This is a genomic window from Pseudomonas sp. 102515 (genome assembly GCF_031085165.1).
Taxonomy (GTDB): domain Bacteria; phylum Pseudomonadota; class Gammaproteobacteria; order Pseudomonadales; family Pseudomonadaceae; genus Chryseomonas.
On record NZ_JAVHTY010000005.1, the window covers coordinates 113,167 to 169,102 of the forward strand.

At 66.0% G+C, this 55,936-nt stretch carries 52 protein-coding genes and 1 pseudogene (2 of these 53 running past the window's edge); 24 read left to right on the top strand and 29 right to left on the bottom strand.

The annotated features are described in order from the left end of the window. Positions 1 to 402: the 3' portion of an IclR family transcriptional regulator gene (locus RCF34_RS19125; protein WP_308709598.1), read on the top strand. The gene continues 372 nt to the left of window position 1, outside the view; 402 of the gene's 774 nt are visible here — the last part of the coding sequence; its start codon lies beyond the left edge, outside the window; its stop codon occupies positions 400 to 402. Continuing rightward, on the top strand, positions 399 to 1,607 hold the full coding sequence (locus tag RCF34_RS19130; RefSeq protein ID WP_308709599.1) for an amino acid deaminase: 1,209 nt from the start codon (positions 399 to 401) through the stop codon (positions 1,605 to 1,607). Before RCF34_RS19125 ends, RCF34_RS19130 begins: the two co-directional genes overlap by 4 nt. A gap of 4 nt (positions 1,608 to 1,611) precedes the next feature. On the opposite strand, the gene RCF34_RS19135 is transcribed toward RCF34_RS19130, so the two are convergent. From RCF34_RS19135 to RCF34_RS19145, 3 genes are all read right to left on the bottom strand, one after another. Beyond that, entirely contained in the window at positions 1,612 to 2,040 is a 429-nt protein-coding gene (locus RCF34_RS19135; protein WP_308709600.1) for a pyridoxamine 5'-phosphate oxidase family protein, read from the bottom strand. A gap of 113 nt (positions 2,041 to 2,153) precedes the next feature. Beyond that, on the bottom strand, positions 2,154 to 3,092 hold the full coding sequence (locus RCF34_RS19140; RefSeq protein ID WP_308709601.1) for an AraC family transcriptional regulator: 939 nt from the start codon (positions 3,090 to 3,092) through the stop codon (positions 2,154 to 2,156). A gap of 12 nt (positions 3,093 to 3,104) precedes the next feature. Further along, positions 3,105 to 3,935, bottom strand: coding sequence for an oxidoreductase (locus RCF34_RS19145; RefSeq protein ID WP_308709602.1), 831 nt, complete (start codon positions 3,933 to 3,935; stop codon positions 3,105 to 3,107). 447 nt (positions 3,936 to 4,382) lie between these two features. Here RCF34_RS19145 and RCF34_RS19150 point away from each other — a divergent pair, with 447 nt between their 5' ends. After that, positions 4,383 to 5,123, top strand: coding sequence for an NPP1 family protein (locus tag RCF34_RS19150; protein ID WP_308709603.1), 741 nt, complete (start codon positions 4,383 to 4,385; stop codon positions 5,121 to 5,123). A 34-nt stretch (positions 5,124 to 5,157) separates the two neighbouring features. On the opposite strand, the gene hrpB is transcribed toward RCF34_RS19150, so the two are convergent. Further along, a complete protein-coding gene (hrpB, locus tag RCF34_RS19155) occupies positions 5,158 to 7,662 on the bottom strand; it encodes an ATP-dependent helicase HrpB (protein WP_308709604.1) in 2,505 nt (834 codons plus the stop codon). Between the two features lie 102 nt (positions 7,663 to 7,764). Here hrpB and RCF34_RS19160 point away from each other — a divergent pair, with 102 nt between their 5' ends. The 5 genes from RCF34_RS19160 to RCF34_RS19180 all read left to right on the top strand — a co-directional run bounded on the left by RCF34_RS19160 (position 7,765) and on the right by RCF34_RS19180 (position 11,826). Continuing rightward, positions 7,765 to 8,190 carry a hypothetical protein gene (locus RCF34_RS19160; protein ID WP_027598502.1) on the top strand — a complete coding sequence of 142 codons (426 nt, stop codon included), beginning with the start codon at positions 7,765 to 7,767 and terminating at the stop codon, positions 8,188 to 8,190. Continuing rightward, entirely contained in the window at positions 8,190 to 9,104 is a 915-nt protein-coding gene (locus RCF34_RS19165; protein ID WP_308709605.1) for a cation diffusion facilitator family transporter, read from the top strand. Before RCF34_RS19160 ends, RCF34_RS19165 begins: the two co-directional genes overlap by 1 nt. A gap of 81 nt (positions 9,105 to 9,185) precedes the next feature. Next, a complete protein-coding gene (locus RCF34_RS19170; protein WP_308709606.1) occupies positions 9,186 to 10,715 on the top strand; it encodes an FAD-dependent oxidoreductase in 1,530 nt (509 codons plus the stop codon). A 9-nt stretch (positions 10,716 to 10,724) separates the two neighbouring features. Next, positions 10,725 to 11,195, top strand: a complete 471-nt coding sequence (locus tag RCF34_RS19175) for a metallophosphoesterase family protein (protein WP_308709607.1) — start codon at positions 10,725 to 10,727, stop codon at positions 11,193 to 11,195. A gap of 10 nt (positions 11,196 to 11,205) precedes the next feature. Further along, positions 11,206 to 11,826, top strand: coding sequence for a flavin reductase family protein (locus tag RCF34_RS19180; protein ID WP_308709608.1), 621 nt, complete (start codon positions 11,206 to 11,208; stop codon positions 11,824 to 11,826). A 58-nt stretch (positions 11,827 to 11,884) separates the two neighbouring features. Here the strand turns inward: RCF34_RS19180 and RCF34_RS19185 are convergent, their stop codons facing one another. The 7 genes from RCF34_RS19185 to RCF34_RS19215 all read right to left on the bottom strand — a co-directional run bounded on the left by RCF34_RS19185 (position 11,885) and on the right by RCF34_RS19215 (position 18,295). Next, positions 11,885 to 12,823 (bottom strand): glutathione S-transferase family protein, encoded by a 939-nt coding sequence (locus tag RCF34_RS19185; protein ID WP_308709609.1) that lies wholly within the window; start codon positions 12,821 to 12,823, stop codon positions 11,885 to 11,887. Further along, positions 12,811 to 13,131 (bottom strand): GIY-YIG nuclease family protein, encoded by a 321-nt coding sequence (locus tag RCF34_RS19190; RefSeq protein ID WP_308709610.1) that lies wholly within the window; start codon positions 13,129 to 13,131, stop codon positions 12,811 to 12,813. Before RCF34_RS19190 ends, RCF34_RS19185 begins: the two co-directional genes overlap by 13 nt. 2 nt (positions 13,132 to 13,133) lie before the next feature. After that, positions 13,134 to 13,826, bottom strand: coding sequence for a phosphatidylcholine synthase (pcsA, locus tag RCF34_RS19195; RefSeq protein ID WP_308709836.1), 693 nt, complete (start codon positions 13,824 to 13,826; stop codon positions 13,134 to 13,136). Between the two features lie 264 nt (positions 13,827 to 14,090). Continuing rightward, on the bottom strand, positions 14,091 to 14,858 hold the full coding sequence (locus tag RCF34_RS19200) for an amino acid ABC transporter ATP-binding protein (protein WP_308709611.1): 768 nt from the start codon (positions 14,856 to 14,858) through the stop codon (positions 14,091 to 14,093). Between the two features lie 10 nt (positions 14,859 to 14,868). Then, positions 14,869 to 15,969 (bottom strand): amino acid ABC transporter permease, encoded by a 1,101-nt coding sequence (locus RCF34_RS19205; RefSeq protein WP_308709612.1) that lies wholly within the window; start codon positions 15,967 to 15,969, stop codon positions 14,869 to 14,871. Between the two features lie 9 nt (positions 15,970 to 15,978). After that, positions 15,979 to 17,166, bottom strand: coding sequence for an amino acid ABC transporter permease (locus RCF34_RS19210; protein ID WP_308709613.1), 1,188 nt, complete (start codon positions 17,164 to 17,166; stop codon positions 15,979 to 15,981). Between the two features lie 100 nt (positions 17,167 to 17,266). After that, positions 17,267 to 18,295, bottom strand: coding sequence for an amino acid ABC transporter substrate-binding protein (locus tag RCF34_RS19215; RefSeq protein WP_039976150.1), 1,029 nt, complete (start codon positions 18,293 to 18,295; stop codon positions 17,267 to 17,269). A 365-nt stretch (positions 18,296 to 18,660) separates the two neighbouring features. On the opposite strand from RCF34_RS19215, the gene RCF34_RS19220 reads away from it, so the two are divergent. The 3 genes from RCF34_RS19220 to rhlB all read left to right on the top strand — a co-directional run bounded on the left by RCF34_RS19220 (position 18,661) and on the right by rhlB (position 22,073). Next, positions 18,661 to 19,323, top strand: coding sequence for an alpha/beta fold hydrolase (locus tag RCF34_RS19220; protein WP_308709614.1), 663 nt, complete (start codon positions 18,661 to 18,663; stop codon positions 19,321 to 19,323). Between the two features lie 198 nt (positions 19,324 to 19,521). After that, the gene (locus RCF34_RS19225; RefSeq protein WP_308709615.1) at positions 19,522 to 20,472 is read left to right on the top strand and encodes a GGDEF domain-containing protein; all 951 of its coding nucleotides are present in this window, start codon (positions 19,522 to 19,524) and stop codon (positions 20,470 to 20,472) included. A gap of 95 nt (positions 20,473 to 20,567) precedes the next feature. Continuing rightward, positions 20,568 to 22,073 carry an ATP-dependent RNA helicase RhlB gene (gene rhlB, locus RCF34_RS19230; RefSeq protein WP_308709616.1) on the top strand — a complete coding sequence of 502 codons (1,506 nt, stop codon included), beginning with the start codon at positions 20,568 to 20,570 and terminating at the stop codon, positions 22,071 to 22,073. Between the two features lie 141 nt (positions 22,074 to 22,214). Here rhlB and moaE read toward each other — a convergent pair whose 3' ends face one another. The 4 genes from moaE to RCF34_RS19250 form a co-directional block, all read right to left on the bottom strand. Then, positions 22,215 to 22,670 (bottom strand): molybdopterin synthase catalytic subunit MoaE, encoded by a 456-nt coding sequence (gene moaE, locus RCF34_RS19235; RefSeq protein WP_308709617.1) that lies wholly within the window; start codon positions 22,668 to 22,670, stop codon positions 22,215 to 22,217. 2 nt (positions 22,671 to 22,672) lie between these two features. Then, positions 22,673 to 22,924, bottom strand: a complete 252-nt coding sequence (locus RCF34_RS19240) for a MoaD/ThiS family protein (RefSeq protein WP_308709618.1) — start codon at positions 22,922 to 22,924, stop codon at positions 22,673 to 22,675. Further along, positions 22,921 to 23,400 carry a cyclic pyranopterin monophosphate synthase MoaC gene (moaC, locus tag RCF34_RS19245; RefSeq protein ID WP_308709619.1) on the bottom strand — a complete coding sequence of 160 codons (480 nt, stop codon included), beginning with the start codon at positions 23,398 to 23,400 and terminating at the stop codon, positions 22,921 to 22,923. The genes RCF34_RS19240 and moaC overlap by 4 nt, the downstream gene beginning before the upstream one ends. Before the next feature lie 86 nt (positions 23,401 to 23,486). Continuing rightward, the gene (locus RCF34_RS19250; RefSeq protein WP_308709620.1) at positions 23,487 to 24,878 is read right to left on the bottom strand and encodes a PhoH family protein; all 1,392 of its coding nucleotides are present in this window, start codon (positions 24,876 to 24,878) and stop codon (positions 23,487 to 23,489) included. 353 nt (positions 24,879 to 25,231) lie between these two features. On the opposite strand from RCF34_RS19250, the gene yaaA reads away from it, so the two are divergent. The 6 genes from yaaA to RCF34_RS19280 all read left to right on the top strand — a co-directional run bounded on the left by yaaA (position 25,232) and on the right by RCF34_RS19280 (position 32,097). After that, positions 25,232 to 26,011, top strand: a complete 780-nt coding sequence (gene yaaA, locus RCF34_RS19255) for a peroxide stress protein YaaA (protein WP_308709621.1) — start codon at positions 25,232 to 25,234, stop codon at positions 26,009 to 26,011. A 397-nt stretch (positions 26,012 to 26,408) separates the two neighbouring features. Next, positions 26,409 to 27,869 carry a mannose-1-phosphate guanylyltransferase/mannose-6-phosphate isomerase gene (locus tag RCF34_RS19260; RefSeq protein WP_308709622.1) on the top strand — a complete coding sequence of 487 codons (1,461 nt, stop codon included), beginning with the start codon at positions 26,409 to 26,411 and terminating at the stop codon, positions 27,867 to 27,869. A 117-nt stretch (positions 27,870 to 27,986) separates the two neighbouring features. Continuing rightward, on the top strand, positions 27,987 to 28,850 hold the full coding sequence (locus RCF34_RS19265; RefSeq protein WP_308709623.1) for a TIGR01459 family HAD-type hydrolase: 864 nt from the start codon (positions 27,987 to 27,989) through the stop codon (positions 28,848 to 28,850). A gap of 25 nt (positions 28,851 to 28,875) precedes the next feature. After that, complete coding sequence (locus RCF34_RS19270; protein WP_308709624.1) at positions 28,876 to 29,850, top strand: D-glycerate dehydrogenase; 975 nt, start codon at positions 28,876 to 28,878, stop codon at positions 29,848 to 29,850. A gap of 229 nt (positions 29,851 to 30,079) precedes the next feature. Next, positions 30,080 to 31,600: a fumarate hydratase gene (locus RCF34_RS19275; RefSeq protein WP_308709625.1), complete on the top strand. Its 1,521-nt coding sequence runs from the start codon at positions 30,080 to 30,082 to the stop codon at positions 31,598 to 31,600. Positions 31,601 to 31,728: 128 nt separating this feature from the next. After that, complete coding sequence (locus tag RCF34_RS19280) at positions 31,729 to 32,097, top strand: antibiotic biosynthesis monooxygenase (RefSeq protein ID WP_308709626.1); 369 nt, start codon at positions 31,729 to 31,731, stop codon at positions 32,095 to 32,097. Here the strand turns inward: RCF34_RS19280 and RCF34_RS19285 are convergent. From RCF34_RS19285 to RCF34_RS19300, 4 genes and pseudogenes are all read right to left on the bottom strand, one after another. Further along, entirely contained in the window at positions 32,072 to 33,376 is a 1,305-nt protein-coding gene (locus tag RCF34_RS19285) for an acyltransferase (RefSeq protein WP_308709627.1), read from the bottom strand. The genes RCF34_RS19280 and RCF34_RS19285 overlap by 26 nt on opposite strands. Before the next feature lie 94 nt (positions 33,377 to 33,470). Continuing rightward, positions 33,471 to 34,625, bottom strand: a complete 1,155-nt coding sequence (locus RCF34_RS19290) for a phosphatidylserine/phosphatidylglycerophosphate/cardiolipin synthase family protein (RefSeq protein WP_308709628.1) — start codon at positions 34,623 to 34,625, stop codon at positions 33,471 to 33,473. A gap of 185 nt (positions 34,626 to 34,810) precedes the next feature. After that, a complete protein-coding gene (locus RCF34_RS19295; RefSeq protein ID WP_308709629.1) occupies positions 34,811 to 36,949 on the bottom strand; it encodes an EAL domain-containing protein in 2,139 nt (712 codons plus the stop codon). Positions 36,950 to 37,199: 250 nt separating this feature from the next. Next, positions 37,200 to 37,918, bottom strand: a pseudogene (locus RCF34_RS19300) (OmpA family protein). 195 nt (positions 37,919 to 38,113) lie between these two features. On the opposite strand from RCF34_RS19300, the gene RCF34_RS19305 reads away from it, so the two are divergent. The 3 genes from RCF34_RS19305 to RCF34_RS19315 are packed head-to-tail and all read left to right on the top strand — an operon-like array spanning position 38,114 to position 40,649. Continuing rightward, positions 38,114 to 38,404: a metalloregulator ArsR/SmtB family transcription factor gene (locus RCF34_RS19305; protein WP_308709630.1), complete on the top strand. Its 291-nt coding sequence runs from the start codon at positions 38,114 to 38,116 to the stop codon at positions 38,402 to 38,404. Between the two features lie 16 nt (positions 38,405 to 38,420). Continuing rightward, the gene (locus RCF34_RS19310; RefSeq protein WP_308709631.1) at positions 38,421 to 39,584 is read left to right on the top strand and encodes an MFS transporter; all 1,164 of its coding nucleotides are present in this window, start codon (positions 38,421 to 38,423) and stop codon (positions 39,582 to 39,584) included. 15 nt (positions 39,585 to 39,599) lie between these two features. Further along, positions 39,600 to 40,649, top strand: coding sequence for an alkene reductase (locus RCF34_RS19315; protein WP_308709632.1), 1,050 nt, complete (start codon positions 39,600 to 39,602; stop codon positions 40,647 to 40,649). Between the two features lie 72 nt (positions 40,650 to 40,721). Here RCF34_RS19315 and RCF34_RS19320 read toward each other — a convergent pair whose 3' ends face one another. The 4 genes from RCF34_RS19320 to secA all read right to left on the bottom strand — a co-directional run bounded on the left by RCF34_RS19320 (position 40,722) and on the right by secA (position 46,533). Beyond that, positions 40,722 to 41,669: a Nudix family hydrolase gene (locus tag RCF34_RS19320; RefSeq protein WP_308709633.1), complete on the bottom strand. Its 948-nt coding sequence runs from the start codon at positions 41,667 to 41,669 to the stop codon at positions 40,722 to 40,724. Beyond that, complete coding sequence (locus tag RCF34_RS19325) at positions 41,666 to 42,304, bottom strand: glutathione S-transferase family protein (RefSeq protein ID WP_308709634.1); 639 nt, start codon at positions 42,302 to 42,304, stop codon at positions 41,666 to 41,668. Before RCF34_RS19325 ends, RCF34_RS19320 begins: the two co-directional genes overlap by 4 nt. Before the next feature lie 82 nt (positions 42,305 to 42,386). After that, a complete protein-coding gene (gene argJ / locus RCF34_RS19330; RefSeq protein ID WP_308709635.1) occupies positions 42,387 to 43,604 on the bottom strand; it encodes a bifunctional glutamate N-acetyltransferase/amino-acid acetyltransferase ArgJ in 1,218 nt (405 codons plus the stop codon). A gap of 187 nt (positions 43,605 to 43,791) precedes the next feature. Then, complete coding sequence (gene secA / locus RCF34_RS19335; protein ID WP_308709636.1) at positions 43,792 to 46,533, bottom strand: preprotein translocase subunit SecA; 2,742 nt, start codon at positions 46,531 to 46,533, stop codon at positions 43,792 to 43,794. A gap of 233 nt (positions 46,534 to 46,766) precedes the next feature. Between secA and RCF34_RS19340 the strand changes: the two genes are divergently transcribed. Next, positions 46,767 to 47,225: a DciA family protein gene (locus RCF34_RS19340; RefSeq protein WP_308709637.1), complete on the top strand. Its 459-nt coding sequence runs from the start codon at positions 46,767 to 46,769 to the stop codon at positions 47,223 to 47,225. Between the two features lie 3 nt (positions 47,226 to 47,228). Here RCF34_RS19340 and yjiA read toward each other — a convergent pair whose 3' ends face one another. The 3 genes from yjiA to RCF34_RS19355 all read right to left on the bottom strand — a co-directional run bounded on the left by yjiA (position 47,229) and on the right by RCF34_RS19355 (position 50,742). Continuing rightward, a complete protein-coding gene (gene yjiA / locus RCF34_RS19345; protein WP_308709638.1) occupies positions 47,229 to 48,221 on the bottom strand; it encodes a GTPase in 993 nt (330 codons plus the stop codon). A gap of 247 nt (positions 48,222 to 48,468) precedes the next feature. After that, on the bottom strand, positions 48,469 to 48,672 hold the full coding sequence (locus RCF34_RS19350; RefSeq protein WP_007162682.1) for a YbdD/YjiX family protein: 204 nt from the start codon (positions 48,670 to 48,672) through the stop codon (positions 48,469 to 48,471). Between the two features lie 12 nt (positions 48,673 to 48,684). Beyond that, positions 48,685 to 50,742 carry a carbon starvation CstA family protein gene (locus RCF34_RS19355; RefSeq protein WP_308709639.1) on the bottom strand — a complete coding sequence of 686 codons (2,058 nt, stop codon included), beginning with the start codon at positions 50,740 to 50,742 and terminating at the stop codon, positions 48,685 to 48,687. Between the two features lie 165 nt (positions 50,743 to 50,907). On the opposite strand from RCF34_RS19355, the gene RCF34_RS19360 reads away from it, so the two are divergent. The 3 genes from RCF34_RS19360 (at position 50,908) to RCF34_RS19370 (ending at position 53,427) form a co-directional block, all read left to right on the top strand. Then, the gene (locus RCF34_RS19360) at positions 50,908 to 52,281 is read left to right on the top strand and encodes a cache domain-containing protein (RefSeq protein ID WP_308709640.1); all 1,374 of its coding nucleotides are present in this window, start codon (positions 50,908 to 50,910) and stop codon (positions 52,279 to 52,281) included. After that, positions 52,278 to 52,916, top strand: a complete 639-nt coding sequence (locus RCF34_RS19365; protein WP_308709641.1) for a response regulator transcription factor — start codon at positions 52,278 to 52,280, stop codon at positions 52,914 to 52,916. The genes RCF34_RS19360 and RCF34_RS19365 overlap by 4 nt, the downstream gene beginning before the upstream one ends. A 145-nt stretch (positions 52,917 to 53,061) precedes the next feature. Next, positions 53,062 to 53,427, top strand: coding sequence for a PilZ domain-containing protein (locus tag RCF34_RS19370; RefSeq protein ID WP_308709642.1), 366 nt, complete (start codon positions 53,062 to 53,064; stop codon positions 53,425 to 53,427). 146 nt (positions 53,428 to 53,573) lie between these two features. Here RCF34_RS19370 and RCF34_RS19375 read toward each other — a convergent pair whose 3' ends face one another. The 3 genes from RCF34_RS19375 to RCF34_RS19385 form a co-directional block, all read right to left on the bottom strand. Next, a complete protein-coding gene (locus RCF34_RS19375) occupies positions 53,574 to 54,284 on the bottom strand; it encodes a copper resistance protein B (protein ID WP_308709643.1) in 711 nt (236 codons plus the stop codon). An 86-nt stretch (positions 54,285 to 54,370) separates the two neighbouring features. Further along, a complete protein-coding gene (gene radA, locus RCF34_RS19380; RefSeq protein WP_017639095.1) occupies positions 54,371 to 55,732 on the bottom strand; it encodes a DNA repair protein RadA in 1,362 nt (453 codons plus the stop codon). Between the two features lie 117 nt (positions 55,733 to 55,849). Then, positions 55,850 to 55,936: the end of a hypothetical protein gene (locus tag RCF34_RS19385; protein WP_308709644.1), read on the bottom strand. It continues 183 nt past the right edge of the window; the window shows 87 of its 270 coding nt (coding positions 184-270); its start codon lies off the right edge, out of view; the stop codon is at positions 55,850 to 55,852.

Sequence of the window (55,936 nt, forward strand, 5' to 3'; positions counted from 1 at the left end):
CGCGCCTTTCGCATCTCCTCCAACGTCGGCGAGGACGCCCCCATTCCCTGGACCGCTTCCGGGCGGCTGCTGCTCGGCCATCTGAGCGATGCCGAGATCCTCGCCCTGATCGATCCGGACGACTTCATCCTGCCCGACGGCAGCCGCCTGGACCCGGCGACCTTCATCGCCGAGATCCGCAGCGCCTGCGCCGCCGGCTTCTTTTCCTTCGACAGCATCGCCGACACCTACACCCACTGCTTCGCCGCCCCGGTGCAGGACGCCAGCGGCCTGAGCATCGCCACCCTGTGCATCGTGGCACCCCGCGCCGACGCCCAGGCCCATCATGCCGAGTACCGCCAGGTGCTGGTCGACAGCGCCCGCCGCCTGTCCCAGCGCCTGGGCGGCCAGGAGAATCCATGACCCCCTTCATCGCCCCCGAGAAAGGCGCCGCCACGCCTGGCGCCAGCCTGCTCAGCGACATCGCCCTGCCCGCCCTGGTCATCCACCAGGACGCACTCGACCACAACATCGCCTGGATGCAGGCCTTCGCAAGCGACCGCGGCGCCGAACTGGCGCCCCACGGCAAGACCAGCATGGCCCCGGCGCTGTTCCAGCGACAGCTAGCCGCGGGTGCCTGGGGCATGACCCTGGCCACCGCGGTCCAGACCCGCGCCGCCCAGGCCCACGGCGTGCGCCGGGTACTGATGGCCAATCAGCTGGTGGGCGCGCCGAACATGGCGCTGATCGCCGAGCTGCTCACCGCCGATCCGGACTTCGACTTCCATTGCCTGGTGGATCATCCCGCCCAGGTCACCGCCCTGGGTGCCTTCTTCGGCGCACGCGGCCTGGCGCTGCAGGTGATGATCGAATACGGCGTGCCCGGCGGTCGTTGCGGTTGCCGCAGCGAAGCCGAGGTGCGTGAGCTGGCGCGGGCCATCGCCGGGCAACCGGCGCTGCGCCTGACCGGCATCGAAGGCTACGAGGGGGTCATCCACGGCGCCGAGGCGGCCACCGACATCCGCGCCTTCGCCGATTCCCTGGTACGCCTGGCCGAAGAATTGCGCGGCCAGGGCGCCTTCGCCCTCGACCGGCCCATCGTCACCGCCTCGGGTTCGGCCTGGTACGACCTGATCGCCGCCGCCTTCGACCAGCTGGAAGTACGCGAGCGCTTTCTCGCCGTCATGCGCCCCGGCAGCTATGTGGTCCATGACCACGGGATCTATCGTGACGCCCAGTGCGGGGTGCTAGCCCGCACTGGGCTGAACGCGGGCCTGCAACCGGCGCTTGAGGTCTGGGCTCATGTGCAGTCCATGCCCGAACCCGGTTTCGCGATCCTGGCCCTGGGCAAGCGGGACATCGCCCACGATGCCGGCCTGCCGCTGCCGCTGCGCCGGTACCGGCCCGGCCAGGCCGCTACCGAAGCCATGGACGTCAGCGGCTGTACGGTCACGGCCATCATGGACCAGCACGCCTTCATGGTCGTCGCCCCGGGGACCGCGTTGGCCATCGGCGACGTCATCGCCCTGGGCACCTCCCACCCCTGCCTGACCTTCGACAAGTGGCGCCAGGGCTGCATCGTCGACGAAGGGCTGCAGGTCGTGGAGACCTTCGCGACCTGCTTCTAGGGCGTTAGGGTCGCAGCTCGCCCTCTTCCTCGCCGTCCCAGTAACGGATGCGCTCGGCATGCACCTTGATGAGGATCATGCCGGGCGTGTCGGTGCCCTGGGGAAACCAGCGATCCAGACTCTTGGACCAGTGCGCCTCGAATTGCGCCTTGTCGCGGATCAGCTCGGCGTGTCCTTCGATGCCGATGAAGATGCCGGGCTTGCCCAGCAGACTCTTGCCCTCGCTGAAGCTCAGCCCCACCGCCGGATCCTGCTCGATGTCACGGATCTTGGCCGAGTCCTCGTAGGCATAGAACCAGGAGTCCCCGTCGTATTCGACGTCGCCGTTGTTGCTCATCGGCCGGCTGGTCAAGCGCCCGGTGCCGGTGGTCAGCATGCAGAAATCCAGATCGCGCATCGCTTTGGAAAGGTCGTGCAGGGTCTTGTCGGCCATGGGGGTCGCTCCGGTTGGGCGGGCAGGCAGTGCCCGTCTGCATTCAGACCGGACGCGGCGGTCGCTTGGTTCCAGCGCAGCGGCGTCCACTTGGCTTTTCGGACGGACTGCTCTCAATGGGAAGAGACGTAGACTGCCGAAGCGGGCAGCGCCGGCAAGGCATAGGTGGCCTTCATCCAGTCGATCTCCGCCAGCGGTGTCCGGCCGAACAGCCGCTTGAATTCGCGACTGAACTGGGAGGCGCTCTCGTAGCCTACCGCAAAGGCCGCGTTCGCCGCCGGGACGGCGTCGTGCAGCATCAACAGCCGCGCCTGGTGCAGACGGGTCGACTTCAGATACTGCATGGGCGTGGTACCCGTGACCTCGCGGAAGTGGCGATGGAAGCTGGGCTGACTCATGCGCGCTTCCTGCGCCAGCGCGGCGACGTCGAGCCGCTCGGCATAGCGGGCATGCAGGGTGCGCAACGACCGGGCGATACGGCCGAAGCGACCCTGGCGATCCAGGGCCGCGCGCAGTGATCCACCCTGGGCGCCCGTGAGGATCCGATAGTAGAGTTCGCGCAGCAGCGCCGGTCCCAGCAGCCGGGCGTCCGTCGGCACGCTCAAGACCTCCAGCAAGCGCAGCGTCGAGACGCGCAGCGGCTCATCGATCGGCGAGGCATAGAGCCCACGGGGCGACTCCCGCGCCGGCCCCAGTTCGCTATCGAGCTGCAGGACCAGGTCCCCGAGCAGCCGAAAATCCAGCCGCAGATAGATGGCCAGCAGCGGTGCCTCCGGACTGGCATCGGTCTCCATGGTGAAGGGCATGGGCACGGAGACCACCAGGTAGTGCTGGGCATCGTAACGATAGACGCGGTCACCGAAGTAACCGCGCTTGCCACCCTGGCAGACGATGACGACCCCGGGATCGTAGAGCACGGGTACGCCGGTCAGCGGGCGATCCGAACGTAGGAAGCGTACATCCTCCAGGGCGCTGAGGTTGTAGCCCTCCTGGGGCGCCAGCTTGCCCAGCAGCGCCACCAGACACCTGGCAAGGGGATCGCTCGGGTTCATGGGGCCTCCGCTTCAGCCGTCGGTGGAAAGGGTCAGGGCTTCCCAGCGGTCGATTTCCCGGCTGGCCGTGGCCAGGCGTTCGCGTACCAGGTGCAAGGCATCGCTCCCCAGCAGCAACTGCGCTGGCGGCGCCGGCAAGGCGATGAGCTGCAGCAGGGCCTGGGCCGCCTTGCGCGGATCACCCAGCTGCTTGCCGCTCTTGGCCTCCCGCGCCGCACGGATCGGCGTGAACTGCTCATCGTAGTCGGCGATGCCGCGCGCGCTGCGACGCATCGAGCGACCCGCCCAGTCGGTGCGAAAGGAGCCGGGCGCCACGGCGGTGACCCAGACGCCGAACGGTGCCAACTCCTGGCCCAGGGCCGCCGAGATACCTTCGAGGGCGAACTTGCTGCCGCAATAGTAGGAGATACCCGGCAGGGTGATGGTGCCACCCATCGAGGTGATGTTGATGATATGACCGCGGCGCTGCTCGCGGAAGGACGGCAGGAAGGCCTTGGTCACGGCGACCGCCGCGAAGACATTGACCTCGAACTGCTGGCGCAGCTCTTCCAGCGGCGATTCTTCGAGGATGCCCTCATGGCCGTAGCCGGCGTTGTTGACCAGGACATCCACCGGACCGTGGGCTGCCTGAGCCTCGGCCACCACCGTCGCCAAGCGATCATGGTCCGTGACATCCAGCAGAACGCCATGAGCCCTGTCCGACAAGGCCGCGAAGGCCTGAAGATCGGCTTCCCGGCGCACCGTGCCGATGACGTGGTGGCCGGCCGCGAGGGCTTCCCGCGCCAGGGCATTGCCCAGGCCGCTGCTCACGCCGGTGATGAAAAGGGTCTTGCGCTCGTTCATGGTCCACTCCCATCGTTGGAAGCGGCCATGCTAGCGCCGGTGCCTGCCGCCCCAACTGCCGGATCGTCTAGGTGTCTTGCCTAAAACGCTCAGTCTCGACGCCTTGGGTTGAAGGTCCAGTGGCCTGGCCCTGGCGATCAGGATCGCTCGGCCTGCTGGGCGCGAAGCAAGAGACTCGGAGGGCCTGGTCCTACAGGGGCAGGGACTAGCCAAAGTTGCGATGACCTGCGCTGATCCAGATCGGTTACCCACCGATCGCCTCACACAAGCGCCCCCTCCTTGCGCCGCCCTGCCATTCAAGTGTCATCGCAGTTAAATGAAACCAACAAGCGCGCTATGGAAAATCGTGACGGACCAAGTTCGACTTGGCTGCCGATACACCCACTTTCGACAAACACCACGCCTTCTGATGAACGCCAGCCCCATTACCTAGTGGAGAGATTCTTCATGAGCAGTAAGGTCTCGCTATTGATGGTATCCACGACGCTCTGCCTGACGACACCTGCTTTTGCCGCCGTGCTCAACCACGACCAGGTACAACAGATCCGCGCCGACGCCACCGCCGTCGAATACTATTATCAGCCGATGATTGCCGATGGCCCGGACTCCTGCAACAACTATCCGGCCGTGGATTCCGCGGGCAACGTCAGTGGCGGCCTGCATCCTTCGGGCGCCCCGGATGGTCATTGCCGCGGCACCAATGGCCAGGTCTATTCGCGCATGGCCGAATATTTCAAACATTGCGCGATCATGTATTCCTGGTATTTCCCCAAGGATCAGCCGCCGAACTATCTGGGCGCTGCCGGCGGTCATCGCCATGACTGGGAAGATATCGTCGTCTGGACCAATGAGTGCAAAGTCGGCTCTCCCATATTGAAGATAGACTATTCCACTCATGGCAAATACCAGGTGAACTTCAATCCGCCGGTCTGGCGAGGCCGCAGCGGTTATCTTGCCCAGGGCGTACATCCCAAGGTCACCTATCATGCGACCTACAAGGGCTTCGCCGACCACTCCCCCGCTGCCACCAACGACATGGGGCGCAGCCAGCCGCTGATCAGCTGGAGCCGAATGCCGGTACCCGCCAGGAACACCCTGAACAGCTACGACTTCGGCGCGGCGAATGTGCCCTTCAAGGATGGCGGCGCCTTCTGGTCCAATCTGCGCAAAGCCTGGGAGAGCGACTAGCCCACGGCCAGGGCGCTGCTGGTGATACGCGCCCTCACTGACCCCGCGGCTTGGCTCGCGCCGTGGGTTCGGCGATCAAGGGATCGTCCGGCCAGTAATGCTTGGGATAGCGGCCCTTGAGATCCTTCTTCACCTCGCCATAGGTATTGGCCCAGAAGCTGGCCAGGTCCTGGGTGACCTGCACCGGTCGCCGCGCGGGCGAGAGCAGGTGCAGCTTGACCGCCAGCCGTCCACCGGCGAGGCGCGGGGTGTCGGCCAGGCCGAACAGTTCCTGCAGTCGTACCGCCAGCACCGGCGGCTGCTCGCTGTAATCCAGCCGGATGCTGGAGCCGGAGGGCACCGCCAGACTGCGCGGCGCCAGCTCGTCCAGCTGTCGCGGCAACGGCCAGGGCAGCAGGCCCTGCAGCATGGCGGCCAGGTCCAGCGTGGCAAAGTGGGCCAGACGGGTGACGCGCCCCAGATAGGGCAGCAGCCAGTCTTCCAGGCTGGCCAACAGGGCGGCGTCGCTCACATCCGGCCAGTCGCTCGTCGCCTTCCGCTGCAGATCCAGCTGGCGCAACAGGTCTACCCGCGCCTGCCACTGGCGCAATTCCGGCGTCCAGGGCAGCAACTCCAGGCCCTTGCGCCGCACCAGCCCGAGCAGCGCCCGGCTGCGAGCGGCGGCGTCCAGATCCTTCAGGGGTTCACGACTCAGCACCAGTTGGCCGACCCGCCGCTGGCGCTCGGCGCGCAAGACGCCTTCGCGCTCGTCCCAGTCCAATTCATCGTGGCTCACGACCTGTTCGGCCAGCGGCCCCTCGAACAGCGCCGGATCCAGTTCGGCGGCGAGGTAGATGCGCTCTTCGCGCTGCCCCTGGCGACTGCCCAGGTCGGCCACCACCAGCCAGGGCGATTTCATCAGCCCATCCGGCTCGCCAAAGCTGGCGGCCCGGCCATTGGCCAGGCGATAGTCCTGGCCACCCGCCTTGCGCTGCTGGGCGATGCGATCCGGATAGGCGCAGGCCAGCAGGGCACCGGTCCAGCGCGGCTGTTCGGGATCGGCCACCGGCCGCTCGGCCTTGCCACGCAGCAGGCCACGGTACTGGCGGACCAGCTGGCGAATACGCGCCACCCCGCCCCGTGGACCGCGCCCCTCACCGGCCAGGAGCAGCAGGCGGGTATGCAGATCGGCGCCCTGCCCCGGGGTCAGGTCGCGTTCGCCCAACAGCGCGGCGATCTCGCAGGCACGCTCGGCCAGGCCCCAGGCCTGGCCTCGTAACAGCAGGTGGGCCAGCCGCGGATGGGCCGGCAGGCCGCTCATGGCCTGGCCATGGGGGGTCAGCCCGCCCTGTTCGTCCAGGGCGCCCAGTCGCACCAGCAGGTCGCGCGCCTGCGCCAGGGCGGCGGCGGGCGGAGGATCGAGCCAGGCCAGCTCCTCGGCGTCCATGCCCCAGCGCGCCAGTTGCAGGGCCAGGCTGGCCAGATCGGCCTGGAGGATCTCGGCGCTGTCGTAGGCCGGCAATTGCTGATGCAGCTCTTCCGACCAGAGTCGATAGCAGACACCCGGTTCCAGGCGGCCGGCGCGGCCTTGGCGCTGGGTCGCCGAGGCACGGGAGATGCGGCGGGTGGTCAGGCGGGTCATGCCGCTGCCGGGATCGAAGGCCGGCACGCGCGCCAGGCCCGCGTCCACCACCACCCGCACCCCTTCGATGGTCAGACTGGTCTCGGCGATATTGGTGGCCAGCACCACCTTGCGCGTACCCGCCGGCGTCGGCTCGATGGCCGCGCGCTGGGCGGCCAGCTCCAGCTCGCCGTGCAGCGGACAGAGCAGTACCCCCGCGGGCAGGTGCTCCGCCAGACGCTCGGCGGTGCGGCGGATCTCCGCCTGGCCGGGCAGAAAGACCAGCAGGCTGCCGGTTTCCTCGTCCAGTGCCTGCAACACCGTGGCGGCCACCCGCGCCTCCAGGCGTTCGTCCTGGCCGAGCGGTCGGCTCCAGCGGGTCGTCACCGGAAACATCCGCCCCTCGCTGCGCACCACCGGGGCCCCGCCCAGCAAGGCAGCGAGGCGTTCGCCTTCCAGGGTGGCCGACATCACCAGCAGCTTGAGCGGGGTGTCGCGCAGCAGTTCGCGGCCGCTCAGGGTCAGCGCCAGGGCCAGGTCGGCGTCCAGGCTACGCTCGTGGAATTCGTCGAAGATCACCAAGCCGACACCCTCCAGCGCCGGATCGTCCTGCAGCCGTCGGGTGAGGATACCCTCGGTGACCACCTCGATACGGGTGCGCGGGCCCACCCGGCTTTCCAGGCGGATGCGATAGCCCACCGTCTCGCCAACGTCCTCGCCCAGCTCCGCGGCCAGTCGCTCGGCGGCGGCGCGCGCCGCCAGCCGACGCGGCTCCAGCAGCAGGATGCGCTGGCCAGCCAGCCAGGGCGCGGGCAACAGCGCCAGGGGCACGCGGGTGGTCTTGCCGGCCCCCGGCGGCGCTTCCAGCACGCAGTCATCGCGGTGGGCGAGGGCCTGGCGCAGCTTGGGCAGGACAACATCGATGGGCAAGGGCGTCATTGGGCAAGGCCGGTGGTCTCAACGGGGCGGGCAGTATAAAGCGTCTCGCCCGTCGTCATTTCGGCCGCTATAGTGGCGGCCTCATCCAACCGGAGGTTGTCTATGTCGATGCGTACCCGCGCGGTGTGTGGCGTCCTCGCCGCCGCCCTGTTCACCCAGCTGACCGCCTGCGGCTCGCTGTTCTATCCCGAGCGCCGCGGCCAGATCACCGGCAGTGGCCGGATCGATCCGGGCATCGTCGCCCTCGATGCCATCGGCCTGCTGTTCTACATCATTCCCGGCCTGATCGCCTTTGGCGTGGACTTCGCCACCGGCGCCATCTACCTGCCCGACAACAAGCGCGCCGAGGTCGATCCGGGCGAGCTGAACAAGGCGGTCAATCCGGATGGCAGCGTCGATCGCGCGCGCCTCAAGGCCATCATCCAGCAGGCCACCGGCCACAGTCTGCCGCTGGACGATCCGCGCCTGTTGCAGCGCAGCGGCAGCAACGAGCAGCTCGCCAGCCTGGGGCTCGCCCCGCGCGCTTGATGAGCGACCCGCACGGCACCGAGCGGCTCCTGCGTCGCGCCACCGCCGCCTCGGTGGCGGTGGCGACGACGCTGATCCTGGCCAAGGCCGTGGCCTGGTGGTTCAGCGGCTCGGTCAGCCTGCTCGCCGGCCTGACCGATTCGCTGCTCGACGGCCTGGCCTCGGTGTTCAACCTGCTGGCGGTGCACTATGCCCTCAAGCCGGCGGACGACGACCACCGCTATGGCCATGGCAAGGCCGAGTCCCTGGCCGGCATCGCCCAGGCGGTCTTCATCGGCGTCAGTGCCGTACTCATCGCCTGGCAGGCGATCGGACGCCTGCAGCAACCCGAGCCCCTGGGCGCCCATGCCCTGGGTATCGCCGTCACCCTGTTTTCCCTGGTCCTGACCGCCGTGCTGGTGGCCTACCAGCAGCACGTCATCCGCCTCACCGACTCCACGGTGGTTCGCGCCGACGCCCTGCACTATCGCTCCGATCTGCTGCTCAATGTCGGCATCCTGATCGCCCTGGCGCTGACCGGCTTCGGCTGGTACTGGCTGGATCCGCTGTTCGGTCTGGCCATCGCCCTCTACATCCTCTGGAGCGCCTACGGCATCGCCCGCGACTCCTTTGGCGTACTGATGGATCAGGAACTGCCCGCCGACATCAGCGAGCACATGTTGCAGCTGGCCTGCCAGGTGCCGGGCGTGGAAGGTGCCCATGACCTGCGCACCCGCCTCTCCGGCAATCACTGGTTCGTGCAGTTGCACCTGGAGCTGCCAGGCGAGATGAGCCTGTCCCGCGCCCATGTGCTGTGCGACGAGGTGGAGGCCGCCATCCGCGCCGAATATCCCCAGGCCGAGGTACTGGTCCACGCCGATCCGCTGGACGCACCCGACGTTCCGCATCGACATCCGCTGCCGCCCGCCACCTGAGCGGAACCCGGCGCCGCTGCGCTCTCTCGAATCTGCTGAGCCTGATTCGAGAGAGCGCCCCAGACGGCGCCGGAGTCCACCATGAAAGCCATGCATCCGGTCGCGCGCCTCGCCGACCTGCGTGAAGACCGTGGCACCGCGGTCAAGATCGAAGACACCGAAATCCTGTTGCTGCGCGTCGGCGACGAGGCCCGCGCCTATCAGGCCAAATGCCCCCACGCCGGCGCGCCGCTGGCCGACGGCGCGGTCTGCCGGGGTCGCCTGGTCTGTCCCTGGCACAAGGCGAGCTTTGCCATCGACGATGGTAGCCTTTGCGAACCGCCGGCGCTGGATGCCCTGCAGCGCTATCCGGTGGAGGTGCGCGATGGCGAGGTGCTGGTCGGCGGTGAACCCCTGCCGGCGCAAGCGGCCGAAACCCGGCCCGACGATCACCTGTTCGTCATCGTCGGTGCCGGCGCCGCGGGTCCCGCTGCGGCCGCCGCGCTGCGCGAATTCGGCTTTGGCGGACGCCTGCTGCTGATCGGCCGCGAACCGGGCGAGCCCTATGACCGGACGGCCTTGTCCAAATTCGTCCTCCAGGGCGACAAGGCCCCCGATGAAACCCCACCGCTGCGCGAGGCCGACTTCTTCCGCCAGCAGCGCATCGAACGCCTGCACGCCGAGGTGAGGCATCTGGATCCCCATACCCGCCAGCTGGAACTCGCCAACGGCCAGACCCTGACCTACGACGGCTGTGTGCTCGCCACCGGTGGCGAACCCAAGCCCCTTGACGTTCCCGGCGCCGAGCTCGGGGGCATCCACCTGCTGCGGACCCGCGCCGACGCGGCCGCCATCCTGGCCGACCTGCCCACCGAGGGGCGCGCGGTGATCGTCGGTGCCAGCTTCATCGGCCTGGAAGCCGCGTCCGCCTTGCGCAAGCAGGGCCTGGCGGTGGACGTGGTCTCCCCCGCCTCGCTGCCCTTCGTCAAGCAGATGGGCGAGACCCTGGGCCAGCATTTCAAGACCCTGCACGAGGCCAATGGCGTGACCTTCCACGCCCCCAGCGAGGTAGTGGGCTTCGTCGGCGACGATCACGTCCGCCAGGTCAGCCTCAAGGACGGCAGCCAACTGCCCGCCGACCTGGTACTGGTGGGTACCGGCATCACCCCGGCCACCGCTTTCCTCACCCACCTGCCCCTGGCCGATGACGGCAGCGTCCCGGTGGATGCCCAGCTGCAGGCCGGCGAGGGTCTCTACGCCGTCGGCGATCTGGCCACCTTTCCCTTTGCCGGTCAGCCGACCCGCATCGAACACTGGCGCCTGGCCCAGCAACACGGCCGCCTGGCGGCGCGCAACCTGCTCGGCCACGCCGAGCGCTACGCGGACGTGCCCTTCTTCTGGACCCTGCATCACGGCAAGCGTTACGAATACCTCGGCCATCCCCGCCAGTGGGACGACATGCACCTCGACGGCAGCCTCGGCGACCAGACCTTCGTCGCCCTGCTGCTGGCCGAGGACTTGGTGGTCGGCGTAGTGGCTTGCCAGCGAGAACGTGCCACCGCCATCCTGGCCCAGCGCCTGCGCCAGCCGCTGGGACGAGTCGAGGCCCTGGACATCGTCCAGGCCAACTGAGGAGCTGCCATGGCCAATCCCTATCGCGTCGGCCTGATCGCCGATACCCATGGCCTGCTCCGGCCCCAGGCGCTGGAAGCCCTGGCCGGCAGCGATTTCATCCTGCACGCCGGTGACATCGGCAAGCCCGAAATCCTCGACGCCCTGCGCGAGATAGCGCCGCTGGCGGTGGTCCGGGGCAACAACGACGACCTGCCCTGGGCCGACGACATCCCGGAGCGCGTCACCCTGACCCTGGCCGACGTCGACATCCATATGCTGCACATCCTGCCCGAGCTGGACCTGGCGGCCGCCGGTGCCAAGGTGCGGGTGGTGGTCAGCGGCCACTCGCACAAGCCGCTGATCGAAGAGCGTGCTGGCGTACTCTACATAAACCCCGGCAGCGCTGGCCCACGGCGCTTCCGACTGCCGATCAGCGTCGGCCGCCTGACCCTGGACGCCGGCCAGATCCAGGCCGAGATCCTGGAACTCACCCCATGAAGGAATCCCGATGAGCATCGATTACCACTCCTACGAACCCCGTCAGGGCCACGGCCTGCCCCATGACCCCTTCAACGCCATCATCGCGCCCCGTCCCATCGGCTGGATCTCCTCCCACAGCGAAACCGGCGTCCTCAACCTGGCGCCCTACAGCTTCTTCAATGCCTTCAACTACAAGCCCCCGCTGATCGGTTTTTCCAGCCAGGGCTACAAGGACAGCGTGGCCAATATCGAGCGCACCGGCGAGTTCGTCTGGAATCTGGCCACCCGGGAACTGGCCGAGGAGATGAACGCCAGCAGCGCCATGGTCGGGCCCGAGGTGGACGAATTCGCCCTGGCTGGCCTCGAACCCGCGCCCTCCAGTGTCGTCAAGGTGCCGCGTGTCGCTCGGGCCCAAGTGGCCTTCGAGTGCAAGCTGAGCCAGATCGTCCGCCTCAAGACCGCCGCCGGGGATGAACTGGATCAATGGCTGGTGCTGGGCGAGGTGGTAGCCGCCCATATCGACAAGCGCCTGCTCAAGGACGGCATCTACCAGACCGCAGCCGCTCGCCCCATCGTGCGCGGCGGTGGCCCGGCCGACTATTTCGAGATCACCGAGGCCGCGCTGTTCCGCATGCGTCGCCCCGACTGACCGGCTGGCCTTGGAATGCAAAACGGCGCCCCAGGGCGCCGTTTGCTTGCCAGGCTTCCTAGCCCGCCGCGCTGACGCGGAAATTCAGCCGCGGGAAATGCACCTGGATAGCCCCCAGTTGCTCGTCGTGTCGACGGATCACCAGGGCTTCGCTATCGGCATGCACCAGTTCACCCGCCACCGGATCCACCCCATAGTCGGTCGCCGCCACGCTCACCCGGTCGCCCCAGGCGAAGCCTTCCACGGCAATGGCCTGGTCGCGCGGCAAGGCCAGCGGCTCCGCGATCCTGGCGATCTCCAGCGCCTCGGCGGCGCCGAGTTCCTCATGGGTACCATGACCGAACCCCAGCACCCGGGCGAACCAGGCGGCGATCTCGGGACGCTCGTCGATCAGGGGCGCCAGTTGCGGCGTGCTCTTGAGAAACCAGAAGTTGTGCGCCAGGGCGATGTCGGCCACCGAGGGCGCGTCGAAGAGGAATTCGCCGGCGCTACGCTTGAGCTGGGTCTCCAGCCGGGTCAGCAGGGTCGGCAGCTGTTGCCGGGCCTGCTCGGGCGTCAAACGGCTCAGGCTGCCACCACTGAACAGCGCCTTGCGATCAGCCATGAAGGCCTGGGCCTGCTCCGGCGGCAGACTGGCCAGGCGCGGCCCCATGATCTCCGGCTGGAACATCAGCGCCACCGCATGCTGGAACAATACCGAATCCGCCCAGCCGGCAAAGGCGGCCACGACCGCTTCCTGACCTTCCGGAAACAGCGCCGGCACTGCCTTTTCCGCCTCCAGGCGGCGGGCGATCAGCGCCGTGTCGCAATAGACATCGGCCCCTACCTGCAGCACCGGGGTCTTGCGATAGCCGCCGGTGAGCGCCACCAGCTCGGGCTTGGGCAGCATCCGCGGAATGATCACCGAACGCCAGGCCAGGCCCTTGAAGCCCAGCAGCAGGCGCGCCTTCTCGGCGAAGGGTGATTGCCAGTAGTGATGCAGAATCAGCTCGGACATGACAGCTCTCCTGAAGGGGCCGCGGACGCCAGGCCGGATCGGGCCAGCACCAGGGCTTCCTTGGCTTTTTTGGGCAGCTTCTTGATCTGGATTTCGCGGCGCAGCGCGGCCGACTTGTCGCCGCAGGCTTCCACATAGACCAGCGCCTGGGCCGGGCTGGAAGCGAAGAAGCGGGCGCCACGGCCACTGCGGTGCTGGGCGAAACGGCGCTCCGGATCATCGCTGATGCCGCAATAGAGCGCCTGATTCTCGGCGCGCACCAGGTAGACATACCAGGTGCGCGTGGGTGGCGGGGGGCCGTCGCTCACCGTCAGGCGAGCCACTCCCGGGCGGTACGCCAGACGCACACGCCGACGAAATAGATGCCGCTGGCGAACCAGAGGACCATCAGCCACAGCGGCTTGTCGGGATGCACGAACACCATCATGGCGCTGCTGAGCAGCCAGATGGAAGTCACGGCGATATTCAAGGCCATCAGCTGGCGCACGCGGAAGGGATGCAGGAACTTGACCCGGGTCAGGGTCAGGGCGGCCAGCACCAGCACCACCGCCATGCTGAACCAGGGCGCCAGGTCCAGTACATAGAAATACAGCGCCACCACGTTCCAGGCCGCCGGAAAGCCGACGAAATAGTTGTCGGCGCTCTTCATGTTCACATTGCAGAAACAGAACAGCGACGACAATAGGATTATGCCCACCGCCACCAGCTCGAAGTGCGGCGGCAGGGGAACGAAGCGATAGATGAAGATGGCCGGAATGAACACATAGGTCAGGTAGTCGACCACCAGGTCCAGCGCCGAGCCGTCGAAATGGGGCAGGACCCGCTTGACTTCGAACTTGCGCGCCAGGGTGCCGTCGAGACCGTCGACGAGCAGGGCGATGCCGAGCCACATCAGGCAACCCTTGGGTTGACCGTCGACCAGAGCGAGCAGCGCCAGAAGCGCGAGGATCACACCACTGGAGGTCACCGCATGGGCGCCCCAGGCCTTGGCTTTTGTCAGCATGAGCGGATGGGAAATGGAGTTCACGGGCGTCTCTCTATGATGACGGCTTCGACTGCCCAGCGCACCGCCTGTTCTGGCGATACGCTACGAAATCGACAATGAAGCCGGTGAACGGCAAGGCGGACCTTGACCGCCGACCCCGGAAACCGGGCGCCAAACATCGAGGATACCGCGCCTTGCGGTCCTTTGCCCGCCTTCCCGCCGAACGCCCGTGACTGGGTTCGCAGGACGACCGGGGCGGATAGGCCTCCGCCCCGGCCGCGCTTAGTGCAGGATCTGCCCGAGGAACAGACGGGTACGCTCGTTCTGCGGGTTGTCGAAGAACTGGTCAGGGGCGGCCTGCTCGACGATTTCGCCCTTGTCCATGAAGATCACCCGGTTGGCCACGGTGCGGGCAAAGCCCATCTCGTGGGTCACGCAGAGCATGGTCATGCCGTCCTGGGCCAGACCGATCATGGTGTCCAGCACCTCCTTCACCATCTCCGGATCGAGCGCCGAGGTCGGCTCATCGAACAGCATGATGCGCGGCTGCATGCACAGCGCCCGGGCGATGGCCACGCGCTGCTGCTGGCCACCGGACAGCTGGCCTGGAAACTTGTTGGCCTGCTCGGGAATGCGCACCCGCTGCAGATAGTGCATGGCGATCTCTTCGGCCTGCTTCTTCGGCAGCTTGCGCACCCACATGGGCGCCAGGGTGCAGTTCTGCAGCACGGTCAGGTGCGGGAAGAGGTTGAAGTGCTGGAACACCATGCCGACTTCGCTGCGAATGGTCTCGATCTGCTTGAGATCGTTGGTCAGCTCGGTGCCGTCGACGATGATCTGGCCCTTCTGGTGTTCTTCCAGGCGATTGATGCAGCGAATGGTGGTGGACTTACCCGAACCGGACGGTCCGCACAGCACGATGCGCTCGCCCTGGGTGACGGTCAGGTTGACGTCCTTGAGTACGTGGAACTGGCCGTACCACTTGTTCACGTCCTTGAGCTGGATCATGACCTTGCTGCTGTCGACCGGCTGCTTGTTGCTTACATTCATCTGTTGACTCCTAACGCTTGTGGCCGGTGTTCAGCTTGCGCTCCAGACGGGAGGAGTAGCTGGACATGGCGAAACAGAAAATCCAGAAGACCAGGGCGGCGAACACATAGCCTTCGGTGGACAGACCAGGCCAGGCCGGGTCGGAGGTGGCGCGCTTGATGCTGTTGAGCAGGTCGAACAGGCCGATGATGACCACCAGGCTCGAATCCTTGAACAGCGCGATGAAGGTGTTGACGATGCCCGGGATCACCAGCTTGAGCGCCTGCGGCAGGATCACCAGGCCAGTGGTCCGCCAGTAGCCCAGGCCCATGGCGGCGGCGGCTTCGTACTGCCCCTTGGGAATGGCCTGCATGCCACCCCGCACCACCTCGGCGATATAGGCCGCCTCGAAGACGATCACCATGACGATGGCGCGCAGCAGCTTGTCGAGGTTCATGCCGTCGGGCAGGAACAGCGGCAGCATCACCGACGACAGGAACAGCACCGTGATCAGCGGGATGCCGCGCCAGAATTCGATCATGGTCACGCAGATGACCTTGATCGCCGGCAGCTTGGAACGCCGCCCCAGGGCCAGCAGGATACCCAGCGGCAAGGCGCCGACGATGCCCACCGCGGCGATCACCACGGTCAGCATCAGGCCGCCCCACTCACTGGTGGGCACCACGCGCAGACCGAAGCCGCCATACAGCAGCCAGAAGGCCATCAGCGGATAGATCACCAGCAGCGCCAGGCCGTAGCGGGCCTTGTGCTTGAAGCTGTCGAGGAACAACGGGACGGCTCCGACCACGGCGATCACCACGGTCAGATCGACGCGCCAGCGCTGATCGCCGGGGTAGAAGCCGTACATGAACTGGCCGAAGCGCTCCTTGATGAACACCCAGCAGGCGCCGCCCGGCACGCAGTCGGCACGGGTGCTGCCGCTCCAGGTGGCGTTGATGAAGGCCCAGTTCACCACCGGCGGCACGATCAGCCAGACGATGTAGAGACCGAACAGCGTCAGGATGGTATTGCCGACACTGGAAAACAGGTTGCCACGGATCCAGGCCAGGGCACCGACGCTGGAAGGCGGCGGCGGCAGGTCCGGTTTGAAGGTATGGGTCTGGTTACTCATACGCGCTCCTTAACGCTCGATCAGCGCGATGCGCTTGTTGTACCAGTTCATCAGGATGCTGATGCTGATGCTGATGGCCAGATAGACGCTCATGGTGATGGCCATGGTTTCGATGGCCTGGCCGGTTTGGTTCAGGACGGTGCCGGCGAACAGCGCAACCATCTCCGGATAGCCCACTGCGGCACCCAGCGAAGAGTTCTTCATCAGGTTCAGATACTGGTTGGTCAGCGGGGGAATGATCACCCGCAGGGCCTGGGGAATGATCACCAGCCGCAGGATCAGCCCCGGACGCAGACCCAGGGAGCTGGCCGCCTCGGTCTGGCCATGGCTGACCGCCTGGATGCCGCCCCGCACCGTCTCGCCGATGAAGGCCGCGGTGTAGACCGACAGGGCCAGCGCCAGGGACACCAGCTCGGGGATGATCACCCAGCCACCACGCAGGTTGAAGCCTTGCAGTTCCGGCACCTCCCAATGCAACGGCTTGCCGAAGACCAGGGCCGCCAGCAGCGGGATCCCGATCAGCAGGGCCAACACCGTCCAGAGCACCGGGAAACGCTGACCGGTGGCGTGCCGGCGCTTGCGCGCCCAGCGCACCACCACCACGCTGGCGACGATGGCGATCAGCAACGCGATCAGACCAGGCACGAAGCCGGCCTCGGCGATCGGCGCCGGCATGTAGAGGCCGCGGTTGTTGACGAACAGCGCGCCGCCCAGGCTCAGGCTCTGACGCGGACCCGGCAGGGGCGCGAGCACGGCGAAATAGACGAAGAAGATCAGCAGCAGCGGCGGAATGTTGCGGAAGGTCTCGATGTAGACCGTGGCGACCTTGCGCAGCAGCCAGTTGTTCGACAGGCGTGCCACACCCACGCTGAAGCCGATGATGGTCGCCAGGACGATGCCGATCACCGAAACCAGCAGGGTATTGAGCAGCCCGACCAGGAAGACGCGCCCGTAGGTATCGCCCTCGGTGTAGGGAATCAGGTGCTGCGGAATGCCGAAACCGGCGGTGTTGTTCAGAAAGCCGAAGCCGGAGGTGATACCCCGGTTGGCAAGATTGGTCTGGGTGTTGTCGAACAGGAACCAGCCGAAGGCCACGACGGCGACCACGGCCACGATCTGGAACAGCCAGGAGCGTGCCTGCGGGTCGGTGAGCAGCGACCCACGGACCGGTGCGGACGGTTTGCTAACGTTTTGCATCTACTAGGAGCCTCATTAAATTCTCGCCCCACAGCGCGGGGAGCGCTGCAGGGCGAGAATCTGCACATCCGGAAGGTGTTCGGCGACCAAGGCGCCGAGATCAACGGACCGGCGGGGCGTACTGCAGACCGCCTGCATTCCACAGGGCGTTGAGGCCGCGCTTGATCTTCAGATCGCTACCCATGCCGACGTTGCGCTCGAAGACTTCGCCGTAGTTGCCGACCTGCTTGACGATCTTCACCGCCCAGTCTTTCGGCAGCTTCAGATCCTTGCCGAATTCGCCATCGGCACCCAGCAGACGACGCACGTCAGGATTCTTGGAATCCTTGGCCTGAGCTTCCACGTTGGCGGAGGTCAGCCCCAGTTCCTCGGCGTTGACCATGGCGAACAGCGACCACTTGACCACGGTCAGCCAGTCTTCGTCGCCACGACGGACGGCCGGCGCCAGGGGCTCCTTGGAGATCACCTCGGGTAGCACGACGTAGTCGTCCGGGCTGGCCAGCTTGTTGCGCTGGGCATAGAGCTGGGACTGGTCGGAAGTCAGCACGTCGCAACGACCGGCTTCCATGGACTTGGCGCTCTCGTCCGAGGTGCTGTACGTGATGGGGGTGAACTTCATGCCGTTGGAACGGAAGTAGTCGGCCAGGTTGAGTTCGGTGGTGGTACCGGCCTGGATGCACACGGTGGCGCCGTCCAGTTCCTTGGCGCTCTTCACGCCCAGCTTCTTGTTCACCAGGAAGCCCTGGCCGTCGTAGTAGGTGACGCCAGCGAAGATCAGGCCCATGCCGCCATCGCGGGAGCTGGTCCAGGTGGTGTTGCGCGACAGCACGTCGATCTCGCCGGATTGCAGCGCAGTGAAGCGCTCCTTGGCGGTCAGGGGGGTGAAGCGAACCTTGGTGGAGTCACCGAAGACCGCAGCGGCCACGGCGCGGCAGACGTCGACGTCGATGCCCTTGTAGTCACCCTTGGAGTCAGTGTAGGAGAAGCCCGGCAGGCCATCGCTGACGCCGCATTGCACGAAACCTTTGTTCTTCACTGCATCCAGGGTAGCGCCTGCGTGAGCCATGCCGGACAGGCCAAGAGCAGCGGCGGTGGTCAGAATTGCCAGGGTAGACTTCACCATCTTCATCGATAAGCTCCACTTTGTTTATGAATTACGTTCCAGTCGCACGGCAGCACGATGTCTCTCGCCTGATTGCCGTGGAACCCGCCCACCCGATCCCTGGGCGTCCTTCATCAAGGGAAGAAGGAGACGCACTGGAAGGCATGACGAAGCAGTGAGTCAGTGTTACCTGTTAGTGCACTACCTGGCCGCATCCTAGGTGAGGCAATTTGCGGACCATTGAATGCGACAGCTGCTCACTTAGCTCAAACCCGGCAATCGCGAGACTTCGAGCAAAAAGCCGGATAACTGAATTATGAAAATGCGACACGCATTTTGTGCACCATCTGTTACCACACCCATTTTTAGCGGCACCAAACTGGAGCAAAGCCTTGGAAAATTCGCCTCTTGTGCTGGAATCGTCCAGCGGAACCGCCGATAGCTGCGTCATTTGGTTGCATGGCCTGGGTGCAACCCAGCATGACTTCGAACCTGTTGCCGAATTGTTGCAGCGCACCCTGACCTCGACCCGTTTCGTTCTGCCCCAGGCACCGACCCAGGCGGTCACCATCAATGGCGGCTGGGCCATGCCCTCCTGGTACGACATCCTGGCCATGAATCCGGCCCGGGCCATCGACCGCGCCCAGCTGGAAACGTCGGCCGCCACGGTACGGGCCCTGATCGAGACCCAGCAGGCCCAGGGGATTCCCGCCGAACGCATCGTGCTGGCCGGTTTCTCCCAGGGGGGCGCCGTGGTCCTGCATACCGCCTACAATACCCCGTGCCCCACCCTGGCTGGCGTCATGGCGCTGTCGACCTACGCCCCCAGTTTCGCAGACGCCCAGATCAATCGCGGTGGGGCTACCCCGGTGCTGTGCCTGCACGGCAGTCAGGACGACGTGGTTCCTCTGGCCCTCGGGCGCGCAGCCTACGAGGCGCTGGTGGCCGCGGGCGTGGAAGCGCTCTGGCACAGCTATCCCATGCGCCACGAGGTGATTCCGGCGGAAATCCAGGATATCCAGGACTGGCTGCTGGCACGTCTCGGCGGAAAATAAAGGGCGAATCACCGGACCGCTTCGTTTTTGGAAACCGGTCGACAATTTGCGGAACTGGGGGCGAATGGAGGCCTGGAAAGGGCAAAGCGAACGAACTTTGGGGTACCCGTCCGGTCCAGTAGGGGTGCCTGAAGGTCGTGATGTGCATGGAGCAGCTATGGCCCGAGTTTTCCTTTCAGTCCCCGGGGTGATCCTTTGATGGCTGCCCCCTTGTCGGTCTGGCTGACCGAAGTACCGGTCGCTTCCCTGAAGGACCTGCGCCTGTTCGAGGGTGTGGAGACCCATCTGCTGGAAGCCCTGATCGCCCGCTCGGCCACCCGTAGCCTGGTTGCCGGTGAGTGCCTGCTCTCGCCTGCGATGATCAACCAGTACATGTACCTCATTCTCGAAGGTCGTGCGCGGGTCCATTTGGGCTCGCCGGAAAATCCGCCCATCTATCTACTGGGTCCAGGTGAATGCTCGGGCGAAATCAGCTTCATGGATAGCGAGCGGCCCAGCGCCCATGTCATTGCCGAAGCCGACACCCTGGTGCTCTGCCTGCATCGCGATCTGGTGCTGGAGTTGATCGAACGCTCCTCCAAGGCCATGCACAACCTGCTCGGCATCCTCTGCGAGCGGATGCGGCGCGGCAACCAGCTCATCGTCGACACCGAACGCAATGCCAATGTCGACACCCTGACCGGCCTCTTCAATCGTCGGCGTCTCGAGCAGCTGTTCGAGCGCGAGAGCACCCGTTGCGCCTTCAACCGGCAGCCACTGAGCCTGCTGATGCTGGATGTCGATCACTTCAAGCGCTACAACGATACCCATGGCCACCTGGCGGGCGACTATGCCCTGTGTCTGGTCGCCAACACCCTGCGCGACCAGCTGCGGCCCAAGGACAGCATGGCGCGCTATGGCGGTGAAGAGTTCGTCATCCTGCTGCCGGAAATCGATCGTGACGAAGCGATCGCCATCGCCGAGCGCCTGCGCCAGAGCCTGGCGGAGATCAAGGACTTCTACTCGCCCTGCGGCAGGCTGCCAGGAGTGACCGTCTCCATTGGTCTGGCCCAGATGCGCAAGGCCGACTCCCTGGACGAACTGGTGGGACGGGCGGACAAGTCGCTCTACCAGGCCAAGGATGCCGGGCGCAATCGGATCAGTGGCTGACCGGATTGCGCTTGCGTTCGGCAGGTAGTTGTTGCCGGGCACGTAGGTTGCTTTACACTGCGGTCTCATTCCGCTTTCGATGATCGAGACCCTCCGTGCTCAAGGCACTCAAAAAATTTCTGGGCAAGGATCAGGAGGTCGCTCAGCCGACACCCTCCCCTGCGCCCCAAGCTACCCCCAGCGTCGCTCCTGCAGCCCTTTCCTCTCCTGCACCCATCGCGCCCGAGCCCCAGGCCGAGCGTGCGCCGCACAAACCGCGCACCCCAGGCGAATCCCGTAGTCAGGAGCCTCGTGCTCAGGTCGAAAAACAGGAACCCCGCGCCCAGGCGGAAAGATCCGCCAAGCCGCGTCGCGAACGCAGCCCGCGCAAGCCCAAGCCGGTCGATACCTGGAAACTGGAAGACTTCGCGGTCGAGCCGCAGGAAGGCAAGACGCGCTTCCATGACTTCAAGCTGGATCCGCGGCTGATGCACGGCATCCATGACCTCGGCTTTCCCTACTGCACGCCGATCCAGGCGCAGGTACTGGGTTTCACCCTCAAGGGCAAGGACGCCATCGGTCGCGCCCAGACCGGCACCGGCAAGACCGCTGCCTTCCTCATCTCGACCATCACCCAGTTGCTGACCACCCCGCCGCCCAAGGAAAGATACATGGGCGAGCCGCGGGCGCTGATCATCGCGCCGACCCGCGAACTGGTGGTGCAGATCGCCAATGACGCCCTGGACCTGGCCAAGTACACCGGGCTCAACGTCATGAGCTTTGTCGGCGGCATGGACTTCGACAAGCAGCTCAAGCAGCTGGAGGCGCGCTATTGCGACATCCTGGTCGCCACCCCGGGCCGTCTGCTGGACTTCAACCAGCGCGGCGAGGTGCATCTGGACATGGTCGAGGTCATGGTGCTGGACGAGGCCGACCGCATGCTGGACATGGGCTTCATCCCCCAGGTTCGCCAGATCATTCGCCAGACCCCGCCCAAGAGCGAACGCCAGACCCTGCTGTTCTCCGCCACCTTCACCGAAGACGTGATGAATCTGGCGCGGCAGTGGACCACCGATCCGGCCATCGTCGAGATCGAGCCAGAGAACGTGGCCAGCGAAACCGTCGAGCAACACGTTTACGCCGTGTCCTCCAGCGACAAGTACCGCCTGCTCTACAACCTGGTCGCCCAGAACAACTGGGAGCGGGTGATGGTGTTCGCCAACCGGCGTGACGAGGTGCGGCGCATCGAGGAACGCCTGACCAAGGACGGCATCAGCGCCGCCCAGATGTCCGGCGACGTGCCCCAGCACAAGCGCATCAAGACCCTGGAAGGCTTCCGCGCCGGCAAGATCCGCGTACTGGTTGCCACCGACGTGGCCGGTCGCGGCATTCACGTCGACGGCATCAGCCACGTGATCAACTTCACCCTGCCGGAAGATCCGGACGACTACGTGCACCGCATCGGTCGTACCGGTCGTGCTGGCGCCAGCGGGACCTCCATCAGCTTCGCCGGCGAGGACGATGCCTTCGCCCTGCCGCCCATCGAAACCCTGCTGGGCCGCAAGATCTCCTGCGAAATGCCTCCGGCCGAGTTGCTCAAGCCGGTCCCGCGGCAGCGCTGAGGCAGCCCCTCCAGGCGGCTATTGCCATAGCCGCCCCGCTCCATCTTGGTTAAGGGGTAGCGTGGACAACGGCGTAGCCTTATCCATGCCTTGCCTCGCTTACCGCGTGGAAAACGCTCCGCGGTTTTCCACCCTACGTCATTAGGGCTTCGCCCAGCGGCCGGCGGCGTCCTGATCGCTGACGCGACCTTCCACCCAGCGCGGTCCTTCGGACGTGTCTTCCTTCTTCCAGAAGGGTGCGCGGGTCTTGAGATAGTCCATCACGAAATTGCACGCCTCGAAGGCGGCCTGGCGGTGGGCGCTGGCGGTGCCGACGAAGACGATGGGCTCGCCTGGTTCCAGTCGGCCGATGCGATGCAGGATATCGACCCCGAGCAGCGGCCAGCGCTGATTCGCCTCTTCGGCGATCCGTGCCAGGGCCTTTTCGGTCATGCCGGGAAAGTGCTCGAGAAACAACCCGCCGACGTCCCGGCCGTCGTTGAAATCCCGCACGTAACCCACGAAGCCCACCACGGCACCGATGCCGGTGTTGGCGGCATGCAAGGCATTGAGTTCCTGTCCGGGATCGAAGGCCGCGGCCTGCACACGGATAGCCATGATCAACCTCCGGTCACGGTTGGAAAGAAGGCGACCTCGTCACCCTCGCGCAACGGCTCGGTCAGGCCACAGAGTTCTTCGTTGCGAGCGCACATCAGCCCCTGCTCACCCAGGGTCTCGGCCCAGATTCCGCCGCGCTGGACCAAGTGCTTGCGCAGGTCGCCCACGGTGGCCAGCTCAGGCTCCCACGCCAGGCTGTCCTCGGCGAGGCCCAGCACTTCGCGATAGCGGGCGAAGAATTGCACGCGAATCATGCCGGTTGCTCCTCGGCGCGGAAGCGACCGCTCTTGCCACCACTCTTTTCCAGCAGCCGCACCGCCTCGATGGTCATGCCCCGATCGACGGCCTTGCACATGTCGTAAAGGGTCAGGGCCGCGACGCTGGCGGCGGTCAGGGCCTCCATTTCCACCCCGGTCTGGCCGGACAACTTGCAGGTGGCGGTGATCCGCACCCCATCGGGGGCTTCGGCGACCAGCTGAACCTTGACGCCGGTCAGCATCAGCGGATGGCAGAGCGGGATGAGGTCGGCGGTCTTCTTGGCTGCCTGGATGCCGGCGATACGCGCCACGACGAAGACGTCGCCCTTGGGGTGGCCGCCGCTCTGGATCAGGTCGAGGGTTTCCGGACGCATGCGCACCCGGGCTTCGGCGGTGGCTTCACGGAAGGTCACCTGCTTGTCGGTGACATCGACCATGTTGGCACGGCCTTGGGAATCGAGATGGGTCAGCACGGCATGACTCCTGGAAAGGACCTGCCATTGTAGACCTGCCGTGGAGGATTTGATCCCCGCCCGTGGTCAGGCGGGGATCATGGCCTTCAGAGATGGGCCTCGGCGTATTCGGCGAGGACGGAACGGGGCACACCCTGCAGGGTGATGTGCACCCCGTGGTTGAAGCCCTTGAAGCGCTCGGAGAGGTAGGTGAGACCCGAACTGGTGGCCGAGAGGTAAGGCGTATCGATCTGCGCCAGGTTGCCCAGGCAGATCACCTTGGAGCCACTACCGGCGCGGGTGATGATGGTCTTCATCTGGTGCGGGGTGAGGTTCTGGCATTCGTCGATGAGGATCAGACTCTGCTGGAAGCTGCGACCGCGGATGTAGTTCAGCGACTTGAACTGCAGCGGCACCTTGCTGAGGATGTAGTCCACGCTGCCATGGGGGTTGTGGTCGTCCATGTGCAGGGCTTCGAGGTTGTCGGTGATGGCCCCCAGCCAGGGCTCCATCTTCTCGGCCTCGGTCCCGGGCAGGAAGCCGATGTCCTCGTCCAGCCCCTGGACGCTGCGGGTAGCGATGATCCGCCGGTATCTCTTGGTGACCATGGTCTGCTCGATGGCCGCGGCCAGCGCCAGGATGGTCTTGCCCGAACCCGCCGCGCCGGTCAGGTTGACCAGGTGGATATCCGGCTCCAGCAGGGCGAACAGCGCCAGCGCCTGATAGATGTCGCGCGGCTTGAGGCCCCAGGCTTCCTGATGCATCAGGGGCTCCTGGTGCATGTCGAGCAGGATCACCTCGCCGTCGCGTACCGCCTTGACCCAGCCGACGAAGCCCTGCTCGTCGAGCACGAAATCATTGACGTTGAACGGGGGCATTTCGGCCGACAGCTGCACCCGATGCCAGACGCGGCCCAGCTCCTGCCGGCTTTCCACCTTGCTCACGTTGTCCCAGAAGGACCCCTGCAGGTTGTGATAACCCTGGGACAGCAGGGAGACGTCGTCGAGCAACTGGTCGGTCTGGTAGTCCTCGGCGGCGATGCCGCAGCCACGCGCCTTCAGGCGCATGTTGATGTCCTTGGTCACCAGCACGACCCGCTCCTGGGGATGCTGGGTGCGCAATTCGACGAGCTGGTTGATGATGCGGTTGTCGTTGATGTCGTCGGGCAGGCAGGCCATGGGCCCGGCGCGACGCCCCATGAGAATGGACAGCCGTCCCTTGGCCTCGCCCTTGCCGCGAGGGATGGGCACGCCCCGCTCGACGTCCTCGGGCGAGGATTCGGCGAGAACGCTGTCGATCAGGCGGATCGCCTGCCGGCATTCGGCGGCGACGTTGTGCTTGCCGGTCTTGAGCTTGTCGAGTTCCTCCAGGACCGTCATGGGGATGGCGACGTGATGCTCCTCGAAATTGAGCAGCGCGTTGGGATCGTGGATCAGTACGTTGGTGTCGAGCACATAGAGGGTGGGCTGGGTGGGGCGGGAACGTCCGTGATCATCCATACTCGGTCACCTCGTAGAAACGCTTGACTCGCAAGCCTGTCGACGGCGCGCCAGACGACGCTCCGCTGCGAAAGGTGCCGTCGCTCCAGCAACGGGTTCACGGACCGGCCAACATGAGGGCACGGGACCCGAAAGATGCGACGGACACTTCGGTAATAACGCAAAAGACCTTGGGCACAAAAGCTTTTTTTGGCCGTACCCGATTTTTTTCGCGCTCCCCTATTTCCTGTCGCCCGACCCGGCAACCTCGCCCCGAAGCGGTGGTCAATACCTATCGATCCCATCGGCGAGGCCCACTGGAGCCCAGCGGCGGAGACTTCTAGAATGGCGCCTCGCCAAGAGGAGCCAAGCCGATGCTGATGGTGATTTCCCCCGCCAAGACGCTGGACTACAGCACGCCGCCGAGCACGTCCCGCCATACCTTGCCGCAATACCTGGAGCACTCCCGCGAGCTGATCGAGGAGCTCAAGCGGCTCGAGCCGGCGGAAGTCGCCCAGCTCATGGGGGTGTCAGACAGGATCGCCACCCTCAACGTCGCCCGCTTCGGCAGCTGGACCCCGGACTTCACCCCGGAGAATGCCAAGCAGGCGCTGCTGGCGTTCAAGGGCGACGTCTACACCGGCCTTGCCGCCGAGGACTTCCAGGAAGACGACTTCGACTTCGCCCAGCGCCATCTGCGCATGCTGTCCGGTCTTTACGGCCTGTTGCGCCCGCTGGACCTGATGCAACCCTACCGCCTGGAGATGGGTACCAAGTTCGCCAATGCGCGTGGCAAGGATCTCTATGCCTTCTGGGGCGAGCGCATCAGCGATTGGCTCAAGGCGGATCTCGCGGCCCAGGGTGACGACGTCCTGCTGAATCTGGCCTCGAACGAGTATTTCAGCGCGGTGCGCCGGGCGCGCCTGCAGGCCCGCGTCGTGGACGTGGAATTTCGCGATCTCAAGAACGGCGACTACAAGATCATCAGTTTCTACGCCAAGAAGGCGCGGGGCCTGATGGCGCGGTACGTGATCAGACAGCGCGTCTCCGCGGTGGACGACCTACGCGATTTCGGTGACCAGGGTTATCGCTACTCGACCGAGCGTTCCTCCGCCGACAAGCTGGTGTTTCTGCGCGATACACCGCCGGATTAGCCGAGCGAATCGACGGATGGCACAATTGCCCGCACGCTGGGCCGTCGAACTGGCTAGAGGGTCACATTCGGTGCCTGCCATCCGTGAAAGACTGTCATCTCCCTCCAATAAAAAAGGTTTCAGCCCGGTAGCGGGGACGTTTCAGGCAAGAAAAGTTGCCGGACATCTCAAAACCGCTGCCTTTCCGGAAAAAGGAAACTTCGCTGAGAACCACTTTCGTTTGATTCTGTCTTTGTCTGGTCCTTGCCCTGGGTCATGCTGGCCAATGGCAATCAGTCCGCACGTTCAATTTGTACCGGTCGATAGTTCGACCGGTTGATCTTTCGAAGCATGGACGCTTCGTCCCGACCTCAGGGACAGCGGCCACAAATCAGCAGACGCTGAAGGAGTAACGCCCATGATTCCCGTCATCCTGTCCGGTGGTAGCGGCTCGCGACTCTGGCCCCTCTCGCGCAAGCTCTACCCCAAGCAGTTCCTGGCGCTGACCAGCGAACAGACCATGTTCCAGGAGACCATCAATCGCCTGGGTTGCGAGGGCAGCATCGCTTGCCCCATCATCGTCTGCAATGCCGAGCACCGCTATCTGGTGGAAGAGCAGCTCAAGGCCGTCGAGTGCAAGCCCCAGGCGCTGATCATGGAGCCCTTCGGTCGCAACACCGCGCCAGCCGTGGCCATCGCCGCCATGCAACTGGTCGCTGACGGCAAGGACGACCTGATGCTGGTGCTGCCCGCCGACCACGTGATCGAGGACGAAGCCGAATTCAAGGCCGCCCTGCAACAGGCCGCCGCCGCCGCCGAGCGTGGCGAGATGGTGCTGTTCGGCATCCCGGCCACCGCGCCCGAGACCGGCTACGGCTACATCAAGACCGGCACCAATGACGGTCTGCCCCAGGGCGTGTCCCGCGTCGAGCGTTTCGTCGAGAAGCCCGATGCCGTCACCGCCACCGAATACGTGGCCTCCGGCGACTACTGCTGGAACAGCGGCATCTTCCTGTTCCGCGCCAGCCGTTTCCTGGAAGAGCTCAAGAAGCACGACACCGACATCTATGACACCTGCCTGCTGGCCCTGGAGCGCAGCAGCATCGACGGCATCAACATCAGCATCGATGCCGCCACCTTCGCCGTCTGCCCGGACAATTCCATCGACTACGCCGTGATGGAAAAGACCACTCGCGCCTGCGTGGTGCCCATGAGTGCCGGCTGGAACGACGTCGGTTCCTGGTCCGCGCTGTGGGACGTACACGCCAAGGACAGCAACGGCAACGTCATCAAGGGCGACGTCGTCCTGCATGACAGCCGCAACTGCCTGGTGCACGGCAACGGCAAGCTGGTGACCCTGGTCGGTCTGGAAAACGTGGTCGTGGTGGAAACCAAGGACGCGGTCATGATCGCTCACAAGGACAAGGTCCAGGACGTCAAGAAGCTGGTCAACGCCCTCGAGAAGCAGAACCGCAACGAGGTCAAGGCGCACCAGGAAGTCTTCCGTCCCTGGGGTTCCTACGACTCCATCGACATGGGCCAGCGCTTCCAGGTCAAGCGCATCACCGTCAAGCCGGGCGCCCAGCTGTCGCTGCAGATGCACCATCACCGTGCGGAGCACTGGATCGTGGTGTCCGGTACCGCCGAGGTCACCTGTGACGACAAGGTCTTCCTGCTGACCGAGAACCAGTCCACCTACCTGCCGATGACCTCCGTGCACCGCCTGGCCAACCCCGGCAAGGTACCGCTGGAGCTGATCGAAGTGCAGTCCGGTGGCTACCTGGGCGAAGACGACATCGTCCGCTTCGAGGACATCTACGGCCGCGTCGACACCCAGGCCCTGGAAGTCGCCAAGGCAGGCAAGGCGCCTACCCGCTAAGCCCCGCCTCACGGCAATCCCCAGACACCGGCCAAGGCCGGTGTCTGCGTTTTCGGCCGCCGCTCGGCAAAACCGGTTAGGCTTGTCGTTTCCTCTTTCGCCACTGGATTCCCCTGCATGACCGTTCCCACCCTGCTCCGCCTCGATCAACTGGACGAGGCGCTGGCCGCCTACGACGGCTTCATCCTCGACCTCTGGGGCGTGCTGATCGACGGCTACGAGACCTTTCCGGGCGCCCGTGCCTGGCTGGAGCGGCGGGCGGCGGAAGGCAAACCGGTGTGGTTCCTGAGCAATGCCTCGCGCGATGCGCACGGCATGGTCGAGGAACTGGGCAAGCTGGGCGTGCCTCGCGAACTCTTCGCCGGCATCACCACCTCGGGCCAACTGGCTATCGACGCCTTTCAGCAGGATCCGCAGTTTCGCGAAGGCGGCATCTACCTGTCCGGCCCCGGAACCGGCCAGGTAGGCTGGCCCGCGGAGATCCGCGAGCGCTTCGTCGAAGACATCCATCAGGCAGCCATCATCCTCGGCGTCGGCAGCTTTCCGGAAGACGAACTGGAGGCGCGTTTCGCGCCCCTGGCAGCGGCGTTGGACAAGCCTTTTCTCTGCGCCAATCCGGATCGCAACGTGGTGTCCGGCGGTCTACCCTTCTATGCAGCCGGCAAACTTGCCGATCGCTTCGCCGACCTCGGTGGTTCGGTCACCTGGTATGGCAAGCCCGATCCCTATGCCTTCCATTGCGCGGCGGGGGCGCTGGCCGAACGTGGCGCCAGGCACCTGCTGTTCGTTGGCGACTCCCTGGTGACCGACGTACCCGGTGCGGTAGCGGCAGGCATCGACTGTCTCTGGCTGGCCACCACCGGCATCCATCGCGAGGCCCTTGGCCTGGGCTTCGGCCAGGAGCCGACCCGCGAAGGACTCGAGCCGCTGCTCAGGCAACACCCCGAGCGGCCGCGCTTCGCCGCGGCCGGTCTGGCCTAATCCCTTTCCGCACGACGAGGTATCGATGAGCAAGAAGCACGTAGTGGTCTTCAACCGCCTGCCCGAAACGCTGGTGGAACGCCTGCGCGAACACTTCACCGTCGAGGTGATTCCCGCCAGTGCCAACATCGATCTCTTCGCCGCCACCGCGGCCAAGGCCCAGGGGCTGATCGGCGCCAGTCGCAAGCTGGGCGAGAAAGAGCTGGAAATGGCCACGACCCTGGAAGCCATCGCCAGCGTCTCGGTCGGCTACGACAGCTATGACGTGGATTACCTGACCGGGCGCGGCATCCTGCTCACCAACACCCCGGACGTGCTCACCGATACCACCGCCGATCTCGGCTTCACCCTGTTGGTAAGCGCCGCCCGGCGGGTGCCGGAGCTGGATGCCTTCGTCAAGGCCGGACACTGGCGCAGGGGCATCGGCGAAGAACATTTCGGCACCGACATCCATGGCCGTACCCTGGGCATCGTCGGTGCAGGTCGCATCGGCGCGGCCATCGCCAAACGGGGCCACTTCGGCTTCGACATGCCGATCCTCTATACCGCCAACAGCGCCAAGCCGGAGCTGGAAGAGCAGATGGGTGCCCAGCGTCGCGAGCTGGACGAGCTGCTCAAAGAAGCCGACTTCGTCTGCCTGGTGGTGCCCCTGTCGGCCGCTACCGAAGGCCTCATCGGCGCACGCGAACTGGAGCTGATGAAGTCCAGCGCCATCCTGATCAACCTGGCACGCGGCCCGGTCATCGACGAGCCGGCGCTGATCGAGGCGCTGCGCAACGGCCAGATCCGCGGCGCGGCCCTGGACGTCTATACCCGCGAGCCGCTGGAGGCCTCGCCGCTGTTCGAGCTACCCAACGTGGTCACCCTGCCGCACATCGGCTCGGCCACCCACGAGACCCGCTATGCCATGGCCGAACGCGCAGTGGACAATCTGATCGCGGCCCTCACCGGCGAGCGCCCCACCGACCTGGTCAATCCGGCCGCTCTGGACAACCGCTAGCCGCTGATCGCCCACCGCCAGCCCAGGTGGCGTGCCGTCCGGCCGCTTAAAGGCTATACTGCCGCGCCGCTCTCGGGTCGGCCGCCCTGGCCGGGTGGCCTCTCTCAGTGTGTCAGGCCACCCCTCCGATCGGGCTCCTTCGCGACCCGGTCCGTGCGACCCGAATTGCGCGCCCGTCTCCCCACCGCCCGTGGTCGAGACGCAAGAAACCGCCAAGAGGAGCGCGTACATGACCGTGATCAAGCAGGATGACCTGATCCAGAGCGTCGCCGACGCCCTGCAGTTCATCTCCTATTACCACCCCGTCGATTTCATCCAGGCCATGCACGAGGCCTATCTGCGCGAAGAATCCGCCGCCGCGCGCGATTCCATCGCCCAGATCCTGATCAATTCGCGGATGTGCGCCACCGGCCACCGGCCGATCTGCCAGGACACCGGCATCGTCACCGTCTTCGCCAAGGTCGGCATGGACGTGCGCTGGGACGGCGCCACCCTGAGCCTGGACGAGATGATCAACGAGGGCGTGCGCCGCGCCTACAACCTGCCGGAAAACGTCCTGCGCGCCTCGATCCTGGCCGACCCGGCCGGTGCCCGCAAGAACACCAAGGACAATACCCCGGCGGTGATCCACTACCAGATCGTCCCCGGCAATACCGTGGAGATCGACGTCGCGGCCAAGGGCGGTGGTTCCGAGAACAAGTCGAAGATGGCCATGCTCAACCCGTCCGACTCCATCGTCGACTGGGTGCTCAAGACCGTGCCGACCATGGGCGCCGGCTGGTGCCCGCCGGGCATGCTGGGCATCGGCATCGGCGGTACCGCCGAGAAGGCCGCGGTGCTGGCCAAGGAAGCGCTGATGGACGAGATCGACATCCATGAGCTGAAGGCCCGCGGTCCGCAGAATCGCCTGGAAGAGCTGCGCCTGGAGATCTTCGACAAGGTCAACCAGCTGGGCATCGGCGCCCAGGGCCTGGGCGGCCTGACCACGGTGCTGGACATCAAGATCAAGGACTACCCGACGCACGCCGCCTCCCTGCCGGTGTGCATGATCCCCAACTGCGCCGCCACCCGCCACGCCCACTTCGTGCTGGACGGCTCGGGCCCCGCCGCGCTGGAGGCCCCTCCGCTGGATGCCTATCCGGAAATCGTCTGGGAAGCCGGTCCGAGCGCCCGTCGCGTCGACCTCGACAGCCTGACGCCGGAAGAGGTGCAGAGCTGGCAGCCAGGCGAGACCGTGCTGCTCAACGGCAAGATGCTGACCGGTCGCGATGCCGCCCACAAGCGCATGGTCGACATGCTCAACAAGGGCGAGCCACTGCCAGTGGACCTCAAGGGTCGCTTCATCTACTACGTCGGCCCGGTCGATCCGGTGGGCGACGAGGTGGTCGGCCCGGCCGGTCCCACCACGGCGACCCGCATGGACAAGTTCACCCGCCAGATCCTCGACCAGACCGGCCTGCTGGGCATGATCGGCAAGTCCGAGCGGGGTCCCATCGCCATCGAGGCGATCAAGGACCACAAGGCGGTCTACCTGATGGCCGTCGGCGGCGCCGCCTACCTGGTGGCCCAGGCCATCAAGGGCGCCCAGGTGCTGGCCTTCCCGGAACTGGGGATGGAAGCCATCTATGAGTTCGAGGTGAAGGACATGCCGGTGACCGTGGCCGTGGACACCCGTGGCGAGTCGGTGCACATCACCGGTCCGCAGGTCTGGCAGAAGAAGATCGCCGACAGCCTCGCCGTCGAGATCTAAGCGCCAGTCGCGGTAGAAAAGCCCAGCCCCGTGCTGGGCTTTTTCATTGGGCGCGCGTCCGTCAGCCGGCGGGAGCACTGCCGATTGGCAGGGGTCGCATAGAGACCATCCCTGACCCCGGAGCCCCCATGCCCACTCTTCCCAGCGATTCCGTCTGCAGCCTGGCCCCCGTCTTCGCCGTCCAGCCCGATCAGCTCGAAGCCTTCAAGCGCCTCGGCGAGGCCATGCTGGAGCGCACCCGCGATGAACCCGGCTGCCTCTACTACGGCTTCTGCTACGACGGCACCACGGCGCGTTGCCGCGAAGGCTATCGCGATGCCCAGGCGCTGCTGGCCCATCTGGACAATGTCGGCGACCTGCTGGAGCAGGCCCAGGCCATCGCCACCTTGGAACGCTTCGAGGTGTTCGGTGCGGCCGATCAGCTGGAGCAGTTGCGCGAGCCGCTGGCGGCGCTGAACGCCCGCTTCTTCGTCATGGCCGCAGGCTTCCGCCGCTAGCCCGGGGCGGTTTCTGCCGCGGCGCCAGGCGCGGCAGCAGCACCGCGAGGATGCGCTTGCGGGTCGGCACCACCAGCCGCTCCTGGAACAGCACGCAGAGCACCACCACCGCCAGCAGGAACAGCCAGTACCATTCGATGGAGTTGGTATAGGCCCCGGCGGCGGCGATACAGACCTCGCGCTTGCCGCTCAGGCAGGCCTTGAGATCGCCGCCGATCAGCTGCTCCAGGGTCATGTAGATCCCCGATAGAGGCACGTGCAGGGCGAACATCGACAGTGACGCCGCCCCCAGCCGCGGTGACCAGTGGCGGATGCGCTCACTGGCCGGCTCCTGTGCCAGCGCGGCCAGGTAGACCAGGATCAGCTGCGACGGCAGGAACAGGCCATTGTGGAACAGGAAGTACCAGAACTTGGGACCGTGGGTGAACAGCGCCGTACCCAGGGCGAAACTCAGGATCAGATAGCTCGCCAGCAGCAGCCGCTGCCGCTCCGACGGCGCCCAACCCCGCTCGTACTGGCGGCGAAAGAGGGCGTACAGCAGGATGCCGGCGAGGAACTCCGGCAAACGGAACAGCGGCACCCGTTGCAGCAGTCCGGTGAAGGGCATGCCGTAGTTCTGGTGCAGGATCACCAGCAGCGGCGGGATCAGGTAGAGCGCCCAGACCAGCAGCAACAGCTGCCAGGGACGCTCGCTGGTCATCAGCCGCGGCGCCAGCTTGGGAAAGGTCAGGTAGAAGAAGAACAGCGCCGAGATCGACCACAGCGGTGCATTGAAGGTGAGGTAGTAGGGATTCCAGGCCTGCAGCATGAACAGCTGCAGCACGGCGTTGAACGCCAACTCCGCGTTGGTCATGAAGTGCTGGAACAACTCGGGATTGGTCCGGGCCAAGGGTTCGTTGGTGTCGAACACCACGAAGCGGATGCTGGCCGTGGCGGCGCCCGGTGGAATCCCCAGACTGCCGATCCAGGTCACCACCGCCATCGCCAGCAGCAGGGCGAAGATATGGATGGGATAGAGATTGGCGAAGCGCTTGATCCAGAAGCTGCGCGCCGGCTCGCGCAGGCTGCCGCGACCGCAATAGACATGGGCGAGCAGGAATCCGGAGAGCACGAAGAAGGTGCTGGTGGCGAAGAAGCCCATGCTGGTGATCTCGTCCAGCAGGGGAATGGTCTTGCGCTCGGGATAGAAATGGATGGTGTGGTAGACGACCACATAGAAACCCATCAGGAACCTGAGCCACTCCAGACCGATGAAGCGGTGTTTATCTAAAGTCTGCACTAAGGCGTTACTCGTCTGGCCTCGTCCGCGGGACGATGGGTCCGGCCTGCAGCACCGGATCGGTTATGTTACCCGCACCTGACAACCGGGGCTGCTAACCGCGCCCCAGTACGCCGATCACCAGGCGATCCAGCGAACCCCAGAGCCACTCGCGCGCACGGCGCCACCAGGGGCGACTGCGCCAGAACTCCAGGGTGATCTCCCGGCTCTGGGCGAAATCCTTGACGAAGCTGGCCGCCACCGCCTGACTCAGGCCGCGGTCCACCGCCTCGACATTGGCTTCCAGGTTGAATCTCAGGTTCCAGTGATCGAAGTTGCAGGAGCCGACGCTGACCCAGTGGTCCACCAGCACCATCTTGGCGTGGATGAATCTCGGCTGGTATTCGTAGATGCGTACACCCGCACGCAACAGGCTGCGGTAGTAACGCTGCCCGGCGAAACGCACCGGGGGATTGTCGGTGTGGCGACCAGTGAGCAGCAGGCGCACGTCGACACCGCGGCGCGCCGCGCGCCGGAGTGCCCAGCGTACGCGCCAGGTCGGCAAGAAATAGGGGGTGGCGAACCAGATGCGTTCCTGGCCACCCACCAGGGCACGAATCAGCGCCTGGAGGATGTCACGGTGCTGACGGGCATCGGCATAGGCGACCCGGCCCTGCCCCTCCTGGGCCACCGGCGGTGGCGGTGGACGCTCGCGCCCCCGCCGCGGACGCGGCTTCCAGGCGCGGCGGCGACCGACCGCTTCCCATTGCCGCTCGAACAGCGCCAGCCAGTCCTCCACCAGCGGGCCCTGGATGCGCACCATGACCTCGTGCCAGTTGCAGTCGCTCTTGGCCGGATCCCAGAAATCATCGGTCGCGCCGCTACCGCCGACAAAGGCTTCCTTACCGTCGATGACGAAGATCTTGCGATGATCGCGGTGCAGATTGTGCAAGCCGTGGCCGAAACGCACGGGATTGAAGAGGCGCAGCTCCGCACCCGCCTCTTCCAGCTGGCGGCGCAAGCCAGCCTCCATCCGCAGGGTGCCGAAGCCATCGAACAGGCAACGCACCGCGACGCCGCGCCGGGCCGCCTTGGTCAGGGCCACGAGCAGTTGCTCGGAGCAGCTGCCGGCTTCCACCAGATAGAGTTCGACATCGATCTGGCGACTGGCGCCGGCGATGGATTCGAGCATGGCCGGAAAGAACCGACCGCCGTCCACCAGCAATTCGAACCTGTTGTTTTCCCGCCATGGAAAGACGGCGCCCCGCATGCTTCCTACTCCGTGCCTGTGGCCCTTGCATAAGAAGGCACGGACGAGGGTTCGTTCAGTGGCACCTGTGGTTTGCCGAGCCAGGCGCCGGCCGGGCAAGCCCGCCGGCTCTGGCACACCGCCTGCTTGGTGGCCTGCACCGATGGACGGAGATCCGCCGTTCCGGGAGCAGGCGCGCGGGGTCGCTAGAGCGTCGGTTCGGGGCGTCGGGCGGTCCAGTCCACCTGCTGGGGAAAGCGGCCGGTCACCTCGGCGCTCAGCGGGCGGGAAACCAGGAAGCCCTGCATGATTTCGCAGCCATGCTCGATCAACCAGTCGCGCTGTTCCAGGGTCTCCACGCCTTCGGCGATGACCTCCAGATCCAGGTTGCGGCCCAGTTCCAGGATGGTGCTGACGATGGCGGCGTCGCGGGAGGAATCCAGCATGTTGGCGATGAACAGCTGATCGATCTTGAGGGTGTCCAGCTCGAAGTGGCGCAGATAGGCCAGCGAGGAATAGCCGGTGCCGAAGTCGTCCACCGCGATGCGCACGCCGAGGGCCCGCAGCTGCGACAGCTGCGCCCGCGTGTAGTCGATGTCGTGCATCAGTGCCGACTCGGTCACCTCGATTTCCATCTGCCTGGGTTGCAGCCCATGGGTCTCGATGATCTGGCGCAGGCTTTCCGCCAATTGCGGCATGCCGAACTGCACGGGACTGAGGTTGATGCTCAGCAACAGTTCGTCGCCGTAGATCTCCTGCAGGGACTGCAGCTTGGTCGCGCCCTCGCGGAAGATCCAGTCGCCGATACGGTTGATCAGCCGGGTCTCTTCCAGCAGCGGGATGAAGACGCTGGGCGAAACCTTGCCGGCCACCGTGTGCTCCCAGCGCAGCAGCGCCTCGAAGCCGCGCAGGCGGCCATCGCGCAGATAGACCTGCGGCTGGTAGGCGAGCACGAAGTCCTTGTTGTCGATGGCATTGCGCACGCTTTCTTCGAGCATCAGCCGGGAACGGGCACGGCCATTCATTTCCGGCGAGAAGAAGCGGTACTGCTGGCGTCCGCCACGCTTGGCCTCGTACATGGCGATGTCGGCCGAGCGCAGCAGGCCGTCCACGGTATGGCCGCAGTCGGGATAGCTGGCGATGCCGATGCTGGCGCCCAGGCTGACCTCCATGCCGTCGATGCGATGCACCGTGGCCAGCAGCTCCAAGAGCTTCTCGGCGACGCGGGCGGCATCCTCGGGATGCTCCAGGGAATCGAGCAGTGCGGTGAATTCGTCGCCGCCCATGCGTGCCAGGATGTCGTAGGGTCGCATGCAGCTCTTGAGCTGCTCGGCGACGATGCACAGCACCCGATCCCCGGCCTCGTGGCCAAGGGAGTCGTTGATGCGCTTGAAGCCGTCGAGATCGATGTAGAGCACGGCCATGCGCTTGCCGTTGCGGCCGCTGCGCGCCAGCGCCGCTTCCAGGGTCTGGTTGAAGCCGCGGCGATTGAGCAGCCCGGTCAGGGCATCGGTGACGGCCTGGGATTCGAGCTGGTCCTGCAACTCGCGCATGCGCGACATGTCCAGGGCAATGATGACCATGGCCCGCTGCATACGCGGCAGCGGCGCGCAGGACAGCGCCACCGGCAGGCTGTCGCCGCGATTGGTGCGCAGGCGGGCATCATGCAGGCGATAGGTCTCGCGACGGTCGTAGTGTTCCATGAAGGGCGAGGTCTGCCAGTCGTCGAGACCGCTGCCACCTTCGAGGAAGTCGAGGAAGTTGGCATGCACCAGGTCACTGACGCTGCATCTCAACATGCGAGCGATGGCGGCGTTGGCGAAGGTCACCCGGCCCTGCTCGTTGACGGTGAGGATGCCCTCGGCGGCATTGTCGAGCAGCGAGTCGCTGAAGGACTTGGCCAGCTCCAGCTGCTGGGTGGCCTGCAGCAACTCGCGACGATTGCGCTCGTGATCGAGCAGCGAGCGCACCTTGTGGCGGAGGATATTGGGATCGACGGGCTTGAGCAGGTAGTCGACCGCGCCGGTGGCATAGCCACGCAGCACCGATTCGTAGGAGTGGGCTTCGGCGGAGACGAAGATGATGGGGGTGAAGCGGGTGCGCAGGTTGCTGCGCATGATGCGCGCCACCTCGAAGCCGTCCATGATCGGCATCTGGACGTCGAGCAGCACCAGGTCCACGGTTTCGTCGAGCAGGTATTGCAGGGCACGTTCACCCGAGGCAGCGGTGATCACCCGCCAGTTCCCGACCTCCAGCACCGCCTGCATGGCGAACAGGTTCTCCAGGCGGTCGTCGACCACCAGCAAGACCGGACCTTGCTCTGTCTGCGGCAACGGGCACTCCATCAAGCCTTTTCTCCCCGCGGCCTCTGCCGCCGTGCAGCAGCCATGGGCGGCTGGCTACCTCTTCCCGTCGTGACCCTAAGAAAGGCGTCGCTCTCAACCCTACTAGCGTAGCAGCCGGACAGGGGCCTGCCTCCTGCCAATCGGCGGGAGGCCCCCTTTGCGACGTCTATCAGAGCGCAAAATGGAAAAGCAGTTTCCGCCGCGCTTCACAAGGGCGCGGAAACTGCGGGTCGCGGGCGACGAGCGGTCGTTACTGGGCGGGGGTACCGGTGGCTCCCGGCAGGGGCCGCAGATTGACCTCGACGCGGCGATTCTGCGCGCGGCCATCGGCGGTGGCGTTGCTGGCGATGGGCGCATCGGGACCGGCGCCCCGAGTGCTCAGCCGCGCCGCGGGTACGCCCTGGGCGGTCAGGTAGCCGGCGACGTTCTGGGCACGGCGCTGGGACAACTCGACGTTGTGGGCGCGGCTGCCGGTGCTGTCGGTGTAGCCGACGATCTCGATGCTGTTCTGGTCGAACTGCTTGAAGGAATTGGCCAGGTCGTTCAGCGGCTTGTAGAAGCTGTTGGCGATGTCGGCCGAGTCGGTGGCGAAGGTGATGTTGCCGGGCATGATCAGCTTGATGTCGTCGCCCTGGCGCTGTACCTCGACACCGGTGTTCTCCATCTGCCGGCGCAACTCGGCTTCCTGGCGGTCGGCGTAGTAGCCGTAGCCGGCGGCGGCCGCACCCACGGCCGCGGCGCCGATCAGCGCACCCTTGCCCCGGTGGTTGTGATCGATGGCGGCACCGGCGACGGCACCGGCCAGGGCACCCAGGCCGCCGTACTTGGCGGTGTTGGAAGTACCACCGCTGGCCTGACCCTGGTTTTCATAGGGGTTGGGGGATGCGCATCCGGCCAGGGTGGCCAGGGCCAGGCTGGCGAGAAGGATACGGGTAGGCAGCGCCATGTCTTTGCTCCTTGGGAATCCATTGCGGCGAACGAGGCCGCACCCGGCAATTCTAGCGGCGTGATCTGAATCGCAACTGAACGAAGCGGCAGCAACGGACACTTATCGCGATAGTGAGCCTCTAACTCCACGATAGATAGAATCGAAGATGGATAGCTTGCATATCGATTTTTTACGATCTAAGGTTCGCTACAACCCAATATGACGATGCGACCACGATGGACGAGATTCTCAAAGCCCTGGCCAATCCCCTGCGCCGCCAGATCCTGGGCTGGCTGCGCGATCCCCGGCAGTATTTCCCGCACCAGGAACACGACCTGGGCACCGGTGTCTGCGCCGGGCAGATCGAGGCCCGTGCCGGACTGTCGCAATCCACGATCTCGGCGCATCTGGCGGTATTGACCCGGGCCGGCCTGGTCACCACGCGGCGCATCGGCCAATGGGTGTTCTACCAACGCGACGAGGCCGCCATCCAGGCCTTTCTGCAACGCCTCGCCCGCGAACTCTAGTCTGCAAGGAATCCTGATGCCCGCTTCTCTCATCGTGCTGGCGCTGAGCGCTTTCGCCATCGGCACCACCGAATTCGTCATCATGGGGCTGCTGCCCAACGTCGCCGCCGATCTCGGCGTGTCCATCCCCAGCGCTGGCTGGCTGGTCACCGGCTATGCCCTGGGCGTGGCCGTCGGCGCGCCCTTCATGGCGCTGGCCACGGCCCACTGGCCGCGCAAGCGTGCCCTCCTCGCCCTGATGGGCATCTTCATCGTCGGCAACCTGCTCTGCGCCGTGGCCAGCGGCTACAACATGCTGATGCTGGCACGGGTGGTCACCGCCCTCTGCCATGGAGCCTTCTTCGGCATCGGCGCGGTCGTCGCCGCGAGCCTGGTCCCGGAGAATCGCCGCGCCTCGGCGGTGGCCCTGATGTTCACCGGCCTGACCCTGGCCAATGTGCTGGGCGTGCCCCTGGGTACCGCCCTGGGTCAGGCGGCCGGCTGGCGCTCGACCTTCTGGGCGGTGGCGGTGATCGGCGTGGTCGCCCTGATCGGCCTCTGGCGGGTACTGCCGGCCGACCGCAACCAGCCGCGCGCCGACCTGCGCCGGGAGTTGCTCGCCCTGCGCGGCCTGGGCTTCTGGCTGGCGCTGTCGATGACGGTGTTCTTCGCCGCCTCCATGTTCGCCCTCTTCACCTATGTGGCGCCCCTGCTGCAGCAAGTCACCGGCGTGTCGCCGCGGGGCGTCACCGGCACCCTGCTGCTGATCGGCCTGGGCCTGACCCTGGGCAACGTCATCGGGGGCCGCCTGGCCGACTGGCGCCTGGTCACCAGCCTGGTGGGCATCTTCGTCGCCCTGGCGCTGACCTCCGCCGCCCTGCGCTGGACCGGTCATGCCTTCCTGCCCGCCGAGATCACCCTCTTCCTCTGGGCCGCGGCCGCCTTCGCCGCCGTACCGGCCCTGCAGATCAACGTGGTCACCTTCGGCAAGGACGCGCCGAATCTGGTCTCGACCCTCAACATCGGCGCCTTCAACGTGGGCAACGCCCTCGGCGCCTGGGTCGGCGGCCTGGTGATCGACCACGGCCTCGGCCTTACCGCGGTACCCCTCGCCGCCAGCGGGCTCGCCCTGCTGGCCCTCATCGCCACCCTGCTGACCGCCAGCCAGGCCCGCAGGAGCGGCCTGGCGACCGCCAGCTAATCAAGAGAGCTAGCCATGACTCAGCTGTTCGAGCCGATCAAGATCGGCGCCCTGGAACTGCCCAACCGCGTCATCATGGCGCCCCTCACCCGTTGCCGTGCCGAACCGGGCCGGGTCCCGGGCGACCTGATGGTCGAGTACTACGTACAACGCGCATCCGCCGGCCTGATCATCACCGAGGCCACCTCGGTGGATCCCATGGGCGTGGGCTATCCCGACACTCCCGGCATCTGGTCCGACGAGCAAGTGGCCGGCTGGCAGCGTGTGACCACCGCCGTGCACAAGGCCGGTGGCCGCATCGTGCTGCAACTCTGGCACGTGGGTCGCATCTCCGACCCCAGCTACCTCGACGGCGAACTGCCGGTGGCACCGAGCGCCATCGCCGCCCAGGGCCACGTCAGCCTGCTGCGCCCCAAGCGTGACTATGTCACCCCGCGGGCACTGGAAACCGCCGAGATCCCTGGCATCGTCGCCGCCTATCGGCAGGGCGCCGAGAACGCCAAGCGCGCCGGCTTCGACGGCGTCGAGGTCCACGGGGCCAATGGCTATCTGCTCGACCAGTTCCTGCAGAGCGACACCAACCAGCGCACCGACAACTACGGCGGCTCCATCGAGAATCGCGCCCGGCTGCTGCTGGAAGTGACCGATGCCTGCATCGACGTCTGGGGCGCCGATCGCGTCGGCGTGCACCTGTCCACCCGTGGCGACATGCACACCATGGGTGACAACGACCCCGCCGCCACCTTCGGCCATGTCGCCCGCGAGCTGGGGCAGCGCCAGGTCGCCTTCATCTGCATCCGCGAAGCGGCCGGCAGCGACAGCCTTGGCCCGGACCTCAAGGCGGCCTTCGGTGGCGTCTACATCGCCAACGAAAAATTCGACAAGGCCAAGGCCAATGCCTGGCTGGACGAAGGCAAGGCCGATGCCGTGGCCTTCGGCGTGCCCTTCATCGCCAACCCGGATCTGCCGCAACGCCTGGAACAGGACGCCCCGCTGAACGAGCCGCACCCGGACACCTTCTACAGCAAGGGCCCGGTGGGCTACATCGACTATCCGCGGCTGTAATTCGTCCCGCCGATAGGAAAAGCCCGCCGATTGGCGGGCTTCTTTTTGGGCTTCGCTGCGCTCAGCGCCAACCTACGCAGAGGCGGGCCAGAACGCCCGGATCGCCGCCACGCCCTGGGCGCCGGCCTGCCAGGCGCCGGCGAGGTCGGCATCGCCCAGCCCGCCCAGCAGATAGGCCGGCAGGTTGCAGTCGGCCAGCAGCTGCTGGGCCTTGACCCAGCCCAGGGTCGGGGCGCCGGGGTGGCTGGCGGTGGGCATCACCGGCGACAGGGTGACGAAATCCACCCCCATCTGCTGGGCCAGGGCCAGTTCCTCGGTGTCATGGCAGGACGCCGCCAGCAGGCGCTGCTCCGGGAAGGGCCGGCCATTGGGCGCGTAGCGGCGCAACTGCTCCGCGGTCAGGTGCCAGCCAGCCGCGGGGAAATCGCCCAGCCACTCCAGCGGCCCCTTGAGCATCAGCTGGGCACGCCCGGTGCAGAGCCCCTGGACGTCGCCGGCCAGGTCACGGTACTGCGGATCGAAGTTGTCCGGCGTGCGCAGCTGGACCAGGCGGATACCGCTGTCCAGCGCCCGGTGCAGGCCGTTGAGCAATTCCGCGGTGGTCAGCTCGCCGGGGGTGATGAGGTAGCGCTCCGGCAACCGCGCCGCCTGGACGATGGGCCGGTTGGCCGCCGGGAAGTCGTAGTTGACCAGGTCACGCGGGGCCACCCAGGCCAGAGGCTGGCCTTCGGCACCATGGGCGTCGCCGGTGAAGGCGTCCACCTGCCAGACATCCAGCAGCACCGCCTGGTCGGGATAGTCGTGGCGCACCTGCAGCAGCGGGCGAGCCGCTGTCACCTGGATACCCAGCTCTTCGGCCAGTTCGCGCGCAAGGGCCACGGGCGGAGCTTCACCGGCCTCGACCTTGCCCCCCGGGAATTCCCAGAGGCCGCCCTGGTGCTTGTGCGCGGGGCGTTGGGCGATGAGGATCTGCCCCTGGGGGTCGCGGATCACCGCGGCGACGACATGCAGACGGGTCATGCGCTCTGCTCCTCGGTTTCAGCCTCCGCCAGCCAGCGCTGGAAGGCCGGCCAGGCGTAGATGGTTTCGACATAGGCGGCCGCCTCGGCCGACAGTTCCACCCCATAGCTGCGGAAGCGACTGGCGACCGGGGCATAGAAGGCATCGGCGATGGTCGGCGTGCCGAACAGATAGGGGCCATGCTGGCCATGGCGTTCGCGGCATTCGCGCCACAGGCGCTGGATGCGCTGGATGTCTTCCACCGCCTCGGCGGTGGTGGACTTCAGCCTTTGCCGGCGACGCAGATCCATGGGCAGCTCGCGGCGCAGGGCCAGGAAACCGCTGTGCATCTCGGCGCACAGCGCCCGGGCATGGGCGCGGGCCAGGGTGTCCGTCGGCCACAGCCCGGCGTCGGGATAGGCTTCGGCGAGATACTCGACGATGGCGAGGGAATCCCAGATGGTGCCCTCGGCCAGCTTGAGCACCGGCACCTTGCCGGTGGGCGACTGGGCCTTGAGCAGGGCGCGGCTATTGGGCGCATAGAGCGGGACCGGCACTTCCTCGTAGGCGGCGCCGCTGAGTTCCATGGCCAGCCAGGCCCGCAACGACCAGGAGGAAAAATTCTTGTTGCCGATCACGAGTTGCAGCTGGGACATGCGGGGATTCCTCCAAACGATGTGGCCCGCGAAAACCGCCGCGGGCGCCCACCGGAGCGGACGCCAGGGCGTCGGGTAGCCGTCAGGTACGGTATTCGGCGTTGATCTTCACGTAGTCGTGGGAGAGGTCGGTGGTCCAGATGGTCTCGCTGTGGCTGCCGCGACCCAGCTCGATGCGGATCTCGATCTCGGCCTGGGCCATGACCCGCGCGCCCTGCTCTTCCGTATAGGTGGCCGCGCGACCGCCCTGCTGGCAGATCTGCACGCCGCCTAGGAAGACGTCGATCAGGCTGACGTCCAGCTGAGGCACGCCGGCCCGGCCAACGGCGGCGAGGATGCGGCCCCAGTTGGGATCGGAGGCGAACAGCGCGGTCTTGATCAGCGGCGAATGGGCCACGGCGTAGCCGACGTCCAGGCACTCCTGGGCATTGCCACCGCCATTGACCTGCACGGTGACGAACTTGGTGGCACCCTCGCCGTCACGCACGATGGCCTGGGCCAGTTCGGCGAATACCGCGAACACCGCGTCGCGCAGCTGCTCGAAGGCCGCACCACTGGCTTGGGTGATTTCCGCCAGGGCCGCCTGACCGGTAGCCACCAGCATGCAGCAGTCGTTGGTGGAGGTGTCGCCATCGATGGTGATGCGGTTGAAGGAACGGTTGGCGGCATCGGCCAGCAGATCCTGCAGCAGACCCTGGGCGACCTTGGCGTCGGTGGCCACGTAACCGAGCATGGTGGCCATGTTCGGCTTGATCATGCCGGCGCCCTTGCTGATGCCGGTCACGGTGACGGTGGTGCCGTCCACCTGGAACTGGCGGCTGGCGCCCTTGGGCAGGGTATCGGTGGTCATGATGCCGGTGGCGGCGGCAGCCCAGTTGTCCTCGGCCAGATCGGCCAGGGCGGCCGGCAGCGCGGCTTCGATCTTTTCCACCGGCAGCGGCTCGCCGATCACGCCGGTGGAGAACGGCAGTACCGCCTCCTCGCCGACGCTGGCCAGGGTCGCCAGGGTCTTGGTGGTGCGCTCGGCCGCGGCCAGGCCGGGCTGCCCGGTACCGGCGTTGGCATTGCCGGTGTTGGTCAGCAGGTAACGTACGGGACCGGCGAAGCGCCGGCGGGCGACGATCACCGGCGCGGCACAGAAGGCGTTCAGGGTGAAGACCCCGGCCACGCTGGAGCCTTCGGCACAGCGCATCACCACCACATCCTTGCGCCCGGGACGCTTGATGCCGGCGGAGGCGATACCGAGTTCGAAACCGGGAACCGGGTGCAGCGTGGAGAGCGGACCGAGACCGACAGCCATGGGAAAACTCCAGTGAAAGAAAAGGAAACGCCGCGAGCGGAAAACCGGTCGCGGCGTGGAAAGCAGCCTTCCCGCGCCCGCCTCGCCCAGCCTGGGCAAGGGGCGCAGACAGCCTAGCGGGTGGATTTTACAGCCTGTCGGCAGCTATGCCGACAGGCTGCCGTCGCCCGGCTGCCTCGGCAGGCCCTCAGTCGAGCTTGCCGTGGCACTGCTTGTACTTCTTGCCGGAACCGCAGGGGCACGGCTCGTTGCGACCGATCTTCTGGTCATTGCGCTGGGGCTGCAAGGGCACCACGGTGTCTTCGCCCTGCTCGTCCTCGAGCACCTCGGGGTCGACCAGCGAAGGCGCCTCGGCGTGCTGGAACTGCATGCGCTCGGCCAGGGCCTCGGCCTCGCGGCGCATGCGCTCCTCTTCCTCGGCCGGATCCTCGCGGCGCACCTGGACGTGGGACAGGACACGGATGGTATCGCGCTTGATGCTGTCCAGCAGTTCCTGGAACAGGGTGAAGGACTCGCGCTTGTATTCCTGCTTGGGATTCTTCTGGGCGTAGCCGCGCAGATGGATGCCGTGGCGCAGATGGTCCATGGTGGTGAGGTGGTCCTTCCAGAGGTCGTCGACCACCCGCAGCAGCATCTGCTTCTCGAAGTTGCGCAGGGCCTCGCGCCCGGCCATGTCTTCCTTTTCCATGTAGGCCGCTTCGAGCTGTTCGAGGATCTTCACCCGCAGGGTGTCCTCGTACAGCTTGTCGTCTTCGTCCAGCCACTGGCCGATGGGCAGTTGCAGACCGAAGATGCTGTAGATCTCGGCTTCCAGGCCGGGCACGTCCCACTGCTCGGGCAGCGATTGCGGCGGGATGTGCTCGTTGATCACCTGGGTCAGGGTCTCCTCGCGGAAGCCCTTGATGGTGTCGCCCACGTCTTCGTTGGCCAGCAGGGTATCGCGCATGTGATAGATCACCTTGCGCTGCTCGTTGGCCACGTCATCGTATTCCAGCAGCTGCTTGCGGATGTCGAAGTTGCGACCCTCGACCTTGCGCTGCGCCTTTTCGATGGCGTTGGTGACCATGCGGTGCTCGATGGCCTCGCCGCCCTGCATGCCCAGGGCCTTCATGAAGTTCTTCACCCGGTCGGAGGCGAAGATGCGCATCAGGCTGTCTTCCAGCGACAGGTAGAAGCGGCTGGAACCCGGGTCGCCCTGGCGACCGGCACGGCCGCGCAGCTGGTTGTCGATCCGGCGGGATTCGTGACGCTCGGAGGCGATCACGTGCAGGCCGCCGGCATCGATGACCTGCTTGTGGCGCACCTGCCAGGCGGCCTTGATCGCGGCGATCTGCTCTTCGGTGGGATTCTCCAGGGCCGCGACTTCCACTTCCCAGTTGCCGCCGAGCAGGATGTCGGTACCGCGACCGGCCATGTTGGTGGCGATGGTCACGGCGCCCGGACGGCCGGCCTGGGCGATGATCTCGGCTTCCCGTTCGTGGTACTTGGCGTTGAGCACCTTGTGCTCGATGCCGGCCTGGGTCAGCAACTGGTCGACGTACTCGGAGCTCTCGATGGAGGCGGTACCCACCAGCACCGGACGGCCTTCGGCCTGGCACTGCTTCACGTCCTCGATGATGGCCTGGTACTTCTCGGCCTGGGTCAGATAGACCAGGTCGTTGAAGTCCTTACGGGCGATCTCGCGGTGGGTCGGGATGACCAGCACGTCGAGGTTGTAGATCTGGCGGAATTCGAAGGCCTCGGTGTCGGCGGTGCCGGTCATGCCACCGAGTTTGTTGTAGAGGCGGAAGTAGTTCTGGAAGGTGGTCGAGGCCAGGGTCTGGCTCTCGGGCTGGATCGGCAGTCCTTCCTTGGCCTCGATGGCCTGGTGCAGGCCCTCGGAGAGGCGACGGCCCGGCATGGTCCGACCGGTGTGCTCGTCGATCAGCAGCACCTGGTCCTGCTGGACGATGTACTCGACGTTGCGATGGAACAGGGTGTGGGCACGCAGGCCGGCGAACACGTGGGTCAAGAGGCCCAGGTTGTGCGCGGAGTAGAGGCTCTCGCCCTCGGCCAGCAGTCCGGCTTCGGTGAGCATCTCCTCGATGAACTGGTGACCCAGCTCGGTGATCTCCACCTGGCGGGTCTTTTCATCGATGGTGTAGTGGCCGACCTGGGTCGGATTGCCTTCCTCTTCCTCGATGTGCTGCTGCAGACGCGGGATCAGCAGGTTGATCTTCTGGTAGAGCTCGGAGCTGTCTTCGGCCTGGCCGGAGATGATCAGCGGGGTCCGGGCTTCGTCGATGAGGATGGAGTCCACCTCGTCGACCACCGCGAAGTTCAGCTCACGCTGATACTTCTCGGCCATGCTGAAGGCCATGTTGTCGCGCAGGTAGTCGAAGCCGAATTCGTTGTTGGTGCCGTAGGTGATGTCCGAGGCATAGGCGGCGCGTTTCTCTTCCGGCGGCTGGAACGGCAGGATGATGCCGACCGACAGGCCGAGGAATTCGTACAGCGGCCGCATCCAGTTGGCATCGCGGCGGGCCAGGTAGTCGTTCACCGTGACCACGTGGACGCCCTTGCCGGACAGTGCGTTGAGATAGACCGGCAGGGTGCCCACCAGGGTCTTGCCCTCACCGGTACGCATCTCGGCGATCTTGCCTTCGTGCAGCGCGGCGCCGCCGATCAGCTGGACGTCGAAGTGGCGCATGCCCATGACCCGCTTGCCGGCCTCGCGGACCACGGCGAAGGCCTCGGGCATCAGCACGTCGAGGGACTCGCCCTGGGCGACGCGCTGCTTGAATTCCTCGGTCTTGGCGCGCAGTTGCTCGTCGCTCAGGGAGGCAATCTGGGATTCCAACGCATTGGTGGCCACCACGACCTTGCCTAGGCGTTTGACATCTCGTTCGTTCTTGCTTCCAAAGAATTTCTTCAACAAAGGCGCAAACATATCGACTGGAATTCTTCCGCTGGAATGAGGGGAGCGAAACGGGCGGCAAGGCCTCTGCAGAGCCTGGCCAGACGCCTGGGCGCGGGGTTGAAACCCGCGGTGTCCCGCAATGGTAATCGGGCATTCTACTCGGAAATGCCGATGAGGAAAGAACGACGGGCCCCCGGCCGCCAGGACGCCAGAGCGATCTGTTACCATCGGCGTCTCCTCTTCGCCCATCGCGAGTCCTGCGCATGGCCTTTCGCCCTCTCTCCGCCGTCGCTCCCGCCGCCCTGCTGCGCCAGGCCAAACCGCTCAAGGCGCTGTTTCGCGAGGCCGAGCGGCTGGGCCGGCTGCAACAATTGCTGGAAGAGCAGTTGCAACCCGCCGCCCGCCCCCATTGCCGGGTGGCCAGCTGGCGCGAGAGCACCCTGTTGCTGGTGGTCAACGACGCCCACTGGGCGACCCGGTTGCGCTATCAGCAGCGCCGCCTGCTTAGACTGCTGCAGCAGGCGCCGGAATTCGCCGGCTTGATGCGCCTGCAGTTCAAGATGCAGCCGAATCCCGGCGTCGCCACCCGCGCCCGGCCGGTGCGCCAGGTCAGTCAGGTGGGCGCCGATAGCCTGCGCGAAGTCGCGGCCGGGATCCGCGACCCCAAGCTCAAGGCCGCCCTGGAGCGGCTGGCCAGTCGCACCGGCCAGGCCGCGGAATAGGCCCTAGGCCTTGGCCACCGCCCGCTCGAAGGCAGCGCGGATGCGTTCTTCCGGCAAGTCCATGCCGATCAGCACCACGCGACTCTCGCGTTCCTCGTCCGCCAGCCAGTCACGCTCCCAGTCGGCGGCATAGATCTGCTGCACACCCTGGAACAGCAGGCGGCGCTCTTCGCCAGCGATGTTGAGCAGGCCCTTGTAGCGCAGCAGGTCGCAGCCGAGGGTATCGAGCAGCATCTCCATCACCTTGCCAATCTTGTCCTGGTCGTAGGGGCGCGACTCGCGGATGGCGATGGATTGGATGCGTTCGGTGACGCTGACGGCTTCCGGCACCGGCCGCAGCGGACGGAATAGCGTCGGTGGCGCCAGGTCCTCGTCGTGCAGGTTGAAGCCGCGGATGTCCAGCAGTTCGGCCAGCTCGATGCGGCCATGATCGACACGGCGGATGGGCGCACGGCGATTGATGCGCTGCAGGCGATTCTCCAGCGCCTCGACGGCGGCCGGCTCGGCCAGGTCGAGCTTGGTCAGCAGCAGGCGATCGGCGAAACCGATCTGCGCCTGCAGCAGCGGATCGCTCAGTTGCTCACTGGCATGGACGGCGTCCACCAGGGTCAGCACCCCATCGAGCAGATAGCGCTCGCGCAGGAGGTCGTCGGTAAAGAAGGTCTGGGCCACCGGACCGGGATCGGCCAGGCCGGTGCATTCCACCACCAGCCGCTCGAAATCCAGTTCACCGCTGTCCAGCCGCTCCAGCAGCACGATCAGGGCATAGGCCAGGTCCTTGCTGCCGGTGCAGCAGACGCAGCCGTTGGCGACCTTCATCAGCTGCACGGCGCCGGCGTCTTCGAGCAGTTCGCCATCGACGTCGAGGGCGCTGAATTCGTTTTCGATGACGGCGATCCTGAGGCCGTGCTCGGCCTGCAGAATGTGCTTGAGCAGGGTGGTCTTGCCGGCGCCGAGAAAGCCGGTCAGGACGGTGACGGGGATAGGTTCACGCATGAAAAGACTCCAGGCAGAAAGAGGCCGGGCTTGGAGCCCGGCCTTGGGACCTGTTCACGATCTCGCGAGCGAGAGCCAAACGAGGCCTGGGCGGCCCCGCGAAAATGCCTGAGGAAGCGGATCGGATCCGCGCTCGGGTTTACGAGTGGTAAATGAGCATGCCGACGTGGCTGGCCTTCCAAGGCATTTTCAACGCCGTTTGGCCGACGCGCAGCAGATCGTGAACAGGCTCCGAGGTGACCCTGGGTCAGCAGCAGCGTATGGCGCCGGACTTGCCGCCACCGTAGCGCGCTTCCTGGCGCTCGCGGAAGAAGGCTTCGTAGCTCATCACCGGCTGGTCCGGATGCTTGCCGCGCATGTGCTCGACATAGGTGTCGTAGTCGGGCATGCCCACCAGCATCTTGGCGGCCTGCCCCAGGTACTTACCCATGCGACCCAGGTCATTGAACATGAGGATTCTCCTTTAAACGCCCGTTGCCGGCTGGAACGGGGTTTCGCGGTCGCTGCGCTCGGGCTTCGCCAGGGCGGCGCGACCGACCTTGATGGAAAAGAACAGGATGCTCATCACCACCACCAGGAACAGCACCGACAGGGTGGCGTTGGTGTAGGCGTTGAAGACGATGTGCTGCATCTGTTCCATGCTCTTGGCTGGGGCGATCACCTGCCCCTGGGCCATGGCGGTGCTGTATTTCTTGGCCAGGGCCAGGAAGCCGACCGCCGGATTCGAATCGAACAGCTTGATCAGGCTGGCGGTGGTGGTGCAGATCAGCAGCCACACCGCCGGCACCAGGGTGACCCAGACATAGCGCTGGCGCTTCATCTTGATCAGGACCACGGAACCCAGCATCAGGGCGATACCGGCGAGCATCTGGTTGGAGATGCCGAACAGCGGCCAGAGGGTGTTGATGCCGCCCAGCGGATCGACCACGCCCTGGTACAGCAGCCAGCCCCAGAGGGCGACGCAACCGGCGGTGCCGATGACGTTGGCGATCCAGGAGTCGGTGCGCTTCAGCGCCGGCACGAAGCTGCCCAGCAGGTCCTGCAGCATGAAGCGCCCGGCACGGGTACCGGCGTCCACCGCGGTGAGGATGAACAGCGCCTCGAACAGGATGGCGAAGTGGTACCAGAAGGCCATGGTGTTCTCGCCCGGCAACACGTTGTGCATGATCTGGGCGATGCCCACCGCCAGGGTCGGGGCACCACCGGCACGCGCCAGGATGGTGTGCTCGCCGATCTCGGTAGCGGTAGCCTGCAGCATCTCGGGCGTCACCACGAAGCCCCAGGTGCTGATCTTGGCGGCCACCGACACCACGTCGGCACCGACCACGGCGGCCGGGCTGTTCATGGCGAAGTAGACGCCCGGCTCGATCACCGAGGCGGCGACCATGGCCATGATGGCGACGAAGGACTCCATCAGCATGGCACCGTAGCCGATGTAGCGGGCATGGGTTTCCTTGGCGATCAGCTTGGGCGTGGTGCCCGAGCTGATCAGGGCATGGAAGCCGGAGACCGCGCCGCAGGCGATGGTGATGAACAGGAAGGGGAACAGGGTGCCCTTCCACACCGGGCCGGTGCCGTCGACGAACTGGGTCAGGGCCGGCATCTTGAGCAGCGGCATGGTCACCAGGATGCCGATGGCCAGGGCGATGATGGTGCCGATCTTGAGGAAGGTGGACAGGTAGTCACGCGGCGCCAGCACCAGCCAGACCGGCAGCACGGCGGCGACGAAACCGTAGCCGATCAGCATCCAGGTGATCTGCACGCCGGTGAAGGTGAAGGCCGGACCCCAGACCGGATCGGCGGCGACCACGCCACCCGCCCAGATGGAGGCCAGCAGCAGCACCACGCCGACCAGCGAGATCTCGCCGATGCGACCGGGGCGGATATATCTCATGTAGACGCCCATGAACATGGCGATCGGCAGGGTGGCGATCACCGTGAACATGCCCCAGGGGCTCTCGGCCAAGGCCTTGACCACGATCAGCGCCAGCACCGCGAGGATGATGATCATGATCAGGAAGCAGCCGAACAGGGCGATGGTGCCGGGGATGCGCCCCATCTCCTCGCGCACCATGTCGCCCAGGGAGCGCCCGTTGCGGCGGGTGGAGAGGAACAGCACCACGAAGTCCTGCACCGCGCCGGCGAAGACCACCCCGGCGATCAGCCAGAGGGTGCCGGGCAGATAGCCCATCTGGGCGGCGAGCACGGGGCCCACCAGCGGACCGGCGCCGGCGATGGCGGCGAAGTGGTGGCCGAAGAGGATGTGCTTGTTGGTGGGGACGTAGTCCAGGCCGTCGTTGTTGAGCACGGCGGGCGTGGCTCTTTTGGCGTCGAGCCCCATCACCTTGGTGGCGATGAACAGGCTGTAGTAGCGGTAGGCAACGAGGTAGATCGCCACGGCGGCGACCACGATCCAGAGGGCGTTGATCGCTTCGCCTCGACTCAGCGCCACGGTACCCAGCGCGAAGGCGCCCAGTACGGCAACGGCGAACCAGGCAAGATGGCTGGCCATTCGGGTCATGCTTGTTCTCCTGCCGCGCACCGGTGGCCGCGGCGATACTTGTTATTGTGAGAGCCCACAGCGGAGCCATATTACTATCGGCGGCTCGACGCGACAGCGAAATTCGCAGAACTACCCAAGGCCCGCTACGTAGTTCTACGTAGCGGGCAGTCCGGACAGGTGCCGATGCAGCTCAAATACAAGATGGTCGCCCTCGGACTGCTGCCTTTGCTGCTGGCGGTGGCCGCGGTCTGCCTGGTGGTACTGGAACAGAGCCAGCGGCTGGGCGAGCAGCAGGCACGGCTGCTCGAACACAGCATTCTCGGCAGCAAGAAGGCCGAGTTGCGCAACTATGTGGAGATGGGCGTCAGTGCCATCCAGCCGCTGTACGGCAGCGGTCGCGACGACGAGGACACCAAGGCCAGGGTACTGGCGCTGCTGGCCAGTCTGAATTTCGGCAGCGACGGTTATTTCTTCGTCTACGACCAGCATGGTCGCAATCTCATGCATCCGCGCCAGCCCGAACTGGTCGGCCGGGATCTCTGGCAACTGACCGACGGTACCGGCCTGCTGGTGATCCAGGCGCTGCTCAGGAGCGCCCGCGAAGGCGATGGCTTCCAGCGCTATGGCTGGCAGAAGCCCTCCAGCGGGCAGATGGCGGAAAAGCTCGCCTACGTGACCCAGCTGCAACGCTGGGGCTGGGTGCTGGGCACCGGCCTCTACCTGGACGACGTGGACGCTGCCCTCGCCCAGGTCCGCCACGACGTGGCCGCCGGCATCCGCACCACCCTGCTGGCCAGCGCCGGGGTGGCCCTGGTGGCGGTGCTGCTGGTGTTCGCCGGTGGCCTGACGCTCAACGTCAGCGAGCACCGCCTGGCCGATCGCAAGCTCAAGCAGCTGACCCAGAGACTCATCACCTCCCAGGAAGAGGAAAGATCGCGGCTGTCACGCGAGTTGCACGACGGCATCAGCCAGTTGCTGGTGTCCATCAAGTTCCAGTTCGAACTGGCCAGCCGCGAACTGGGCGCGGGCAAGCCCAGCGCCGGCGAGACCCTGCGCAAGGGCACCCAGCGCCTGGCCGCCGCCATCGGCGAGATCCGCCGCATCTCCCACGACCTGCACCCTTCCCTGCTGGACACCCTCGGCCTGCCTGCCGCGCTCGGCCAGCTGGTGGAGGAATTCCGCCAGCGCAGCGACCTGGACGTGGACTATCGGCAGACCCTGGACGACAGCCCCGCCGGCGGCGACATGGACGTCGCCCTGTTTCGCATCGTCCAGGAGGCCCTGACCAATATCGAACGCCATGCCGCGGCCCGGCGGGTGGTCATCGACCTGCAGCGGCGCGGTCGCTGGATCTGCCTGACCGTGCACGATGACGGCCGCGGCTTCGATACCGGCCAGGTGGAGCGCCTCAGCGGCGGCATCGGCCTGCGCAACATCCGCGAGCGGGTGGAGCTGTTCGGCGGTCGCTGCGCCATCCAGTCCGGGCCCGGCGGCACGACCCTCGACGTGGTTCTGCTACGCTCGGACCTCCCGGCCGACGAGGAAAGCCCGACATGACGCCCATCCGCATCCTCCTGGTCGACGACCATGCCCTGGTCCGCGCCGGCGTGCGGGCGCTGCTGGGCACCATCGAGCGCTTCGTCGTGGTCGGCGAGGCCGGCAGCGGCGCGGAAGCCCTCGAACTGCTGGCGCGCCTCGATCCGGACATCCTGTTGGTGGACATCGGCCTCAAGGACATCAACGGCCTGGAGCTGACCGCCCTGATCGCCGAGCGCGCACCCCGCGCCCGGGTACTGATCCTGAGCATGTACGACAATCGCGAATACGTGAGCACCTCGCTGCGGGTCGGCGCGGCCGGCTATGTGCTCAAGGATGCACCCTCGGAGGAGATCATCGCCGCCGTGGAAGCCCTGGCGGTCGGCGGGCGCTTCTACAGCAGCGCCATCGCCGCCCGCCTGGGCGAAGGGGGCGCCAGCGAGGGCGACCTCACCCCGCGGGAACGCCAGGTGCTGCTGCTGATGGCCCAGGGCCTCAACAACAAGACCATGGCCCAGCAACTGGGGCTCAGCGTGCGCACGGTGGAGACCCATCGCCTGAGCATCCGCCGCAAGCTGGACATCCAGAAGCCGGCCGACTTGGTCCGCCATGCGCGTGAGTACGGCTGGCGCCCCGAGGGCACGTCCAATGCCTGACCAAAGGCCACTGCTCGCACCCTGACGACCAATGAGCCCTCTCGTTGTGGCTCCGCTGGCCGCAGCCGGCTACCCTTCCAGGCGCAGTCGATACGGGACGGCCACGGTCGTCTACAGTGATCAGGAAACCTCAGGAAGCCTTTCCATGAACGACACCAACGAGCGTCGCCGCTTTACCCGTTTCACCTTCGATGCCCCTGCGCAGTTGCACCAGGGTGAACACCAGTGGGCAGCGCCCGTGGACGACATCTCGCTCAAGGGCGTGTTGCTGGCGCGGCCCGCCGACTGGTCGGCCCAGCCAAGCGCCGCCTATGAGCTGCGCATCCTGCTCAATGACGAGGCCCAGGTGAGCATGGACGTGGAGCTGGTGCGGGAAACCCCCGAGCAGCTGGCCTTCGCCTGCCGCCAGATCGACCTGGATTCCATCAGCCACCTGCGCCGCCTGGTGGAGCTGAACCTGGGCGACGAGACCCTGCTGGAACGCGAACTGGCGGCGCTGGGCACGCCCTGAGCGAGGTCTTGGCCGGTTGGCTCGAGCCAAAGCGAAGCCCAACGAGGGCTTGAGGCTGAATCCGCCTGCTGCGCTTCGACGAAGAAGCCGTCTCAACCCAACCTACGGCTAAATCAGCCTCGTCGCGCAGCGAAGCCCAACGGGGCTTAGAACTCCAGGTGCAGACCCACCACCAGGCGGGCGTCGTGGGTGTCTTCGCCCTCTTCCCGCGCCATGGCGGCGGTATTGCCGTGGGTGGCGTTCCAGGACACCCCGACATAGGGTGCGACCTCCGGGGTCACCTGGTATCTCAGGCGCAGCCCGGCTTCGCTTTCGGCGAAACCGGCGCCCTGGCCGCGGGACTCGTCGTTGCGGCCGTAGACGTTGAGTTCGGTGTGGGGCTGGAGAATCAGCCGCTGGGTCAGGGCCCAGTCGTATTCGGCTTCCAGGCGCAGGGCGGTCTGGTTGTTCTCGCCGAAGAAGGCGGTGATCTCGATGTCGAGATCCTCGGGATCGTGTTCCTGGATGCCCAGGGCGGCCCAGGTCTGCGGCGAGCCAGGTTTGAAATCCTGGCGGATGCCGGCCACGCTGCCCCAGCCCTTGGTCAGGGCGTGCCCCCAGAGCGCCTGCACCTCGGCCTGCTCGGTGTGGCCGTTGGTCCGCTCGCCCTGGCTGCGGAAATCCAGGCGGTTGGCGCCGCCGCCCAAGGCCCAGCCTTCCAGATCCCAGTTGAAGACACTGCCTTCGTCGGCATGCTGCCACTCCAGCTGATCCACCTCCAGACTGGCCGGCGCGGAGCTGCTGGGATCGGCGGCCTGGACGAGGGCACTGGTGGCAAGGCCGGCAAGGAACAGGGAAAGCGGGAGCAGACGAGACATGGCGGGTATCCGGGTTCGTGGAAGCGCCTGATAGACCACCCTGCCCCGCCGAGAGTTTTAAAAAATATTACAAAAGCCGCTCCAGGCTATTCGAACAGCGCATCCAGCGCCTGCTCCAGGCGGGTCACGGCCACCACCTGTAGACCGGGTGGCGGATCCTTGGGCGCATTGCCCTTGGGTACGATGGCGCGCTTGAAGCCATGCTTGGCCGCTTCCTTGAGGCGTTCCTGGCCACTGGGCACCGGGCGGATCTCGCCGGACAGGCCGATCTCGCCGAACACCAGCAGGTCGTGCGGCAGGGCACGGTCCCTGAGGCTGGAGATCACCGCCGACATCAGCGCCAGGTCCACCGCCGTCTCCAGCACCTTGACCCCGCCGACCACGTTGATGAAGACGTCCTGGTCGTAGGTGGGGATGCTGCCGTGGCGATGCAGCACCGCCAGCAGCATGGCCAGGCGATTCTGGTCCAGGCCCACGGTGACCCGACGCGGGTTGGCCAGGTGACTGGTGTCCACCAGCGCCTGCACCTCCACCAGCATGGGCCGCGAGCCTTCCCAGGTCGCCATGACCACGCTGCCGGCCACTGCCTCCTGGGCACGGTTGAGAAAGATCGCCGAGGGATTGGAGACCTCCTTGAGGCCCTTGTCGGTCATGCCGAACACGCCCAGTTCGTTGACCGCGCCGAAGCGGTTCTTGACCGCTCGCAGCATGCGCAGACGGCCGTCCGATTCGCCCTCGAAATAGAGCACGGTGTCGACCATGTGCTCCAGCACCCGCGGTCCGGCCAGGGCGCCTTCCTTGGTGACGTGGCCGACTAGGAAAATGGCGGTGCCGGTCTGCTTGGCGAAACGCACCAGCAGGGCCGCGCTCTCACGTACCTGGGCCACGCCGCCGGGGGCGGATTGCAGCTGCTCGGTGAAGATGGTCTGGATGGAGTCGATCACCATGACCCGCGGTTTTTCCTGGCGGGCGGTGGCGACGATGGTCTCGATGCAGGTCTCGGTCATGACCTTGAGCTTGTCTTCCGGCAGACCCAGGCGGCGGGCACGCATGGCCACCTGCTGCTGGGACTCCTCGCCGGTGACATAGAGCGCCGGCATGCGCGCGGCCAGGTGGCAGAGCGTCTGCAGCAGGATGGTGGACTTGCCGATGCCGGGATCGCCACCGATCAGCACCACGGAGCCATCCACCAGGCCACCACCCAGCACCCGATCGAGCTCGGTGGAATCGGTGGTGAAGCGCGGGGTTTCCTCGACGCTGACCTCGGCCAGGGTCTTGATGGTCGCCTGCGCCCCGGCCCAACCGGCGCGACCGGAAGGGACAGCTGAGGTCTCGACGACGGTTTCCACCAGGGTGTTCCAGGCACCGCACTCGCCACACTGGCCCGCCCACTTGGGAAAGGTGGCGCCGCATTCGGTACAGCCGTAGAGACGCTTGGCCTTGGCCATGGCGGAATTCTCCAGTCGAGAAGGGAAGATTCCCAGCATAACACGACTGGATGCATAGACAGTAAAAAGGCGCGATCCTGAGGGGGAGCGCGCCTCTCTGAATAGCGGGCTTGAGCCTTAGTTGCCCTCGCCACCCGGCTGACGCAGCATGGTCAGGGCCTGGTTGGCCTGAGCGATGCACTTCTTCTCGTCACCGGCCTTCTG

Bases quoted from the DNA above. Each gene is read 5' to 3' on its own strand.
- RCF34_RS19130 (WP_308709599.1), top strand. From the start codon at position 399: ATGACCCCCTTCATCGCCCCCGAGAAAGGCGCCGCCACGCCTGGCGCC.
- RCF34_RS19135 (WP_308709600.1), bottom strand. From the start codon at position 2,040: ATGGCCGACAAGACCCTGCACGACCTTTCCAAAGCGATGCGCGATCTG.
- RCF34_RS19140 (WP_308709601.1), bottom strand. From the start codon at position 3,092: ATGAACCCGAGCGATCCCCTTGCCAGGTGTCTGGTGGCGCTGCTGGGC.
- RCF34_RS19145 (WP_308709602.1), bottom strand. From the start codon at position 3,935: ATGAACGAGCGCAAGACCCTTTTCATCACCGGCGTGAGCAGCGGCCTG.
- RCF34_RS19150 (WP_308709603.1), top strand. From the start codon at position 4,383: ATGAGCAGTAAGGTCTCGCTATTGATGGTATCCACGACGCTCTGCCTG.
- hrpB (WP_308709604.1), bottom strand. From the start codon at position 7,662: ATGACGCCCTTGCCCATCGATGTTGTCCTGCCCAAGCTGCGCCAGGCC.
- RCF34_RS19160 (WP_027598502.1), top strand. From the start codon at position 7,765: ATGTCGATGCGTACCCGCGCGGTGTGTGGCGTCCTCGCCGCCGCCCTG.
- RCF34_RS19165 (WP_308709605.1), top strand. From the start codon at position 8,190: ATGAGCGACCCGCACGGCACCGAGCGGCTCCTGCGTCGCGCCACCGCC.
- RCF34_RS19170 (WP_308709606.1), top strand. From the start codon at position 9,186: ATGAAAGCCATGCATCCGGTCGCGCGCCTCGCCGACCTGCGTGAAGAC.
- RCF34_RS19175 (WP_308709607.1), top strand. From the start codon at position 10,725: ATGGCCAATCCCTATCGCGTCGGCCTGATCGCCGATACCCATGGCCTG.
- RCF34_RS19180 (WP_308709608.1), top strand. From the start codon at position 11,206: ATGAGCATCGATTACCACTCCTACGAACCCCGTCAGGGCCACGGCCTG.
- RCF34_RS19185 (WP_308709609.1), bottom strand. From the start codon at position 12,823: ATGTCCGAGCTGATTCTGCATCACTACTGGCAATCACCCTTCGCCGAG.
- pcsA (WP_308709836.1), bottom strand. From the start codon at position 13,826: ATGCTGACAAAAGCCAAGGCCTGGGGCGCCCATGCGGTGACCTCCAGT.
- RCF34_RS19200 (WP_308709611.1), bottom strand. From the start codon at position 14,858: ATGAATGTAAGCAACAAGCAGCCGGTCGACAGCAGCAAGGTCATGATC.
- RCF34_RS19205 (WP_308709612.1), bottom strand. From the start codon at position 15,969: ATGAGTAACCAGACCCATACCTTCAAACCGGACCTGCCGCCGCCGCCT.
- RCF34_RS19210 (WP_308709613.1), bottom strand. From the start codon at position 17,166: ATGCAAAACGTTAGCAAACCGTCCGCACCGGTCCGTGGGTCGCTGCTC.
- RCF34_RS19215 (WP_039976150.1), bottom strand. From the start codon at position 18,295: ATGAAGATGGTGAAGTCTACCCTGGCAATTCTGACCACCGCCGCTGCT.
- RCF34_RS19225 (WP_308709615.1), top strand. From the start codon at position 19,522: ATGGCTGCCCCCTTGTCGGTCTGGCTGACCGAAGTACCGGTCGCTTCC.
- moaE (WP_308709617.1), bottom strand. From the start codon at position 22,670: ATGGCTATCCGTGTGCAGGCCGCGGCCTTCGATCCCGGACAGGAACTC.
- RCF34_RS19240 (WP_308709618.1), bottom strand. From the start codon at position 22,924: ATGATTCGCGTGCAATTCTTCGCCCGCTATCGCGAAGTGCTGGGCCTC.
- RCF34_RS19250 (WP_308709620.1), bottom strand. From the start codon at position 24,878: ATGGATGATCACGGACGTTCCCGCCCCACCCAGCCCACCCTCTATGTG.
- yaaA (WP_308709621.1), top strand. From the start codon at position 25,232: ATGCTGATGGTGATTTCCCCCGCCAAGACGCTGGACTACAGCACGCCG.
- RCF34_RS19260 (WP_308709622.1), top strand. From the start codon at position 26,409: ATGATTCCCGTCATCCTGTCCGGTGGTAGCGGCTCGCGACTCTGGCCC.
- RCF34_RS19265 (WP_308709623.1), top strand. From the start codon at position 27,987: ATGACCGTTCCCACCCTGCTCCGCCTCGATCAACTGGACGAGGCGCTG.
- RCF34_RS19270 (WP_308709624.1), top strand. From the start codon at position 28,876: ATGAGCAAGAAGCACGTAGTGGTCTTCAACCGCCTGCCCGAAACGCTG.
- RCF34_RS19275 (WP_308709625.1), top strand. From the start codon at position 30,080: ATGACCGTGATCAAGCAGGATGACCTGATCCAGAGCGTCGCCGACGCC.
- RCF34_RS19280 (WP_308709626.1), top strand. From the start codon at position 31,729: ATGCCCACTCTTCCCAGCGATTCCGTCTGCAGCCTGGCCCCCGTCTTC.
- RCF34_RS19290 (WP_308709628.1), bottom strand. From the start codon at position 34,625: ATGCGGGGCGCCGTCTTTCCATGGCGGGAAAACAACAGGTTCGAATTG.
- RCF34_RS19295 (WP_308709629.1), bottom strand. From the start codon at position 36,949: ATGGAGTGCCCGTTGCCGCAGACAGAGCAAGGTCCGGTCTTGCTGGTG.
- RCF34_RS19305 (WP_308709630.1), top strand. From the start codon at position 38,114: ATGGACGAGATTCTCAAAGCCCTGGCCAATCCCCTGCGCCGCCAGATC.
- RCF34_RS19310 (WP_308709631.1), top strand. From the start codon at position 38,421: ATGCCCGCTTCTCTCATCGTGCTGGCGCTGAGCGCTTTCGCCATCGGC.
- RCF34_RS19315 (WP_308709632.1), top strand. From the start codon at position 39,600: ATGACTCAGCTGTTCGAGCCGATCAAGATCGGCGCCCTGGAACTGCCC.
- RCF34_RS19320 (WP_308709633.1), bottom strand. From the start codon at position 41,669: ATGACCCGTCTGCATGTCGTCGCCGCGGTGATCCGCGACCCCCAGGGG.
- RCF34_RS19325 (WP_308709634.1), bottom strand. From the start codon at position 42,304: ATGTCCCAGCTGCAACTCGTGATCGGCAACAAGAATTTTTCCTCCTGG.
- argJ (WP_308709635.1), bottom strand. From the start codon at position 43,604: ATGGCTGTCGGTCTCGGTCCGCTCTCCACGCTGCACCCGGTTCCCGGT.
- secA (WP_308709636.1), bottom strand. From the start codon at position 46,533: ATGTTTGCGCCTTTGTTGAAGAAATTCTTTGGAAGCAAGAACGAACGA.
- RCF34_RS19340 (WP_308709637.1), top strand. From the start codon at position 46,767: ATGGCCTTTCGCCCTCTCTCCGCCGTCGCTCCCGCCGCCCTGCTGCGC.
- yjiA (WP_308709638.1), bottom strand. From the start codon at position 48,221: ATGCGTGAACCTATCCCCGTCACCGTCCTGACCGGCTTTCTCGGCGCC.
- RCF34_RS19350 (WP_007162682.1), bottom strand. From the start codon at position 48,672: ATGTTCAATGACCTGGGTCGCATGGGTAAGTACCTGGGGCAGGCCGCC.
- RCF34_RS19355 (WP_308709639.1), bottom strand. From the start codon at position 50,742: ATGACCCGAATGGCCAGCCATCTTGCCTGGTTCGCCGTTGCCGTACTG.
- RCF34_RS19360 (WP_308709640.1), top strand. From the start codon at position 50,908: ATGCAGCTCAAATACAAGATGGTCGCCCTCGGACTGCTGCCTTTGCTG.
- RCF34_RS19365 (WP_308709641.1), top strand. From the start codon at position 52,278: ATGACGCCCATCCGCATCCTCCTGGTCGACGACCATGCCCTGGTCCGC.
- RCF34_RS19370 (WP_308709642.1), top strand. From the start codon at position 53,062: ATGAACGACACCAACGAGCGTCGCCGCTTTACCCGTTTCACCTTCGAT.
- RCF34_RS19375 (WP_308709643.1), bottom strand. From the start codon at position 54,284: ATGTCTCGTCTGCTCCCGCTTTCCCTGTTCCTTGCCGGCCTTGCCACC.
- radA (WP_017639095.1), bottom strand. From the start codon at position 55,732: ATGGCCAAGGCCAAGCGTCTCTACGGCTGTACCGAATGCGGCGCCACC.